Consider the following 57,671-nt stretch of genomic DNA (forward strand, 5'->3'; position numbering starts at 1 on the left):
TTTCCGCCCGTGGCGCCGGCGACGCCGCTGGCGTGCTGAATCAAGTGGCTCAGGCGCTGGACGTTGCTCAGGCCGAGATCGGTGCGATCCTGGCTCAAGTGGTGCAGCTTGCGCTCACGGGGCAGGAAGTCTATTTGCTGGTGGATGACGCCGAGCAACTCGACGAGTCTGCACTGGAAGCCTTGTTGGCCCTGGCTGCCGGCGCGCCGGAAGGTCGTCCGCATGTATTCCTGTTCGGTGAGTCCTCGCTGATTGCTCAACTTGATGCGCTGAGCCTCGAGGAAGAGCGTTTTCACGTCATCGAATTGCAGCCCTACACCGAAGAAGAAACCCGCGAATATCTGGATCAGCGTCTTGAAGGTGCTGGCCGGGGAATCGAACTTTTCACCGCGGATCAGATCTCTGATATTCACGAAAGCTCCGACGGTTGGCCTGGCAACATCAACCAGGTCGCCCGCGATGCAATGATCGAAGCCATGATTGCCAGCCGCTCAGCGGTCAAGCGTCCAAGTATGGGGTTCAACATGCCGAAGAAACACGTATTGGCAATTTCCGCCGTCGTCGTGGTCGCGGTAGCTGCCGCCTGGTTGATGCCAGGTCGAAACAAAGCACCGACCACCGGCGCGCCTGCCAACGAACAGGCACAACTGCCGCTGGGCCAGGGCACGCCAAAACCTAACAGTGCAGGCGCTCCCTCCGTGGAGTTCGCCGGTAATACGCAACCGATGCCATTGCCGTTGGTCGGTAACTCGCAGCCAGTGATGCGTGGTCCGTTGGCCGAAGCGGCTGGAGGCATTACCGAAGGCGATGATGGCGTACCGGTCGAAGGCTCCAGCGCCACACCGCCGACCGTGACCACCACTGCGCCACCGGCAGGCGTTCCAGCGGGGCCCGCGCCGACACCGGCTGCCAAGCCGACGCCTGCGCCGACTCAAGTCGCGACCGCCAAGCCTGTCGCGCCTGTGGCCAAGCCAGCGCCAGCGCCTGCACCGGCTGCCAAACCGGCTCCAGCGCCCGCCAAGCCGGCCGTCGTGGCCAAACCCGCCGAGAAGCCAGCTACCGTGGCCAAAGCCGCTGGTGGCAGCTGGTACGCAGGCCAGGCACCGGGCAGCTATGTAGTGCAGATCCTTGGCACCAGCTCCGAATCGACCGCGCAAAACTTCGTCAAGGAGCAGGGCGGCGAGTACCGTTATTTCAAGAAAGTGCTCAACGGCAAGCCGCTTTACGTCATCACCTACGGTAGCTTCGCCAACCGCGATGCAGCCGTTACTGCCATCAAGGCCTTGCCAGCGAAGGTTCAGGCTGGTAAACCTTGGCCTCGCACTGTCGCCAGCGTCCAACAGGAACTGGCAACAACTCGCTGAAGATTCGGCGGCCTTACCCAGGCCGCCTCTCCAAGCACCTCAAAATTTCTACAAGTGCGCGCGCTGTCTCTATAGACCGCGTGCCTTGTGGTGTCTGCGTCACAGTAGTCTTTGAGTCGCTGCGGTCAAAATTAAAAAAGTTTTGACTAGCACAGCATATCGCTTTAAACCTTTCACAAATGCGACATAGATTTGCGACATTTCGTCGTCAAATTTGTGAGCCTCTGTGTCGGTGTGTACAATGACCTCCCTTTTGCCCCGCAAAGCTGGCGTACGTTCGGCGTGGATGGTAACTGGTTGAATTGAAAAGAAATTTGCCTCGGTAAGAGGCAGCCTGGTGAGAAAGTGTCTATGAAAGCAGGTCTGTACCAACCAGATGAATTCAAGGATAACTGCGGTTTTGGCCTGATAGCCCATATGCAGGGCGAGCCCAGTCATACCCTTTTGCAAACGGCCATTGAGGCCCTGACCTGCATGACCCACCGCGGTGGGATCAACGCCGACGGCAAGACCGGTGACGGTTGCGGTCTGCTGATTCAAAAGCCGGATGTGTTCCTGCGTGCCATCGCCCAGGAAACCTTCGGCGTCGAACTGCCCAAGCAATATGCCGTGGGCATGGTCTTCTTCAACCAGGATCCGGTGAAAGCCGAAGCCGCTCGCGAGAACATGAACCGCGAGATCCTGGCCGAAGGCCTGACCCTGGTCGGCTGGCGCAAAGTGCCGATCGACACCAGTGTCCTCGGCCGCCTGGCCCTCGAGCGCCTGCCGCTGATCGAGCAAGTGTTCGTCGGTGGTGAAGGCCTGAGCGATCAGGACATGGCGATCAAGCTGTTCAGTGCCCGTCGTCGTTCGTCCGTGGCCAACGCCGCCGATGTCGATCACTACATCTGCAGCTTTTCCCACAAGACCATTATTTACAAAGGCCTGATGATGCCGGCGGATTTGACCGCCTTCTATCCAGACCTGAGCGACCAGCGCCTGCAAACTTCGATCTGCGTGTTCCACCAGCGCTTTTCGACCAACACGCTGCCGAAATGGCCGCTGGCGCAGCCGTTCCGCTTCCTTGCCCACAACGGCGAAATCAACACCATCACCGGCAACCGCAACTGGGCGCAGGCCCGTCGCACCAAGTTCACCAATGATCTGATGGATCTGGATGAACTCGGCCCGCTGGTGAACCGTGTCGGTTCCGACTCCTCCAGCATGGACAACATGCTCGAGCTGATGGTCACCGGTGGCATCGACCTGTTCCGTGGCGTGCGGATGATCATCCCGCCTGCGTGGCAGAACGTCGAAACCATGGACCCGGATCTGCGTGCGTTCTACGAATACAACTCGATGCACATGGAACCGTGGGACGGTCCGGCCGGCGTGGTAATGACCGACGGTCGCTACGCGGTGTGCCTGCTCGACCGTAACGGCCTGCGGCCGGCGCGTTGGGTCACCACCAAGAACGGTTTCATCACCCTGGCCTCGGAAATCGGTGTCTGGAACTACCAGCCTGAGGACGTGATCGCCAAGGGGCGTGTCGGCCCGGGCCAGATCTTTGCCGTGGACACCGAAACCGGTCAGATCCTCGACACCGACGCCATCGACAACCGCTTGAAGTCCCGTCATCCGTACAAGCAATGGCTGCGCAAGAATGCCCTGCGCATTCAGGCGACCATGGAAGACAACGACCACGGATCAGCGTTCTACGACGTCGACCAGCTCAAGCAATACATGAAGATGTACCAGGTCACGTTCGAAGAGCGCGACCAGGTGCTGCGTCCGCTCGGCGAGCAAGGCTACGAAGCCGTCGGCTCGATGGGTGACGATACGCCGATGGCCGTGCTGTCCCAGCGCGTGCGCACGCCGTACGACTATTTCCGTCAGCAGTTCGCGCAGGTCACCAACCCGCCGATCGACCCGCTGCGCGAAGCCATCGTCATGTCGCTGGAAGTCTGCCTCGGTGCCGAGCGCAACATCTTCCAGGAGTCGCCGGAACACGCCTCGCGCGTGATCCTCAGCTCGCCGGTCATTTCTCCGGCCAAGTGGCGCTCGCTGATGAACCTCGATCGCCCAGGCTTCGAGCGTCAGATCATCGACCTCAACTATGACGAGAGCGTCGGTCTCGAAGCCGCGGTGCGTAACGTCGCCGATCAGGCTGAAGAAGCCGTTCGCGCCGGTCGCACCCAGGTCGTACTGAGTGACCGTCACATTGCTCCGGGCAAGCTGCCGATCCACGCTTCGCTGGCGACCGGTGCCGTGCACCATCGCCTGACCGAAAAAGGCCTGCGTTGCGACTCCAACATTCTGGTGGAAACCGCGACCGCTCGTGATCCGCACCACTTCGCGGTGCTGATCGGTTTCGGCGCCTCGGCGGTCTACCCGTTCCTGGCCTATGAAGTGCTGGGTGACCTGATCCGCACCGGTGAAGTGCTGGGCGACCTCTATGAGGTGTTCAAGAACTACCGCAAAGGCATCACCAAGGGCCTGCTCAAGATCCTGTCGAAGATGGGCATCTCGACCATCACGTCGTATCGCGGTGCGCAGCTGTTCGAGGCCATCGGTCTGTCCGAAGAAGTCTGCGAACTGAGCTTCCGTGGTGTGCCAAGCCGCATCAAGGGTGCACGCTTCGTCGACATCGAAGCCGAGCAGAAAGCCCTGGCGGCCGAAGCCTGGAGCCCGCGCAAGCCGATCCAGCAAGGCGGTCTGCTGAAGTTCGTCCACGGTGGCGAATATCACGCCTACAACCCTGACGTGGTCAACACCTTGCAAGCCGCAGTGCAGCAGGGCGACTACAGCAAGTTCAAGGAATACACGTCACTGGTGGATAACCGCCCGGTGTCGATGATCCGCGACCTGCTCAAGGTCAAGACCCTCGACACGCCGATGGACATCAGCGAAGTCGAGCCTCTGGAGTCGGTGCTCAAGCGCTTCGACTCCGCTGGTATTTCGCTGGGCGCCCTGTCGCCGGAAGCCCACGAAGCCCTGGCCGAAGCCATGAACCGCCTCGGTGCGCGTTCGAACTCCGGCGAAGGCGGCGAAGACCCGGCGCGCTACGGCACCATCAAGAGCTCGAAAATCAAGCAAGTCGCCACTGGCCGCTTCGGTGTGACTCCGGAATACCTGGTCAACGCCGAAGTGCTGCAGATCAAAGTCGCCCAGGGTGCCAAGCCCGGCGAAGGTGGTCAGTTGCCAGGCGGCAAGGTCAACGGTCTGATCGCCAAGCTGCGTTACGCAGTGCCGGGCGTGACCCTGATTTCGCCTCCGCCGCACCACGACATCTATTCGATCGAAGACTTGTCGCAGCTGATTTTCGACCTGAAACAAGTCAACCCGAATGCGCTGGTTTCGGTGAAGCTGGTGGCAGAAGCGGGCGTTGGCACCATCGCGGCCGGTGTGGCCAAGGCCTACGCGGACTTGATCACCATCTCCGGCTACGACGGCGGCACCGGTGCATCGCCACTGACCTCGATCAAATACGCGGGTGCGCCGTGGGAACTCGGCCTGGCCGAAACCCACCAGACCCTGCGTGGCAACGACCTGCGCGGCAAAGTCCGGGTACAAACCGATGGTGGCCTGAAAACCGGCCTCGACGTGATCAAGGCAGCCATTCTCGGCGCTGAAAGCTTCGGCTTCGGCACCGCGCCAATGATCGCCCTGGGCTGCAAATACCTGCGCATCTGCCACCTGAACAACTGCGCCACCGGCGTTGCGACTCAGAACGAGAAGCTGCGCAAGGATCACTACATCGGGACCGTCGACATGGTGGTGAATTTCTTCACCTACGTCGCCGAGGAAACCCGTGAGTGGCTGGCCAAGCTGGGCGTGCGCTCCCTCGAAGAGCTGATCGGTCGTACCGATCTGCTGGAAGTCCTCGAAGGCCAGACCGCCAAGCAGAACCACCTGGACCTGACTCCGTTGCTCGGCAGCGATCACATCCCGGCAGACAAGCCTCAATTCTGCCAGGTCGACCGCAACCCGCCGTTCGACAAAGGCCTGCTGGCCGAGAAAATGGTCGACATGGCCACCTCGGCAATCAACGACCTGAGCGGTGCCGATTTCGCCCTGGATATCTGTAACTGCGACCGTTCCATCGGCGCGCGGATCTCCGGTGAAATCGCCCGCAAACACGGTAACCAGGGCATGGCCAACGCGCCGATCACCTTCCGCTTCAAAGGGACGGCGGGTCAGAGCTTCGGCGTGTGGAACGCTGGTGGCCTGAACATGTACCTGGAAGGCGACGCCAACGACTACGTCGGCAAAGGCATGACCGGCGGCAAACTGGTCATCGTTCCGCCGAAAGGCAGCCTCTACAAGACGCAGGACAGTGCCATCATCGGCAACACCTGCCTGTATGGCGCCACTGGCGGCAAGCTGTTCGCCGCCGGCACCGCTGGCGAGCGTTTCGCGGTGCGTAACTCCGGTGCTCACACTGTGGTGGAAGGCACAGGCGATCACTGCTGCGAGTACATGACCGGTGGTTTCGTCTGCGTTCTGGGCAAGACCGGTTACAACTTCGGCTCAGGCATGACCGGTGGTTTCGCCTACGTGCTCGACCAGGACAACACCTTCGTTGACCGGGTCAACCACGAACTGGTGGAAATCCAGCGGATCAGCGGTGAGGCGATGGAAGCCTATCGCAGCCACTTGCAACGCGTGCTGAACGAATACGTCGAGGAAACCGACAGCGAGTGGGGTCGTAACCTCGCTGAAAACCTCGATGACTATCTGCGTCGTTTCTGGCTGGTCAAGCCCAAGGCTGCCAACCTGAAATCGTTGCTATCCAGCACCCGTGCCAACCCGCAGTGATATGCGCCTGAAGAGTTTGATGAGGTTTTAACTATGGCTGAACGTCTGAATAACGACTTCCAGTTCATCGATGTCGGGCGCAAGGATCCGAAGAAGAAACTGTTGCGTCAACGCAAGAAAGAGTTCGTGGAAATCTACGAACCGTTCAAACCCCAGCAGTCGGCCGACCAGGCCCACCGCTGCCTGGGCTGCGGTAACCCGTATTGCGAATGGAAGTGCCCGGTGCACAACTTCATTCCCAACTGGCTCAAATTGGTGGCTGAGGGCAACATCCTCCAGGCCGCCGAGTTGTCGCACCAGACCAACACCTTGCCGGAAGTCTGCGGCCGGGTGTGCCCGCAGGATCGTCTGTGCGAGGGGGCCTGCACCCTCAACGACGGTTTCGGTGCGGTGACCATCGGTTCGGTCGAGAAGTACATCACTGACACCGCGTTCGCCATGGGCTGGCGCCCGGACATGTCCAAGGTCAAGCCGACCGGCAAGCGTGTTGCGGTAATCGGTGCGGGCCCTGCGGGCCTGGGCTGTGCCGACGTGCTGGTGCGTGGCGGCGTGACGCCGGTGGTGTTCGACAAGAACCCGGAAATCGGCGGTCTGCTGACCTTCGGCATTCCCGAGTTCAAGCTGGAAAAGACCGTGCTGAGCAATCGCCGCGAAGTCTTCACCGGCATGGGCATTGAGTTCCGCCTGAACACCGAAGTGGGCAAGGACGTGACCATGGAACAACTGCTCGAAGAGTTCGATGCGGTCTTCATGGGCATGGGCACCTACACCTACATGAAGGGCGGCTTCGCCGGCGAGGACCTGCCAGGCGTGCACGACGCGCTGGACTTCCTGATCGCCAACGTCAACCGCAACCTGGGCTTTGAAAAGTCGCCGGAAGATTTCGTCGACATGAAAGGCAAGAAGGTGGTGGTGCTGGGTGGCGGCGACACGGCGATGGACTGCAACCGTACCTCGATTCGTCAGGGCGCCAAGGCGGTGACCTGTGCCTATCGTCGTGACGAAGCGAACATGCCGGGCTCGCGCAAAGAGGTGAAGAACGCCAAGGAAGAAGGCGTGAAATTCCTCTACAACCGCCAGCCGATCGCAATCGTCGGAGAAGACCGTGTCGAAGGCGTGAAGGTGGTCGAGACCCGTCTCGGCGAGCCGGATGCCCGTGGCCGTCGCAGCCCCGAGCCGATCCCGGGTTCCGAAGAGATTATCCCGGCCGACGCCGTGGTCATCGCGTTCGGTTTCCGTCCAAGCCCTGCGTCGTGGTTCGAGCAGTTCAGCATCCAGACCGACAGCCAGGGCCGCGTCGTGGCGCCGGAGCAAGGCCAGTACAAGCACCAGACCAGCAACCCGAAAATCTTCGCCGGTGGCGACATGGTGCGCGGTTCCGACCTGGTGGTGACGGCGATCTTCGAAGGCCGCAATGCCGCCGAAGGAATCCTGGATTACCTGGGCGTCTGATCGACGCCTGACCCTGTAGGAGCCGGCTTGCTGGCGATGAACGATAACGCGGTGTACCTGATACACCGCGTCGTCTGAATCGCCAGCAAGCCGGCTCCTACAGTGTTTTGTGGTGCTGCAAAGTCTGCATTTCACCGCGACAAATTGACCCGATAGACAAAAGGATCGGCTCTTGCCGTGCCTTTTGCGTCGCGCTCTGAGAAAATGCCCGCACTTTTTTTCCGGATGCCGACATGACTGCCCTGAAGAACGACCGTTTCCTTCGCGCCCTGCTCAAGCAACCCGTAGACGTCACCCCCGTGTGGATGATGCGTCAGGCCGGTCGCTACCTGCCTGAATACCGCGCCAGCCGTGCCAAGGCCGGTGACTTCATGAGCCTGTGCATGAACCCGGCGTTCGCTTGCGAAGTCACGATGCAACCGCTCGACCGCTATCCGCAACTGGACGCGGCGATCCTCTTCTCCGACATCCTGACCATCCCCGATGCCATGGGCCAGGGCCTGTACTTCGAGACCGGTGAAGGTCCACGCTTCAAGAAAGTCGTCAGCACCTTGGCCGACATCGAAGCGTTGCCTATTCCTGATCCACAGAAAGACCTCGGCTACGTCATGGACGCAGTCAGCACCATCCGCCGCGAACTGAACGGCCGTGTGCCGCTGATCGGTTTTTCCGGCAGCCCATGGACCCTGGCCACCTACATGGTTGAAGGCGGTTCGTCGAAAGACTTCCGCAAGACCAAGGCCATGCTCTACGACAACCCGCAAGCCATGCACCTGCTGCTGGACAAGCTTGCGCAGTCGGTCACCTCGTACCTCAATGGCCAGATCCTGGCCGGCGCGCAAGCGGTGCAGATCTTCGACACCTGGGGCGGTAATCTCTCGGCGGCGGCGTACCAGGAATTCTCCCTGGCCTACATGCGCAAAATCGTCAGCGGCCTGATCCGCGAACATGAAGGCCGCAAAGTGCCGGTCATCCTGTTCACCAAGAATGGCGGCCTGTGGCTGGAAAGCATCGCCGACGCCGGCGCTGATGCACTGGGCCTGGACTGGACCTGTGACATTGGCGAAGCCCGCCAACGCGTCGGCAACAAAGTCGCCCTGCAAGGCAACATGGACCCGACCGTGCTTTACGCCAAGCCAGAAGCCATCCGCGCCGAAGTCGGCCGGATTCTCGCCAGCTACGGCAAGGGCAGCGGCCACGTGTTCAACCTCGGCCATGGCATTACGCCGGAAGTCGATCCGGAGCATGCAGGCGCTTTCTTGCGCGCGGTGCATGAGCTGTCGGCGCAGTATCACGAGTGATCGTCGCCCGATAAAAAACGCCCGGCATTTGCCGGGCGTTTTTGCATCAAAATCAAAAAGATCGCAGCCTTAAGCTTTCAAATTCTCCAACGGCGGCAACTTCGCCAATTTCAACGCCACCAACAGCGCAATCACCAGCAATCCGCTGATGAACAGCCCGATCCCGTTCCAGCCACCCAGATGCCAGGCCATACCGCCCGCCGTACCCGCGATACTCGACCCGGCGTAATAGCTGAACAGGTACAACGACGTCGCCTGCCCCTTGGCCTTGGTCGCGCGACGACCGATCCAGCTGCTGGCCACCGAATGCGCGCCGAAGAAGCCGAAGGTGAAGACCAGCATGCCGAAGATCACTACTGGCAGGGGCGTAAACATCGTCAACGCAAGGCCCGCGAGCATCACCACAATGGTTGCCCAGAGCACTTTGCGCCGGCCGAGCTGGTCGGCCAGGGCGCCGATTTTCGCCGAGCTGTAGATGCCCGACAGGTACACCACCGAGAGTAGCCCGACGAAGGCCTGGTCCATGTGATACGGCTCGGCCAGCAGGCGATAGCCGATGTAGTTGAACAGGGTAACGAACGCGCCCATCAGCACGAACGCTTCGACAAACAGCAGCGGCAGGCCGGCGTCGCGAAAGTGCATGGTGAAGCCGTCGAGCAGGCTACGCGGGTGCAGCGAGCGGGCGCGGAAGTTGCGCGATTCGGGGAGGATTTTCCAGAACACCGCGGCGGCAATCAGCGCCAGGCCGCCGATGACCAGCATTGCCGTGTGCCAGCTGACGAAGTCGATCAGCACCCCGACGATCAAGCGTCCACACATGCCGCCGATGGCATTGCCACCGATGTACAAGCCCATGGCCAGGCCAATGTGCTGCGGGTGGATCTCTTCGCTCAGGTAAGTCATCGCCACCGCCGCCAGACCGCTCAACGACAGCCCGACCAGCGCCCGCATCACCAGCACGCCTTGCCAGCTCGGCATCATCGCACTGGCCATGGTGCACAGTGCGGCGGCGAACAGTGCGGCGACCATCACCGGTTTACGCCCGATGCGATCGGAGATGGGGCCGGTGATCAGCAAGCCGATGGCGAGAAGGCCGGTGGCGACCGACAGGATCAGGCTGCTCTGGGCCGCATTGATGGAAAACTCGCGGGACAGCAGCGGCATCATCGGCTGTACGCAGTAGAGCAGGGCAAAGGTCGCGAAGCCTCCGGAGAACAGCGCCAGCACCGTGCGCATAAACATCGGTGTGCCTTTCTCGATGTAGATCTCGTTGTGTTCAGCGACGACATCATTCAGCGCGGCGGGCGGGATTTCATGGGCGAGTGGGGCGACAGCAGTTTTCACTTCGGACCTCGGAGGACGCAGCCGGTCAGGCAATGAAAAAATCATATAGCTGGCTAATGTTTCTATCCAATATATTGTTCGACCTGTTTGATAGGTTTAACGACCTAATGGAGTTTTCATGGAATTGCGTCACCTGCGCTACTTCATTGCCGTCGCCGAAGAACTGCATTTCGGCCGCGCCGCCCAAGTGCTGGGCATCTCGCAGCCGCCGCTGAGCCAGCAGATTCAGGCGCTGGAACAGGAAGTGGGGGCGCGTCTGTTCGAGCGGACCAATCGTCGGGTCGAGCTGAGTGAGGCCGGTCGGCTGTTTCTGGAAGAGGCGCGGCTGGCGCTGGCGCAGGTCGACAAAGCGGCGGATGTGGCTCGGCGGGCACAACTTGGTGAATTGGGTGAACTGAAGATCGGCTTCACCTCGTCGGCGCCGTTCAACTCGACCATTCCCCAGGCGATTTTCTCGTTTCGCCAGCGCTTCCCGGCGGTGCACCTGAACCTGCGGGAAATGAGCAGCACCCAAGTGGCCGATGCGCTGGTGGACGAGTCGATCGAGGTCGGCATCATGCGACCGTTGGGCTTGCCGGACTCCCTCAGCGTGGTGGAACTGATGCGTGAGCCATTGGTGGCGGTGCTCAGCTCCAAGCATCCGCTGGTGGATGGCAGCGAAGAAGGTCTGTTCCTGTCCGCTCTGGCCCTCGAGCCGTTCGTATTTTTCCCGCGCAGCTATGGCAGCGGTCTGTACGCACAACTGCTCAGCCTGGCGCGGGACGCCGGCTTCAGCCCGCACTTTGCCCAGGAGGCGGGCGAGGCGATGACCATCATCGGGCTGGTGGCGGCGGGTTTGGGGGTATCGGTGTTGCCGGCGTCTTATCAGCGAATGCGCATTGATGGCGTGGTCTATCGGCCGTTGCTCGATCCAGAGGCGATTTCGGCGGTGTGGCTGGTGCAGCGCAAGGATCAGAAGTCGCCGATGGCCAAGGCGTTTGTGGAGTTGTTGACGCGTAAGGTTGAAGGGAAGTGAAAGCGAGCAAATCACCGCACTCAGGACACTTCAAGTAATGGATCCGTCCTAGTGATTTATCTGAGTTTTACGCAATCAAAGCCGCGGTACGCAACGCTCTTGGCCTGTGATGCCATCAGAGGTGGCACAGTTGGGCGAGTCGCCACCCGTTGTCTCCCGTTAAGTTTCAAGCAATACTGCCCGCGTTCCCGAAAGGGGCTTGTGAGACTCTGAGGATCCTGGGTAACCAGCCATCGCAGAGCCAGGCAGGTACCGGGCGATGACAAGCCGACCTGTTTGTGAAAGGGCGCCGAAAGGCGCCCTTTGTCGATTCTGGCGTTACTGAACCTTCGCCAAATCCCCTTTCAGCGCAACCCCGGTAATGATCGCCCCTGCGTGGCTCGTTTACGACCAGCGGCGGAAGATCAACGAGGTGTTGACCCCACCAAAAGCGAAGTTGTTGTTCATCACATACTGGTTGCTCATCTGCCGGAATTCGCCGCGCAGGTAATCGAGCTTGCCGCACTGCGGATCGACCTCGTCGAGGTTGAAGGTGTGCACGTACAGGTCGCGGTTCATCATTTCGATGCTGAACCAGGACTCCAGCGCGCCGCAGGCTCCCAGGGTGTGGCCGAGGAAGCTCTTCTGCGAGCTGATCGGCATGTGTTCGCCGAACAAACTGTTGGTCGCCAGTGTTTCGGCAATGTCGCCCTGTTCTGTAGCGGTGCCGTGACCGTTTACATAGCCGATGGCGCTCGGTTCGAGCCCGGCGTCTTCCAAAGCCAGCTCCATGGCCCGGCGCATGGTGATCAGCTCGGGGCGGGTGGCATGCTGGCCATCGGCGTTGCTGCCGAAACCGACGATCTCGGCGTGGATGCGGGCGCCACGCGCCAGGGCGTGTTCGAGCTCTTCGAGTACCAGCATGCCGCCGCCCTCACCGATGACCAGGCCATCGCGGCCGCTGTCGTAAGGGCGCGGGCTGGTTTGCGGGGCATCGTTTTTCAGGCTGGTGGCGTAGAGCGCATCGAACACCATGGCCTCGGTCGGGCACAGCTCTTCGGCACCGCCGGCGAGCATCAGTGGCAGGCGGCCGAACTTGATCGACTCGTAGGCGTAACCGATGCCCTGGCTACCGCTGGTGCAGGCACTGGAGGTCGGGATCAGTCGGCCGGTGAGGCCGAAGAAGATGCTGATATTCGCTGCCGTGGTGTGCGGCATCATCCGCACGTAGGAGTTGGCGTTCAGGCCTTCGGCCACCGAATTGAGCAACATTTTGCCGAACGCCTTGATCTCGTCGGTGCTGCCGGTGGACGAGCCGCAGGACACGCCCATGCGCCCGTCCTTGATCGACTCATCACCCAGCAGCCCGGCGTCCGCCAGGGCCTGTTCCGCAGCGCCGACTGCCAACCGCGATACCCGGCCCATGCTGCGCAGTTGCTTGCGCGTCCAGTGGCCGGGCACCTCGAAGTCGTCGATCGGCCCGGCCAGGCGGGTATTGAGTTCGGTAAAGCGATCCCACTCGTGCATGCGACGAATGCCGCTGCGGTTGGCGGCGAAGTTGGCGGCGATGGTGTCCCAGTCGCTGCCCAGTGAGGTGATGCCGGCCATGCCGGTGACGACGACGCGCTTCATCAGCACAGGCCTCCGTTGACGGCCAGAACCTGCCGGGTGATGTACGAGGCTTCCGCCGACATCAGGAAATTCACTGCGCTGGCCACCTCTTCCGGGGTGCCCATGCGTTGTGCGGGGATCATTTTCATCAGTTCTTCCACCGGCACGTTTTCATCGAGCATCGCCGTGTCGATCAGGCCGGGTGCGACACAGTTAACCGTGATTTTGCGCTTGCCCAGCTCAATCGCCAATGCCTTGGCCGCGCCGATCAGACCGGCCTTGGACGCGCTGTAATTGACCTGCCCGCGATTGCCGATCAGCCCGGACACCGAAGTAATGCAGACAATCCGCCCGGCGGCGCGACGACGGATCATCGGCATCATCACCGGGTGCAGCACGTTGTAGAAACCGTCGAGGTTGGTGCGCATCACCACATCCCAATCCTCCTCGCTCAGGGCCGGAAAAGCACCGTCGCGGGTCAGGCCAGCGTTGAGCACCACGCCGTAATAGGCGCCATGGGCTTCGACATCGGCTTCAAGGATCGCTTTGCAGCTGGCGCGGTTGCTGACGTCGAATTGCAGGATGCGCGCGTTGCGGCCCAAGGTTTCCACTTCGGCTTTGACGGCTTCGGCGTCCGCCAAGCCGCTGCGGCAGTGCAGCACGATGTCATGCCCGGCCCTGGCCAGACGCAATGCGATGGCGCGGCCAATACCACGGCTGGAGCCGGTGACCAGTACGGATTCAGTCATCACTCGACTCCTTGGGATTCATGCAGATATTGAGCGGCTTGAGGCGGGCGGAACACGTTCAACCGAGCGGTCGCGTGGATGCCGGGGGCGGTGATGTGGCATTCGAATACACCCATGCCGTTATCGTCTTCCAGCGAGCGTATCCCGTGGATAGTCAGCTCGGTGCCGGCGGGGAAGTGTTCCACGTTGCATTCGAATTTGCGGCTGCCGAGCAGGAAGCCCAGTTCCACCGCATTGCCTTTCTGGCGCGCATGGCAACCGGCATAAGCGGCGACGCTCTGGGCCATCAGCTCGATGCCGACCCAGGCCGGCAGACTGCCGTCGGGGCGATTGAACAGGCCGCCGGGTTTGACGGTGAGTCGGGTATAGATCTGCTCGTCGTCGAACGACAGGATCTGATCGATGAGGATCATGTCGCCGGCATGGGGCAGCAATTCGGCGAGCGGCCAGGTAATCATGAGGCGTCTCCGATAATCAAGCTGACGTTATTGCCACCAAAGGCAAAGGAATTACTCATCAGGTAGCGGGGTGCAATGGACGTCAGGTGGTCGGTCGGGGTCACCCAATGCAACGCCGGCAACTCGGGGTCGGGCTGCCCGTCCCAGACATGGGGCGGCAGGGCATGCTCGTGGTTATCCGCGCTCAGGCTCAACCAGCAGAACGCCGCTTCCAGGGCACCAGCGGCGCCGAGGGTATGGCCGGTCATCGGTTTGGTCGATGAGCAAGGCACGCCTTGTGGAAACAGCGCCGTCACAGCCAGGCTTTCCATGGCGTCATTGTGTTGGGTGGCGGTGCCGTGCAGGTTCAGATAGCTGATCTGTTGGGGTTGCAGGCCTGCGCGGCTCAAGGCTTTGTGCATGGCTTGCCGGGCGCCACGGCCGGTGGGTTCCGGCGCGGAAATATGGTGTGCATCGGAGCTGGCGCCACTGCCGAGCAAAGCAATCGGTTGGCTGCTGCCGGCGGTTTTGCTCATCAGGAACAGCACCGCGGCTTCGCCGATATTGATGCCGTTGCGGTTCGCCGAAAACGGGTTGCAGCGTTGCTCGGACACCGCTTCCAGGGCAGAGAAACCGTTGAGGGTCAGCTTGCACAAGCTGTCGACACCACCGCACAACACGGCATCGCACATGCCCAGGTCGAGCAGCCGCTGGGCACTCATCAGCGCGCGGGCGCTGGAGGTGCAGGCGGTGGAGATCACATAGGCCGGGCCGCTCAATTGCAGCCAGTCGGCGAGAAACGTCGCCGGAGCGCCGAGCTCTTGCTGCTGATAGTCATAATCGGCCGGGAAGTGATGTTCACGGATGTAATGGGCCAGGCCGCGGCTGGCCTCGTCGATGCCCGAGGTACTGGTGCCCAGAATGACGCCGATACGGTTGCGGCCGTAGGTCTGGATCGCCTGCTCGATGTCTTGGCGAATTTGCAGCGCGGCCTCCAGCAGCAATTGATTGTTGCGACTGCTTTGATGAGCCAGCTCAGCCGGAATCGGTGCCAGCTCACCACGCACCGCCGCCACTGGCAACGAGCGTTCCGCGACCCAGCCGGCCTCGTTGCGTATGCCCGAGCAATCGCCGGCAAACAGGTTGCGGGCGACTTCCTGCTTGTCGCGGCCGAGGGCGCAGATCACCCCGAGGGCATTCAGGTAAGCGGTCATGGCGTGTTTTCGCCTAACGGGGTGACGCGATAATGCGGGCCTTGGGACACGTTCAATTCAAAGCTCGGTGGTTGCGAAAGACTTGGTTGTGAATAGCGGATATTCCAGCGCGCTGACAATGACCGTTGCCCGTCATGCTGTCGGGCGGCGGGATAGTTGCCGTGCAACTCGCCTTCGGGGGTCAATGCAAACAACAGGGCGGCGAACAGCTCCCGGGCTTCCGGATTGGGTGGTAGCAGACCGTCGGCTTGCCATTGGCCATCGATCAGTTTCTGTCGTGCCACGGGAATCCCCAACGGGTCCATCATCGACCAGCGAATGCCCGGGCCTTCACGCTGGATCACCAGGAGCCAGTCCTGACGCTGCTCGGCCATCTGCCGTTCGATATGCAGTTGCAGTGGCAACGCCAGGTTCGGGGTTCGCTCGGGCAGCGGCGTCTGGCTGGCACAGGCGCTCAGTAGCAGGACACAACCCAGAAGCAGCAAACGGATCATCAGACACTCTCTTCAAGGGGCTTGCGCGCGACCACATTGACCAGGGTTTCTTCCCGTTGGCCAAAGGGTTTTGGCTGGCGCAAGCCGAAGCGTTCAAGCAGGCCGAAATCCTTGGCGCGACTCCACCACAAGTAAGGGTAAGACACGTTTTTCGGGCTAAATTCAAAACCCTGCCGACGAATCATCTCCAGGTAGCCGGCGGCGCTCTTTTGCACGTGCATCGGGTGGCGGAACAACCAGCGAATCACCCACGTATCAATGTAAGCCTCGGTGGACTCGGCGAACAGCAGATAACCGCCCGGCTTGAGCACCCGATAGAACTCGGCCAGGGCCTGATCCTGCTCGACAAGATGATGGAAAGTCTGGTGACAGAACAGCAGATCGACGCTGGCGTCCGGCACTTTAATGCTCGCGCAGTCACTGCCGATCAGCTCTACCTCCATGCCCTGGCGGGCCGCTTCTTCGCCGCTCAGGTTCAGGCTGTGAGGGTCGGCATCCAGCCCGATCAGATGCTTGGGCGCGAAGGTCTGGCGCAGGTACTGGAACGATTTGCCCTGGCCGCACCCGGCGTCCAGCAAGACCGGATTGCTGGGCAACGGTGTGCTGAACAGGCTGCGCAAGTCATTGATCGCCACTCGCAATACGTGGTGCTGCCAGGTGTGGCTGCGCAGGAACCAGAAGCCGAAACGGGTTTCTTCGACGTAGTTGTCGCTCAAATAACTCATGTCGCTTCCCTGGCGCACAGGTCTGAGATCATCCGCAGTCGACGTTTGGCTTCGCTGACGAACGGGTTGCGTTCATCCCAGGCATAACCCGCGAGGATCGAGCTGATCATGCGGCGAATATCCTCTGTACCGCCCTGATAGAAAATCACATCCTGAAAAGTCCCTGCGTACCAGCCTTCGACGTAGCAACGGAAGGTGTCGACGCCGCGCTTGAGCGGTTCGGCGAATTCGGTCTGCCAGTCGACGCTTTCACCTTGCAGTTGGCGGTGCAACACCCCGGCGGCCATGCTCGCCGAACGCATGGCGATGGTCACGCCGGAGGAGAACACCGGGTCGAGAAATTCCGCGGCATTGCCCAACAAGGCGAAGCCAGGGCCATGCAGGGTTTTGACGTTGGCCGAATAACCGCCGATGGTCCGCGCGGGGGTATCCCACACCGCATTGTTCAGCACCCCGGCCAGGCTTGGCGTTTCAGCGATAAAGCCGCGCAGGCAGTCGTCCAGATTCTCGGTGCGGCCTGCGAAGTGTTCGGCGGCTGCCACGACGCCCACCGAGCAGCGACCGTTGCTGAACGGGATGGTCCAGAACCAGATGTCGCGCTGGGTCGGATGGGTGGTAATGAGGATTTTTTCCCGTTCGAAAGCCGGGCTGTCGATACAGTCTTCGACGTGGGTGAACACCGCCTGACGCACCGGAAAGTTCGACGGTGCCTCAAGGTCCAGCAAGCGTGGCAGTACGCGACCGTAGCCGCTGGCATCGAGCACGAAATCGGCCTCGACGCGGTATTGGCTGCCATCTTCGCGAAGCACATCGAGCTGCGGTTTCGCCAAGCTGAAATCAACGCTGACGATGGCTTCGCCGTAACGGACGTCGACTCCCTGCAGTTCAGCCTGATCGGCCAGCAGTTTGTCAAAGTCGGCGCGCTGGACCTGGAAGGTCGTCGGCTTGCCGTTGCTGAACGTCTCACCGAAATCGAAGGTGCTGTACTGATCGCCCCAGGCGAATGCCGCACCGTTCTTCAATTGGAAACCGGCCGCATTGACCGCGTCGAGCATGCCGGCTTCTTCGACGAAATCCAGGCAGTGGGACAGCAGGCTTTCACCGATGGAAAACCGCGGGAAATGCTGGCGTTCGATCATCAGCACATCATGGCCTTTGCGCTTGAGCAGCGCGGCGGCGATGGCGCCCGAGGGGCCGGCACCGATCACCACCACCTGACGACGTTCCATTTCAACTGTTGGCACGGGTGCTCCTTGCCGGGGCGGCGATGTTCAAAGGGATTCGGTGCATGCCGGCGAGTGCCGGCAGCAGGGTTGCGACCAGGCCCATCAACATCAGCGCGAAATACAGCTCGGGGCTGATGAGTTGTTGTTGCAGCAGCAGGTTGAGAAAGACGATCTCGCTCAAGCCGCGGATATTCAGTAAAAGGCTTTCCCGCCAGCGGCTGGCACCTTCAAACGAGACGCCGGCCCAGCCGAGGCCCAGCCAGTTGCCCAACAATTTGCTGGCGATCGGCAACAACAGGAGCGCGGCCAGTTGCACCCCACCGAGATTGTCGAGGGCGCTGTGCACGTTGATCTGCACGATGCCGAACGTGAGGATCAACGGGATGGCGATCCAGGTCTGCAAACGACTCATCCACGCCGTTGGCAATGGCAGTACCAGCGACACCTTGAGCGCGGCCATGCACAGCAGGTAACCGATGCCGAAAATCAGCGCATTGAGCTTGAAGTGCTCGGCGACCACCAGCAGCGCGAAGAAGCAGCCGCTGTGCAGCAACGGTTGGCGCAACCCGAGCAGTCGCAGCAATAACGGCAGACAGGCGCCTGCCAGGGGCAGCAAGAGGCTGCTCAGGTGCAGGCTGCCTTGGGCGAACGCGAACAGGGTCCAGCAAGTCAGGTCGATCAGGATCGCGGTCTGCACCAGGCGTCGGGTGGCGGCGGGCGGGTAGTTGATGTGTCGCAGGTACAGGTACAACACCGGAATCGCGGTGATGGCGAACAACAGACCGACCGCCAGCGAGCTGATCCACGGCTGTGGCGGCAGTAGCCAGACCGCTGTCGCCAGCCCGCAGGCAAATGGAATGCAGAAACTCGGCAGGGCGATTTTCAGGCTCTGGCGATCCAGTCGCAGGTCGATCACGTCGCTGAGGATATGCCCCAGCAGCAAGGCAAAGCTCAGGCTGTAGAGGTTCTTCAGCCAACCCGGCGAGATCAGGTCGGCACCGCTGAGATGCCAGCCCGGTTCGATCCAGAAATACATCAGCAGCGGCAGGCCGAAGGTTGCCAGCAACAACTGGCTGACGATCGGAATCAGACCGAAACGTCGACCGACGTGGGTGGCCATGGCGAACAACACTAGGGCCATGACCCAGAACGCCGCGACCATCACGCTGCTGGCTCCGCAACCGGGGCGGTGTGGACTTGGCGTCCGGCCCACGGCGCCAGGATGAAGCTGTACGCCAGGCCGAGGCTCACCGATAGGCCGAAGTTGCTCACAGCCGGTGTGCTGGACACCGCCAGCAGGCCAAACGACAACCATGTGGTTGCGGCTGCCAGCATGGTGCCCAACAGGCTCGCGGCGGCGCCGCCGATCTGCTCGCGCATGAGGATCGCGTAGTCGACGCTGATGGCTGTCACCAGCAGCAGGCCGAACAGGCTGAACAGCGTCAGCGGCTGCCCGAGCCAGCCGAGGCTTGCCAGACTGCACAGGGCCGCCAGTAGTGGCAGGGAGACAATTCGCAGTGCGCCACCGAGACCGAATGGCAGAATCAGCACCAGCACGATCAATACGCAGGAGGCGAGTTTCAATTCAGCGGCGCTGATTTGAGTTGCGGCAAATACCTTGTTCAGGTCGCCGAGGCGGTCGACCAGTTGCACACCCGGCAAGTCCAGCGCCTGGACCCGCAACAACGCCGGATTGTTCAAACCTTGCAGGCTGACCATCGCGGCCACGCCGTTATCGGTCGGCCCCAGCCACAGGGTGCGGTAGGGCTCGGCCAATGGGCCGGCCAGGGCCGCATCGATATCTTCGGTGGGCAGCGCCTGTAGCTTCACCAACTCGGCTTGCAGCGCGTCGGCAGGCACGCCAAGCTCGAGCAACGGTTGCCAGAACTGCGGCAGCTTGCCCAGAGCATCACGCACTTTGCGCTGTTCGCTCGGCGGGCTGACCAACTGGTTGAGCGACAGGTAGCCCTGGAGTTTTTCCAGGTTGACCAACTGATCCAGGCGCTCGCTCAGTGCCGTCTGGCGTTCGAGCAACTCCTGCTGATTGGCCGCGCGCACCAGGAAAAACTGGCTGGTGGGTTGATAGCCGGTGATGCGCGCAATGGTCTGGGCTTCGTCCGTCAGTTGCTGCGGTGCGCCGACCCATTGGCGAATGTCGTTTTTTGTTTGCAACTGCAACAGACCGCCAACACAGAACGCGATCAACAGCGCCAGCAACACCGGCGTGCGTACGTATTTGAGCAGCGATTCACGCAGCGCCAGCAAAGACTCGGCAATGCGCATCGGCCATTGCGCCGGACGCAGTTGCGCGCCCTTGAGCAGCGCCGGCAGCAGGCACACCGCCGACAGATAAGCGCCGAGCAGGCCCGCGGCGGAGAACACGGCAATCTGGGTCAGGGCCGGGAACGGCGTCCAGGCCAGGGCCAGGTAGCCGATGCAACTGGTGATCAGGCTCAGCGTCAGCCCTGGCAGGGTCAGGCGCAACGCCGGCCAACTGTGCCAGGGTTTCAGGCTCCAGCTTTTCGACAGGTAATGCAGTGGGTAATCCACCGCCACGCCGATCAGGCTTGAGCCCAGCACCAGCGTCATCACATGCATCTGACCGAACAGTGCCACGCAGGCCACCGCGCCGAACAGCATGCCCACCAGCACCGGGACGAACGCCAGCACCACCCGCCAACGCCGGAAGGCCAGCAACAGCAGCAACAAAATCCCCATCGTGGCGCCGCCACCGACCCAGGTGATCTCGCGCGCGGCTTGCCGTTGACCGCTGGCGGCATACAGCAGGCCGCTGGCAGCGAGCAGTTGCACATCCGCCTGGGCGGCTTCTTCGCGACTGTGCTGGAGCAGGTCAGCCACTTGCAGCGGCAGGTTCATGTCGAATGCGTTGCCGACGGTTCGCGCCCGCAGCATCACCCAGCTCTTGCCGTCGGCATCGGCGACCAGCACGCCGCTGCCGATGTCCAACTGCACTGAACCGCGCTGTGGCTGGCTGTTCTGGATGCGCCCGGTCAGGCCGAGCCAGTCATCCTGGCTCGGCACCAGGCTGAACCCGGTGAAGGGGTCGAACAGGGCTTGTACCCGTTGCTGGATAAAGGCGTCGGGATGCTCGATGAGTTGCTGACGGTCGGCCGCGGACAGCATCGCCAGTCGGCCTTGCAGCAATTGCGTGCGCAGCGCAGGCAAGTCGGCTTGCAGGTTCCACTGGACCTTTTCGAACACGCCGCTGGCTTGCCACTGTTCACCGAGTTTTTGCGCCATGGCGATGGCTTGCTGACGGTCTTTATGGCCGACCAGTACCAGCATTTCCCGGTTCAACGGTTCTTGCATGCGTTGTTCGGCGCGCAGCTCCAGCGCGTCCGGCGCGGTGCCTGGCACCAGTTCCATCAGGTTGGCCGACAGCGGAGTGCCGTCGCGCCACTGCCAACCGGCGAGTGCGAGCACCGCCAGCAGCAGGACCAGGAACAGCCGCGGCAGCATCCGTTCACTCGGCAAAGTCATGTTGCTCCGCATCGCTCAAAGGTTGGGCGCTGGTGCTGTCCTGCATGCGCAACAGGGTTCGGTCACCCTGGGTTTCGAGCAGCTCGATGTTGTGCACCAGTTCGCCGCCGTCAATGTTGATCTGATTGAACACCTGTTTGAGCAGCATCGAACGCGGGGTCAGGGTCAGTTTCCAGTTCTGCGCATCGCCACTCAGCGACAGCTCGAAATCCCGTTGCAGGCCACTGCTGTCGCCTTGCAGCACGGCGAGGAACAAACGGTTCTGTTCGGCGCCGGCACTCTTGCTCGGCAGCATTTGCCAGCCGCTGGCATCCCGCCGGGCAATGCCCTTGTCGCTGATGCGGTAGTCCTGCTGCAGCGGCGTTTTCAGCAGCCAGAGCAAGCCGTGATTCTTCGCCAGAACGAAGGTGCCCTTGCTGGTCAGTGGCTGGGGCAGGGCGCGCAGGTGTTTTTCCTGGATGAAGTTGCCGTGGATCACATCGGGTTTGGCCAGTTGATCGCTCAGTTGCTGGAGATCGAAGGCCTGGGCCAACGAAGAAAAGCCCAGCATCAATATCAAGCTCACACCAATCCCGTAGCAGCTGCCGAGCCTGCGAGGCTGCGTCCGGCGGCGAAGCCGTCGTTCAGGCATATCCGGTGGCGACTGCTGCGCAGTCGAACGCAGGCTTCGCCAGCTGCTACAAAGGAATCGCAAATTCATGGCAGCACCCTTTCAACCGCGTCGGTAAACACCTTGGGCGAAGCCAACTGCATTTCGCGGCTGCTCATGTCGACGGCAACCTGCACTGAAACAGCGCGGGTCAGACGTTCGCCGGTTGCGAGATCGCTGATCAGGTAATTGATCTTCAGTCGGTTCTCCCATTCCACCAGGCTGGCGCGCACATTCAGCTTCTGGCCGAACACGGCGCCGCGCACATAGCGCAACTGTAAGTCGATCACCGGCCAGGCGTAACCCGACGCAACCATGGCGTCGTAGTTGTGGCCGATCCTGTCCAGCAGCGCACAGCGGGCGACTTCCAGGTATTTGACGTAATGGCCGTGCCAGACCACGTTCATGGTGTCGACGTCAAAGAACGGGACGAGGATTTCCGTATCGGTGTGAAGCACTCCCTTGCTACGCATGCAGCCTCCAGTGTTGCTCGGCGATGCGTTGCAGGCACAGGCGCAATTCGCCTTCCAGGGCACGGTCTTCGATGACCGGCGGGAAGTCCTTGGCCAATTCCTCGTGCATCGCGGCCAGGGCCGGTGGCAGTGGACGCGCGTCTTCAGCCTGGCCGCGCAGCCACACGCCTTGATTGGCGGCCAGCAGCGTGGCGGCGGCAACCTGTTCGGTCAGCTCCAGCACGCGGATGGCGTCGCGGGCGGCGATGGTGCCCATGCTGACTTTGTCCTGGTTGTGGCACTCGGTGGAGCGCGAGAAGACGCTGGCCGGCATGGTGTTTTTCAGGGCTTCGGCGGTCCAGGCGCTGGTGCCGATCTGCACGGCCTTGAAGCCGTGATTGAGCATCGCACGGTCGGCGGTGGCGCCGGACAGGTTGCTCGGCAAGCCATGGTTGTAGCGTTCGTCCACCAGCAGCGCGAGTTGACGGTCGAGCAAGTCGGCGACGTTGGCCACCAGGTTTTTCAGGCTGTCCATGGCGAACGCAATGTGGCCGCCGTAGAAGTGCCCGCCGTGCAGCACGCGTTCGGCTTCGGCGTCGATGATCGGGTTGTCGTTGGCGCTGTTGAGTTCGATCTCGATGAACGAGCGCAGCCAGTTCAGGCTGTCGGCCAGTACACCGAGCACGTGTGGCGCGCAACGCAGGGAGTAACGGTCTTGCAGGCGATGCAGCGGCGCGGTCGGCGCGTCGATCGCCAGATCCTTGCGCAGCCACGCGGCAACTTGCATCTGCCCTGGATGGGGTTTGGCGGCGAACAGGCGCTCGTCGAAGTGCTCCGGGTTGCCCTGCAAAGCGACCACGTTCAGCGCGGTGATGCGTGTGGCCAGTTGCAGCAGGTAATCGGCACGGGCGTAAGCCAGGCACGCAAGGCCGGTCATCACGGCGGTGCCGTTCATCAGCGCCAGGGCTTCCTTGGGGCGCAATACCAGCGGTTGCCAACCCAGTTCCTTGTGCACATCAGCCGCTTGCCGGCGTTCGCCGCGGAACATCACTTCGCGCTCGCCGGACAAGGTCGCGGCGACGTAGGACAGCGGCGTCAGATCACCGCTGGCGCCCACGGAACCTTCTTCCGGAATCAGCGGCAGGATGTCGTGTTCGAGGAACGCTTGCAGGCGCTCCAGCAACTCCACGCGTACCCCGGACACGCCCTGGCACAGCGACTGTAAACGTGCCGCCAGCACCGCACGGGTGGCCTGGGCATCGAGCAGTTTGCCCAGGCCGCAGCCGTGGAATGTGTACAGATGACGAGGCAGGGCTTCGACGTGGTGCAGCGGCACCGCCACCACACAGGAATCGCCATAACCGGTGGTCACGCCATAGATCACGCCTTCCTTGTCCAGCAGGGAGTCAAGGAACTGCGGACCCTTGGCAATGCGCTGGCGAAACTCGGGGTTGCCCTGCAACTGCGTCGGCACCTGACGGTTGGCCAGGGCCAGCACGTCTTCGATGCACAAAGGGAGTTCGCCGAAGGTTACCGGCTCAAGCGTTGGCGTCGTCATCGGTCTTCCAGAAAGGGTAAAAGTTGAACCATTGTTGGGGCGCTTCGAGGCAATAGTGACCCAGGCGTTCGGCATAGCGCGAAGCCCACTGATGAATGACCTGTTCGCGCTCGCTGCGTTTCCACACCACCGCCTCGGTGAACGGTTCGAGGGTCAGTCGATAGTCGCCCGTGGGTTTCTTCAGGCACAGCAGCAGATTGACCGGGCATTTCAGCAAACCGGCCAGCAGCCACGGGCCTTGCGGGAACGCTGCCTGGTGACCGAGAAAATCCACCGTCACGCTGCGCCCGCCATGCAGCGGCACGCGGTCGCCGGCAATTGCCAGCCACTCGCCGCGCTCCAGGCGCTCATGCAGTTGCAACATGATCACCGGGTCGAGCTCGCTGACCTGGATCAGCCGCAGATTGGTTGCCCCGGCTTCGCCCAGCAGGCGGTTGAACTGCTCGGCGTGCTTGGTGTGCACCAGCACGTTCATGGTGACTTTCTCGCCGATCTCGGCCAGTGCCCGGCAAACCTCGAGATTGCCCAGGTGCGCGCCCACCAGCATCTGCCCGCGTGTGCCGCGCAGTTTATTGCGCAGCAGCGCCGGGTCGATGATTTCGATCTGCTCGATGCTCAGCTTGCCGTTCCACACGTCGAGTTTGTCGAGCATGGAATCGGCGAAGGCCATGAACTGGCCGAACACCCGCCAATGAGTCGGACGCAATTCGCTGCGCCCGCTCCAGTCGGCGAGCCGCTGCTGGTATTGCCAGGCGCTTTGGCGGGCGCTGCGTCCGAACAGGAAAAAGTACAGCACGATGCCGTAGAGCAGCGGGCTCAGCAGGCGTCGGCCCAGGACCTTTGCGCAGAATGCGGTGAACTTCATCAGCCAGAAACTGCCACGCTCCTGGCGGTCGGCCCAGTGCTGTTTGTCTGCGTTGCCGTTCATGCCCGCCACCGTCGCCAGAGGATCACCGGTGCTCGCAGCAACATGCCGAAGAACAGCCGGGTGTGCATGCTCGTAATCAGTACGTTGTCGTAGAACAGACGGAAATGTGAAACGCCATCCAGAGGGTAATGGACCCTGGTTTTCAGCCACTGCATCGGCAGATTGCGCCAGGCCAGGCGCACCAGGATGTCGGAGTCGAAGTCCATGCGCTTGCCGATCCTGGCCGAGTCGATCAGTGCCAGGGTTGGCGGTAACGGATAGACACGGAAGCCGCACATCGAGTCGCGAATCTGCAGTGACAGGGTGTTGATCCAGACCATGACGTGAGTCAGGTAGCGCGCGTACAAACGACCTTTCGGCACGCTGGCGTCGTATTGCGGATAGCCGCAGATCACCGCCTCGGGATGGTTGCGTGAGTATTCGATGAAGACTTTGACGTCTTGCAGGTCGTGCTGGCCGTCGGCGTCCACCTGCAAGGCATGGCTGAAGCCCAGGCGCGAAGCCTCCCGCAGACCGGTCATCACTGCGCCGCCCTTGCCCTGATTGATGGTGAGCCGGATCAGATAAACCCTGTCGCGCTGCGCCAGTTGGTCGAGTACCTTGGCGCAGGCGGGGCTACTGGCATCGTCCACCAGAATGCATGGCAGGTCACAGGCTAGCAGCGCATCGACCACGGCAGTGATGGCGGTTTCGTGGTTGTAGACCGGGATTATGGCGCAGGGGTTATGCATCGCTGGCAGCCTCCAGCAAAATCCGCCCGCTGGAGCAGGTGGCGGTTTCGTTGCGATAGGCGAAATACAATTTGCCGCGCACCGGGTCGAAGCGCAGGTGCAACTGGATTTCATCGCCAGGGCGCACCAGTTGCTGGAATTTCAGCACTTCCATGCCGGCGAACTTTGCCGGCAGGTCCATCAATTGTTGGCCCAGGCTCATTGCCCACTCCACTTGCACCACGCCGGGCAATACCGGGGCCCGGGGAAAGTGTCCGCTGAAATACGCCAGGTCCGGCGGGACGGCCAGTTGCAGGCTCCACTCACCATCGGCTTCGACCTGCTCCAGCACTTGCGGCGCCTTTGGGCGGGGCGCCAGCAGCAAGGCTTCAACCTCAGCCTGGGGCAGTTTGCCCTGCGCGTTCAGCGGCAACTGCCGCAACAGGCGCCAGCGTCGTGGCAGGGCCAGCGTTTCACAGTGCTGGCTCAGATGCTGACGCAACGCTTGTGTGAGGCTGCGTCGTCCCTGATTGCGCAACGCGTGCATACCTCGCTCGCTGAGCACCAGCAGCGCCCCCAATGAGGCGCGGTTTTCCTGAACCACTCCCAGGCGCGCTTCGGCGACCCAGGCGTGCGCCATCAGCGCGTGTTCGAGCATGGGTAGCGAGATACGTTTTTCTTCCAGTTTGACGATCCGGTCCAGCCGCCCCAACAGCTCGAAACGGCCGTCGGCAGCGATGCGCGCGGCATCGGCGGTGTGTTCGATATGACCTTCCGGCAGGTATGGCGATGCGATAAGCAGGGCGCCATCGCTGTCCTGGCTCAGCTCCACGCCGGCGAAGGGCTGCCAGAGATCCTGGCCCTGACGCCAGGCGATGCCGCCGGTTTCCGAGCTGCCGAGGATCTCGGTCGGCCATTGTTGCAGGCGTTCGTAAAGGCTTTGCGAGGCTTCGGCGGGTAACGCGCCACCGGAGGAGAACACTCGGCGCACTGCGCTCAGCGCTGGCCAGTCGAGGTTGTCGCCCATGCGCTTGAGCAATGCCGGGCTGGCGACCCAGGCGAAGGCCGGGTGTTCGCGGCTGGCGCGTTGCAAGTCTTCCGGGAAAGCCAGTTGCTTGCGCACGAACGAACGCCCGGCGCACAGCGGCCACAGCACCCGAAACAGCAAGCCGTAGATGTGCTGGGTGGCGACGCTGCCGATGATGCAGGCTTCGCCCAGATCTGCGCCCCACAAGTGCTCCAGCGCTTCGACTTCATTGGCCAGTTGGCGCAGGGTTTTGTCGATGCGCTTGGGTTCGCCACTGGAGCCGGAGGTGCACAGGCTCAGCTGACAACGATCCAGGTCCAGCGGGTGGGCTGGTAGCGGCGGATGCCGATAATCGCTCAGGTGCGCATCGTCGGTCTGATCGGTCAGCCACAGATCGACCTCGGTCGACCAGCGCTGGCGCGTCTGCGCTTGCAGGTCGGCGGGCAGCAGTACGCTGATCCCGGCACGCCAGGCGCCGAGCAGGGCAATGGCCAGGTCGGCGGCGTCTTCAAGGTGCACGGCGATGCGCTGCACACCCTGGGCTTGCAGGCCGGCAGCCAGGCTCAGGGCCCGGTCGCACAATTGCGCGTGATTCAACGCCGGCTCGGCCGTCACGGCACGCTCCGGCTGAGCCTTGAGCAGCAGTTGCTCAAGTTTTATCCAATTCATGGGTGGCCTCGTACCCGTTGTCGTATCAGCCATTCAATGGCAAACATCAGGCCGATCAATCCATAGGAGATCAGGCCGGTGTACAACATCCACCAGCTCAGCGGCGCCCAAAGGGTCAGGGCGGCGGCGCACAAACCGTTGCAGAGAAAAAACACGCTCCAGGCAATGGTCACCTGGCGGGTGTAGCGAATGGCCCTGGGCGGTAAATCCGGTTCTCGCAGGCGGGCAAGGCGTTCGACCATCGGCGGGCCGTATTTCAGGCTAAGACCGAACAGCACCAGCATGAACGCGCTGATCAGCACCGGGTACCAGCGCAGCAGCACCGGGCTGTCTAACGCTGCCAGCAGCAGGCAGAAGGCGATGGCGACCGTGGACATCCACAGGCTGCCGGGGCGCCGTTCGCCGGTCAGCGCTCGCGCCAGCCACAGGCTGCCCAGCAGCAGACCGAACTGCCACGGGGCAAAATGCTCCATGCCGAAATACACCGCAAAGGGGTACAGCAGGCCTGCGAGCAGCAGGCCAAGGCCAATCAGTCGGCTCATGCGGCGGGCTGAACCAGACGGTAAACCGCCTCGACCACGTCGCTGACGGTACGCACCGATTTGAATTCTTCGGCGGCGATTTTCTTGCCGGTCTGGCGTTTGATGTGATCGATCAGGTCGACCGCATCGATGCTGTCGATTTCCAGATCCTGGTACAGGTTGGATTCCAGGCTGATGCGCTCGGGGTCCAGCTCGAAGAGTTCGACCAGAGCATCGCGCAGGGTGTTGAAAATATCGTCACGAGTTTGCATGGTCCGGTCTCAAGCTGCCTGTTTTGCAGTGACGAACGCCGCAAGGCTCGCCACGTTGCTGAAGTGATTACGGGTGTCCTTGGCGTCGGCATCGATTTTGATGCCGTACTTTTTCTGGATCGCCAGGCCGAGTTCCAGCGCGTCTACCGAGTCCAGGCCCAGGCCTTCGCCGAACAGCGTCTGGTTGTCGCCGATGTCGTCGACGCTGATGTCTTCGAGGCCCAGGGCTTCGATGATCAGCTCTTTGATTTCCTGCATCAGGCTAACGGTGTTCTGATCGCTCATCTTCGGCGAGCTCCTTGATAAAGTAAGAGTGCAAATAGTCGTTGAGCTTGCGCGAGGCCTGGGGTGCAGGGCCTTGCGTAGCGAAGGCCTGTGGGTCTATATCGGCCCCGACGCGAAAACTGAAGTGCACGCGGCGTTTGGGGATCCGATACCAGGGTTCGGCCTTGGTCAATGTGGTCGGGTTGACCTTGATAATCACCGGGGTGAGGATTCTCGCACCGCGCAGCGCGATTGCCGCGCCCCCCCGATGAAAGGCCGGCGGTTGGCCGGGTCGGGTCCGGGTGCCCTCGGGAAAGATGATCAGGGTCTGACCGCTTTTCAGCGCGTCGGCAGCGGCGTCGAGCATGTCCATGCTGCCATCGTTGCTGATGTATTCGGTACAGCGTAGCGGACCGCGAGTGAACGGGTTTTCCCAGAGGCTTTTCTTGACCACGCAGTTGGCGTGGCGCACCAGGCCGATCAAAAACACCACATCGATCAGCGAGGGGTGGTTGGCGACGATCATTTGGCCTGGGCGCCCGAGCTTTTCCGCCCCCTGAATGTCATAGGTCAGCACGCCACTGCGCGCCATGAACCGAATGAAAAACCAGAAACACCGGCTGACCGTATGTCGCGCGCGCTGACGATGGACCTGAGCGTCTCCGGGCAGGCAGTTCAACAGCGGGAACACCACCAGTCGCAGGCACAGGCTGCTCAACCCGAACAGGGTGAAGCTTGCGGCGGTGGCCAGCAGGCGCCAGTAGTAGGCGTCGCGGTTTTTATCGGTTACGGGTTGCGTTGCCAGGTCCATACACGATTTTTCCAGGCATGTTGGCAGGTTGTTTGCTGGCCGAGCAGCGTACGCAACAGATTCAGAGCATGGGGCCAGCGGGCTTTGGACAACGTGTGCGGGTCGCTGTTCAGCGACAGTTGCCACTGATTACCGGGGGTGATCAACAGGCCGACCGCATAAGGGAAAGGCACATCATCGATCCAGGCCGAGTAGGCGGCGGGAGGTTGCTCTTCGGTGACGATCAGCAGTACCGCGGGCGCGCCTTCCTCAAGCAGCGCCGCGGCCTCTAGCATGCCGTGTTCAAGGCCATCGCCGGCGGCGGCGAGGGCGGTCATTTCGCTGGTTTCGCCACGCATGATCGACCACAGGCCGATGACCGCGTTGTGCACCGACAGGCTGAACTGGGTGGGCGACAACGGTTGGTCGGTCGCCAGATCGCTGAGAATTTCGAAGGTGCGCGGGGTTTCGCCGTGGCGAGAAATAAAGACCAACGGTAAATCCGGATGACCTTCGGCCAAGGGCCAGCCGACACTGAACGCCATCCGCGCCAGACGGCTGAGTCGCCGACGCTGCATGGCCGGCAGAAACGACACATCCGGGGCGGCATCGCTGGGCTCGAGCACGACCGGTTGTCGGCTCCAGGCCTGCCAATCATCCACGCTTTCAAGCCCAGGGGCCCAAGCGCGCCATTGGGCGATGTTGAAGTTGATCACAGACATTCATCCCGCCCCTGCGGGCTTCCTTTAACGCGGTGAGTCGCAAGAACCGCGGCTGACCTGACGTGGCGCTTAACGCCGAGTGGCGCGCATTATCCCGGTGCTGCGGGCGTGTAGCAAATGCTGGTTACATTTTGCGCAACGAAATGTACCGTCTGGTTCGCGAAAAGCTGTCGTTTGGCCATTATCCACAATGCGGCGGACATGTCTGTCGGCACTGTCGGCTATCAATGGACGAGTTGGCAGCTGTTCCGGCCAGAGATTTGCCTATGACTGTGTAGTCTAGATGCTGGCGAGGTAGCTAAGCAGCGATGTGGACTACTACACTCGGTCATTCTTTGATACACGGAGGTTTAGACATGCGGCGCGTGGTGTTCAATCAGAAAGGTGGCGTGGGCAAATCAAGCATTGCCTGCAATCTGGCGGCGGTCAGCGCCAGCGAAGGCTATCGCACGTTATTGGTGGATCTCGATGCCCAGGCCAACTCCACTCAATACCTGACGGGGCTCACCGGTGAGGATATCCCAATGGGTATCGCCGACTTCTTCAAGCAGACCCTGTCCTCCGGGCCGTTCTCGAAGAAAGGTCAGGTCGACATCTACGAAACTCCGTTCGACAACCTTCACGTCATCACTGCCACCGCCGAGCTGGCAGACTTGCAGCCCAAGCTTGAGGCCAAACACAAGATCAACAAGCTGCGCAAATTGCTCGAGGAGCTGGACGGTGATTACGACCGGATCTACCTCGACACCCCGCCAGCGCTGAATTTCTATGCCGTCTCCGCCTTGATCGCCGCTGATCGCGTGCTGATTCCCTTTGACTGCGACAGCTTCTCGCGCCAGGCGTTGTATGGTCTGTTGGCGGAAATCGAAGAGTTGAAGGACGACCACAATGAAGGGCTGGAAGTCGAAGGCATTGTCGTCAACCAGTTCCAGGCCCGCGCCAGTCTGCCGCAGCAAATTCTCGACGAACTGATCGCCGAAGGGCTGCCGGTACTGCCGGTGTACCTGGCAAGTTCGGTGCGCATGCGCGAATCCCATCAGGCCAACACGCCGCTGATCCACCTCGACCCGCGGCACAAGCTGACCCAGCAATTCGTCGAACTGCACAACCTGCTGGAAAATGCCTGAAAGGCAATCAGATCCCCTGACTGCGCAACCAGCTCATCAACTGCGGTAACGGGAAGGCCCCGCTTTGGCGAGCCACTTCCCGGCCGTTCTTGAACAGAATCAGGCTCGGGATCGAGCGAATCCCCAGCTGCGCCGACAACTGTTGATTCGCCTCGCTGTCCAGCTTGGCCAACCGACACTTGCCCGCCAATTGCCCCGCCGCTTGCTCGAACACCGGCGCAAACGATTTGCACGGCCCGCACCAATCAGCCCACACATCCACCAGCAACGGCAGGTCACCCTTGATCTGACTGGCGTAATCGCCTTGCTTCAGTTCGAACGGCTTGCTCAGCAGGACATCAGCCTTGCAGCGGCCGCACTTTGGATGATCGTTGACGCGTTCGGCGGGGATGCGGATCAGGCCGTTGCAGTGGGGGCAGGGGATGAGGAGTGGGTCGGTCATGAAGGAGGTCCTGTTAAGAAGCCGATCACTCCTATGTGGAGACGTTTGCTCATATTTTCAATCGTGCAGCGTCTGGCGATGAAACTAGGCTGAATCGTACTGAGCGAGACCGTTGGTCTGCCGAGAGCTATCGCAACTTGCGATATTTTTGATCTGTGTTTAACTCCCCATAGCAGAATGCGATAAGGATGTTGCATGCATGTGTTTACTGAAAAACCAATTCGTGAGGCCAAGGAAAAGTGGCCGCGGGCAGCCAATGCATTGGAGCAGTGGTATCGACTCGCCAAAGGGAGTAGCTCGGGAGACTTCGCGGCGATGAAGTCTATTTTTCCCGCAACCGACAAAGTCGGCGAGTTTCATGTGTTCGACATCGGTGGCAACAAATTGCGGCTTATCGCTTTTGTCAGGTATCGGTCTCAAAAGCTTTATATCAAGCATGTGCTGGATCATAGCGAATATGACCGCGGTAAATGGAAGGAGGGAAGGGTATGAGTGTTCTAATCAAAAAAGCTGCTGAGCATTGGGAGTTCGTCTCGCCATTGCTTCGAAAACCGAAAAACGAAGACGACTATGACATGTTGGCGCGGGCACTCGATGAATTGCTTGAGATGACCGGCGATGATGAGTCGCATCCGTTGATGAGCTTGGTGGACATCATCGGTGACTGGATTGCGGAGTGGGATCGCAACCATCACCCCATGCGCGAAGCCTCTGGTGCAGAGGTTCTTGGCTATATGATGCGCGAACACGGCCTGAGCCAGAGCGAGCTGCCCGGTGTGGGCACGCAATCGGTAGTCTCGGAGATCTTAAGCGGCAAGCGCCAGCTCAACCTGCGGCAGGTTCGCTGGTTGGCCGAGCGCTTTGGTGTGTCCGTAGAGACCTTTATCTGACAAGCCTCACGACGAACAGCTGATCTCCAGATGCTTGCCCCATTCCGGTGGCCGCTCGGCGTAGCTCTCCATTCCAGGCTGCTCCTCGAACGGATTGCTCAATACCGCGTGCAAGCGACGAACTTCTGAATAGTCGCCGCTTTCCGCCGCATCGATGGCTTTTTGCGCCAGATAATTGCGCAGGATGTACAGCGGATTGACCGCATGCATTCGTTTGCGGCGCTGCTCCTGGTCAATCACGCCTTCACGGGCAACCCGGGCGGCGTAGAGCTCGCCCCACGCATCGAAACCCTTGATGTCGACAAAGTCATCGCGCAACCGGGCGACAGCCAGCTCCGGTGCCTCATCGCCCAGGCGGCGGAAGAACAGGCTGTAATCGACGCCGCTGTTCTGCATCAGTTGCAGCAGCTGCTCCAGCAGTTTCTGGTCGTCGTCTTCGGCGGTAGTAAGGCCGAGGCGGCGGCGCATCAGGTCCAGATAGTGGGCCTGGAACAGTGGCAGGTACAGGCCGAGGGTCTCGCGCAGGGCTTCGACGCTGATGAACGGTGTCAGGGCCTGGGCGAGGGCGCTGAGGTTCCACTGGCCAATCGGTACCTGGTTGCTGAAGGAGTAGCGGCCCTGGTCATCGGAGTGGTTGCAGATGAAGTGGGCGTCGAAGTCGTCGAGGAAGGCGAACGGGCCGAAGTCGAAGGTGATGCCGAGGATCGACATGTTGTCGGTGTTCATCACGCCGTGGCAGAACCCATAGGCCTGCCATTTGGCGATCAGTTCGGCATTACGCTCGACAATTTCGCGGAACATCGCCAGGTACGGCTCCGGCTGCTCCAGGCAGTGCGGGAAGTGCATGGCCAGCACGTGCTCGCCGAGTTCTTTCTGCTGCTCGGGGCGCTTGGTGTAGTAGAAAAATTCGAAGTGCCCGAAACGCACATGGCTCGGCGACAGGCGCAGGACCATGGCCGCGCGTTCCTGTTTCTCGCGCCAGACCGGCGTGTCGGAGCCGATCACGCAGAGTGCGCGCGTGGTGGGAATGTTCAGGGCATGCAGGGCTTCGGAGGCAAGGAACTCGCGGATCGAGGAGCGCAGCACCGCCCGTCCATCGCCCATGCGTGAGTAAGGCGTCTGACCGGCACCCTTGAGGTGCAGGTCCCAATGCTCGCCGGCTTCGTTATAGACCTCGCCCAGCAACAGGCCGCGGCCGTCACCCAACTGCGGGTTATAGGAGCCGAATTGATGCCCGGAATAGACCATCGCCCGCGGCTCGGCTTCGGCCCACAGCTTGTGGCCGCCGAACAGCTCGGCGAACACTGGCGTTTCGGCCTCGGCCGGGTCCAGGTCCAGCAGCGCCATGGCGGCGGGGCTGGCGACCACCAGTCGCGGAGCCGCAATGGGCTCAGGCAGTACGTGGGTTGAGAACGCATCGCCCAGGCGGGCGAAGCGATTGTCGAAGGTCAGTTCGTCGAGGGCTTTCAACGGCCATCTCCAGCAGAATGTCCGAGCATTCTGCTAGGGATAGCGCGCTTAGTCGAGTTCGACAGGCGGTGGCTCTTGCCGCGGTTTGCTGGTGGGTTCCGGAACAACGGTTTTGGTTTCCGGCTCAACCGGGACCATTTTGTATTCCTGGCCCTGAAGGTTCTTGAGATAGACCTCCATCTGCCGGAACGAGATGTTGATGTGCTGCTTCTTGAACTCGCGGTTGATGAAGCGGTTGACCTCATCGAGCACCGGGTTACGGTCACCGAGGTCGCGCACATGCATGCGCAGCTCGTGGTCGAGGGTGCTTTCGCCGAAATTCAGGAAGTACACCTGGGGTTCCGGGTCCTTCAGCACGCGCGGGTTATTGCGGGCTGCCTTGAGCAACAGTTCTTTCACCAGGTCCAGATCCGAGCCGTAGTCGACGCCGAGCTTGAGGGTCACCCGGGTGATGGTGTCGGTCAGCGACCAGTTGATCAGTTGCCCGGTGATGAACGTCTTGTTCGGGACGATGATGTCCTTGCGATCGAAGTCGGTGATGGTCGTGGCACGGATGCGGATCTTGCTCACCGTGCCCGACAGGTTGCCGATGGTGATGGTGTCGCCGATCCGCACCGGGCGTTCGAACAGGATCATGATGCCGGAGATGAAGTTGGCGAAGATTTCCTGCATCCCGAAACCGAGACCTACCGACAGCGCTGCCACCAGCCATTGCAACTTGTCCCAGCTCACGCCGAGCGTGGACAGGGTAGAGACGAAACCGACACCGGCGATCACATAGGACAGCAACGTGGTCGTGGCGTAGGAACTGCCCTGGGCCAGGTTGAGCTTGGACAGCACAAACACTTCCAGCAGACCCGGCAAGTTGCGCGCCAGCGCGAAGGTGATGCCGATGATGATCAGCGCGCCAAGCATGTCGCCGATGCTGATCGGCACCATGCTCATGTTGGCGCCGGTGCCGCTGGTGTATTCGTAGAGGGTGATGTTGTCCAGGTACGAGAACACCGAGATCAGGTCCGACCAGACCCAGTACAGCGCCGCGATGAAACCGCCGAGCAGGGCCAGGCGGATCAGTCGCAGGGACTGCTCGTTGACCTTCTCGATGTCCAGGGTCGGCTCTTCGATCACCGCTTCGCCGTCGCCGGCCTCTTTCGCGGCCTGGCGTTTGGCCAGGGCGCGCTGATAGGCCAGGCGGCGTGCCGCAACGCTGAGGCCGCGCACGAAGGTGGCTTCGATCACCAGCCAGAACATCAGCAGGTACAGGGTGTTGATCAACCGGTCGCTGAGTTTCAGCGCGGTGTAGTAGTAGCCGAAGCACACGGCGACGAACAACGCGATCGGCAGAACGGTGAACATGACTCCCACGGCCTTGCGGAACAGCGAGGCGTTTTCGTGGGTCGGGCTGCTGACCAACAGCCGGCTGAGCAGCCAGGCCATCAAGGCGTAGCAGGTCAGTACCACCGGCATGCCGAGCACGTCATCGGCCAGCGCCGCCGGTTGCAGTTCGGCGACCGCCACCACGGTCACCAGAGCCATCACCACCAGCCCGAGCCGGCGAATCCAGCCTTGAAGGAATTCGACCTGGGGCTTTTCCCAACGGAAATGCAGTTCGGCCACGCCACCCGGCGCGAGGATGCGGTAGGCGGTGTAGAACACCAGCCAGGCCTGGGCCATCTGCAACAGCGCTGCGCCCATGTTGGCGTTCTGGCCGCGGGCGTCGATCTGCAAGGCCAGGCCGCACAAGGCCAGGCCCAGGGAAACCGGCATCGCCAGCAGGATGTTGATCAGAATCGCTTGCGGGGTGTGCCACTGGCTGTCGCGTTTGAAATGGCCGATGTCCTGGTGAACTTTGTTCAGGCGGGAATAGAGATTTTTACGGCGCCACAGCAGCGCGCCGATCAGCAGGGCCAGTGGCAGGAACAGCAGCGGTCGTTGCGTCAGACCATCGGTCAATTCGCTCAGGCTCGAAGCCCACGGCAGGGTAGTGACCTGGCGTTGCAGGCGTTCCGGCACGCTGTGCATCCACTCAAGATCCAGCGGTTTGTTGCTGGGAATCCAGAACATCTGCTCGTCCAGCGTAGCCCGCAGACTTTGTGCGGTGCTGAGCAGTTGTTTCTGATTGAGTTGCAGCGTGATGGATTCGTTGAGCACCGCGCTCAGTTCGCGATTCAAGCGCTCCAACAGGTCCGCGCGGGTGTTGGCCAGGTCCACCAGGCTCTTGCGCAGTTGCGGGGTGACTTGCTCGGGTGGCTGAGTCGCCAGCAGGTTATCGACGTAGGTGATCGGGTTGCTGAGCAGTTCCCGTTGCTGGCTGACTTCGAACTGATACAGGCGAATGTCGGCAATCTGGTCGGCCAGGTCGCGGTCGAGCCTTAGACGCGGCAGGGCCTGTTTCTGTTTGTAGAGAATCTTGGAGAGCAGCAGGCTGCCCTTGAGCACGTTGATCTGTTCGTCCAGCGCCGAGTCGCTCTGGGTCACGCTGTCCAGTTGCTGCTTGGTCTGCAGGTTCTGTTGAGTGACTTCGTTGAGGCGGTCGGTGCTTTTGAGCAGGTAGTCGGAGAGCTTCAGGTTGGCCGCGCTTTCGGTGGCCAGCAGGCTACTGCCGCCGGCCTTCTGCGCCTCGATGGACTGCTGGGTCACGGTCTCTTGTGACTGGGCCAGGCGTTTCTGGTTGATCAGGGTTTGCAGGTCCTGGATCTCCTGATCCAGGCGATCGGATTTTTCTGACAGCAAGTCGTGCTGGCTGTTGCCCAGGTCCTGCAACAGGCTGTTGCCGGCCAGTTCCTGGCGACGCAACGGAATCAAGGCGTTCAGTGCCGCGAGCTCGGCGTTGAGCTGATCGCGTTGCTCGGCGGTCAGGGTCTTGCCGCTGTCCTTGCCAAGTTTGAGGATGTTGTTGATCTGCTGGATGCGCGTCTGGCTGGCAGAGATCTCGGCCTGGGCGCGCTCGGGGCGGGTCTGGGCGGTAATGATCAGGCTGTTCGCTTCGGCCAGGGCTTTCTGCAGGTCGCTTTGTTGAGTGGAGCGTTCGGTCAGCAGTTGCTCAAGCTGCTGGATCGTCTCTTTGGTATAGCGTTGCCCCACCGGCACCACTTTGGTGGCCTTGAGGCGGGTCAGCTCGCGCTGGTTCTCGATGTTCTGCCTGGGAGCGTTGGTCAACTGCTGTTTGAGATCGATCAGCTTCTGGTCGTAATCACGCCGGTTGTTGAGCTGGGTGAGCGTGCTCTGCAGGACCGCTTGCAGGGCTTTTTGATCGGCCTCCGGCAGTTTGCGGTCGGCGATCTTGTCCAGGCTCGCTTGCACGGCTTCGCTGGACGGCGGCTCGGCGGCTTGCAGCGTGTTGATGGAAAGACTCAAGCCCAGCAGGGCCATGATGAAAAAGGTACGCAGAGTTGACATAGAGACCGATCGAAAACGAGACGAAGTGTGGAGTTTAGAGGAACAGGCCGGGGCCGGGGCGACTTCCTTCGGGGAATCTGACGCCCACTTTCCCAATCTTGTTCCCTTCCATGACCGCGACGGTCCAGAGGGTGTTGTTCCACTCCACCTGGTCACCGACGACTGGAGCGCCGCCCACTTTCTGGGCAATGAAGTGGCCCAGGGACATGTTCGGATCGATGCCCTCGACTTTCAATCCGTACAGGGCCGCAACCGCGCCCAGCTGGGCGTCTCCTTCGAGTACGAAGTCGCCGAAGAAGCGCAAATCCAGCCCCCGTTGCGGTGCCTGGCTGAAGAGTTTTCCGAGGGCCGGAAGGTTGTGTTCATGGCCGATCACGCAGAGCAAATCATCGACTTCGAGCACCGTACTACCCGACGGATGGAGCAGTTGCTGGCCACGAAACAGGGCTGCGATACGTGTGCCTTCGGGCATTTTCAGCTCGCGAAGGGGTGAGCCGATGCACCATTTCTCGGCACCGAGGCGATACACGAACAGTTCCCACTCGCTGGTGACATGCACTTCCAGCGCCGATCGGGAGATCGGCAGGGGCTCTGGCGGGACGGTCACTTTTAAAAGCTTGGCGACCCACGGCAGGCTTGTGCCCTGCACCAACAGCGACACCAGCACGATAAAGAACGCCAGATTGAAATACAGTTGAGCATTGGGCAGCCCCGCCATCAGCGGGAACACCGCCAGAATGATCGGTACGGCGCCGCGCAGGCCAACCCAGGAAATGAATGCCTTCTCGCGTCCATGGAACGCCTTGAAAGGCAGCAGGCCAGCCAGCACCGACAGCGGACGGGCAAACAGAATCATCCACAGCGCCAGGCCCAGCGCCGGCAAAGCGATCGGCAGCAGGTCATGGGGCGTGACCAGCAGCCCCAGCACCAGGAACATGCCGATCTGGGCCAGCCAGGCCATGCCGTCGAGCATATGCAAAATGCCGTGACGGCTGCGTACCGGGCGGTTGCCGATCACCAGGCCGCACAGGTACACCGCCAAAAAGCCGCTGCCGTGCAGGGCGTTGGTCAGGGCGAACACCACCAGGCCGCCGGCAATCACCAGAATTGGATAAAGGCCGGTGGCCAGGTGGATGCGGTTGACCAGTTGCAACATCAGCCAGCCACCGCCGAGGCCGATGACGCCGCCAATACCGAACTCACGCAGCAAGTGCCCGAGCAGGCTCCAGTGCAGGCCGGTCTGGCCGCTGGCGAGCATGTCGATCAGGGTGACGGTGAGAAATACTGCCATCGGGTCGTTGCTGCCGGATTCGATCTCCAGGCTCGCGGTCACCCGCTCGTTCAAGCCTTTACCACCGAGCAGCGAGAACACGGCCGCGGCATCGGTGGAACCGACGATGGCGCCGATCAGCAGGCCCTGAATCAGGTTCAGGTCGAACAACCACGCCGCCGCCATCCCGGTCAGCCCGGTGGTGATCAACACCCCGACCGTGGCCAGCGACAGCGCCGGCCATAACGCCACGCGAAAACTCGCCACCCGGGTGCGCAAGCCGCCGTCGAGCAGGATCACTGCCAGGGCGAGGTTACCGACCAGATAAGCCGTGGGGTAGTTATCGAAAATAATGCCGGCGCCGTCGACACCGGCCGACATGCCCACCGCGAGGATGATCACCAGAATCGGGATCCCGAGGCGCGATGAAAGTGAGCTCACCAGAATGCTCGCACCTACCAGCAACGCGCCGATCAAGAACAGGCTGTTGATGGTCGTCGCATTCAAGGGCAGTACTCCGGAAGCGTAAAGGCGGGCGCAAACTGACCATGCAGTCCGCGTGCCAGCGATTCTAACCTGTTGAAATGTGATGCTGTCAAAAAGCTTTTGACGGCGATCATCCCCCGTGGCGAGGGGGCTTGCCCCCGTTGGGTCGCGCAGCGACCCCAAAGCCGGCGCTGCGGTGCGCCAGGTTCAACGCGTGGGTCAATTGCGACTGCTTCGCAGCCGAACGGGGGCAAGCCCCCTCGCCACAGAGGGGAGCCGTTACAGGCTAAACCGCCCAACCATGTTGTTCAGGTCCAGCGCCAGGCGCGACAGTTCGTTGCTGGCTGCACTCGTCTGGTTGGCACCGGTGGCCGATTGCACCGACAGGTCACGAATGTTCACCAGATTGCGGTCCACTTCACGGGCCACTTGCGCCTGCTCTTCGGCCGCGCTGGCGATCACCAGGTTGCGCTCGTTGATTTCGACGATGGCGCTGTTGATGGTGTCCAGCGACAGGCCGGCACCGCGCGCGATGTTCAAGGTCGACTCGGCGCGCTCGGTGCTGTTGCGCATCGAGTCCACGGCGTGTTCGGTACCGCTCTGGATGCTGCCGATCATGCGTTCGATTTCGCTGGTCGACTGCTGGGTGCGGTGGGCCAGGGCACGTACTTCGTCGGCAACCACCGCAAAACCACGACCGGCTTCGCCGGCACGGGCCGCTTCGATGGCTGCGTTCAGCGCCAGCAGGTTGGTCTGGTCGGCCAGGCCGCGAATCACGTCCAGCACTTTGCCGATGTCTCGCGACTCGTTGGCCAGATCGCCGATCAGGGTGGCGGTGCTCTGCACATCGGCGCTCATGCGTTCGATGGCGCTGACGGTCTCCTGTACCAGGTCACGACCGTCTCCCGCCGAGGTGGTGGCGTTTTTCGAGGCTTCGGAAGTGCTCACGGCATTGCGCGCGACTTCTTCCACGGCGCTGGTCATTTCGTTGACGGCGGTGGCGGCCTGTTCGATTTCGTTGTTCTGCTGGGTCAGGCCACGGGCGCTTTCGTCGGTGACACTGTTGAGCTCTTCCGCGGCGGATGCCAGTTGCGTGGCTGAACCGGAAATCCGTTGCAGTGTGTCGCGCAGTTTGTCCTGCATCTTCTCCATGGCGGCCAATAGACGACCGGCTTCGTCTGCACCGTCAACCGTGATCGGGCGCGTCAGGTTGCCTTCGGCGATTTCTTCGGCGGCGCTCAGGGCGTTGGCGATCGGCTTGGTGATGCTGTTGGTCAGCAGCCAGGCGAACAGCAGAGTCAGGCCAGTGGCGATGACCAACAGGGTCACCACCAGGTTGAACGCCGAGGAGTACTGGTCGGCGGCTTGCTGGTTGGTGTCGATGGTCTGCTGGGTGTTGATCTCCAGCAAGCGATTGAGCACGGTGTTCATGGCTTCAGAGTTGTTCAGCAAATCGGTGTTGACCAGCGTGCGCTGTTCGTCGACTTGATTGTTGCGCGACAGACTTTTCATCCGGTCTTCGATCTGGCGGTACTGCCCCAGCAACTGCACATACTGATCATAGGCTGCACGCTCCTGCGGGCTGGCGATCAGTTTTTCGTAGCCGACCTGAGCCGCTCGGATCTGCTGGTTTCGGGTTTCCAGCAGCTCGATGGTTTTCTGCTGGACGTCCGGCTCACGATTCACGAGCAGACGATAGGCCAGCACACGCAGGCGCAGGGTCAGCTGGGTGAATTCGTCGAGGCTTTTAATGCTCGGTACGCTGTTTGAGGTGATCTCCTCGGCGGCGCCGCGAATCTTGCTCATCTGGTTCAGGGCGAACACACCCAGGATCAGCATCATGGCGCCAATCAGGGTGAAACCGAGGAACGCCCGCGGTGCGATATTCATATTTCTTAGGGACATGGTGTTCACCGAAAAAAGCGCCTCCGTGCGAGGCTGAGACTGTTGTATGGATGACTTATCGGTCATGCGACTAAAGTCTTGAGTCGCTGCGCGCATTTGTCGCAGAAGGGCCGCGACGACGAAGTGCAGGAACCAGAACCGCCAATCACAGTCTTTAAAGTTCGCGAGGAAGGTCGACCGCCAGGAAAATCAAGGCCTTGCGCCTGCATAGCCCTGGCTTCCACAGTGACTTTTCTTTATCGTACGCGCCCTTTGAAAATGCCCGGAAATCAAAATGTTAGAAGCAACCCTAAGCCAATTGGAACAAATGGTCAGCGACCTGGTGCAACAGAACCAGGCGCTGCTCGGCACCAATCAATCCCTGAGTGCGGAGCTGGCCCAGGTCAAGGATGAAAACGAAAGCTTGCAACTGAGCCTGATGGAACAGGAAGAGAAACAAGGCGCCACCGTTGCACGCATTCAGGCCTTGGTTGAGCGCGTCAGCGCCGGCCCTGTCAGCGCATGAGTTACGGCACCGCAGGGGTAAAAGTCGTCTCGATTCTGGGTGAAGACTATTCAATCAAGGCGCCGGCCGGGGAAGAGCAGACCCTGCTGGACGCCGCTTTAATGTTGAAGGCCGCTTTGGCCGAGACCAAAAAGAAATACCCGGCGCTGATCGGTGAACGCTTGCTGGTGCTGGCGGCGATGAATCTGTGCTCGCAGCAGATCGAAATGCAAAAGCGTCACCAGCAGGAACTCGACCGTTACCAAGAGCAAGTCAGCGCCACGGTTGAAGTGATCGCTAAGACGATCAACCAGGCCTGAGCGGCTTTGCGCACAACCAAAGAATAAATTGTCGATTTGGTTGTATACAATCGGCATGGCTGTTGCAGTGTTTCAGCCCTTTATTCTTTGGGGGTGCTCCATGCAGTTCTGGCGACGCAGTATTCAATGGCAGTTGATCCTGAGCATGGGCACTGCCCTGCTGGTCAGTATTCTGATCGTGGTTGGCATTTATACCCTCGTGGTCAACCGCCTCGCCCAGCGCTATCTGGTCGAGCAGGCGTTGCCGTCGAGCATCGAAGCGATGCGCAACGACATTGAACGCATCCTCGTCCAACCCCTCACCGCCGCCAAGGACATCGCCAGTAACAGCATGGTGCGCGACTGGTTGGCCGGAGGCGAAAACACTGCCCAGACCGCGGCCTTCGTCAGTTACCTGGAAGGCATCCGGACCGAGCACAAAGCTTTTACTGCGTTGATCATCGGCACCGCTTCAAACCATTACTTCACCGAAAAGGGCCTGGACCGTACGCTCAGCCGTTCCAATCCCAATGACGCCTGGTTCTATTCGTTCCTCGACAGTAATCAACCGCGCACCCTCAATATCGACCATGACACCGCCACCGGCGAGTTGGCGCTGTTCATCGACCTCAAGGTCGAGCAGGCCGGCAAAGTCGTGGGCGTGGCCGGGCTGGGCCTGAGCATGAGAGAGCTGTCGGAGCTGATCCACAACTTCAACTTTGGTGAGCGCGGCAAGGTCTATCTCGTGCGCTCCGACGGTTTGATCCAGGTTCATCCCGAGGCGCAGTTCAGCGGCAAACGTACGCTGGTCGAACAGATCGGCGCCTCGGCGGCGCAAGCGGTGATGACCTCCACCGCGTCTGGCAGCAGCAGTTTTGCCCGCGATGGCGAAGAGTTTCTGGCCTTGAGCCTGCCGCTGCGTGATCTGGGCTGGACCCTGGTGGCCGAAGTGCCGCAGTCGCAGATCTACGCCGAGGCTCGCCGGGCGATGTGGATGAGCGGCGGCATTGGTCTGGCGGTGGCGTTGGTTTGTCTTTTATTGGTGGTGTTGCTGGCTCGTGGATTGGTGCGACCGATTCGTCAGGTAACAGCGGCGTTGGTTGCCATCGGTAGCGGTGGTGGAGATTTGACCCACCGGTTAGATTCCAGCCGCGCCGATGAGCTGGGTGACCTGGCTCGCGGCTTTAATCGGTTCCTGGAAAGTCAGCGCGAGATGATCGGCGAAGTGCTGGCCACCAGTGAACGTTTACGCACGGCGGTCGGCCAGGTGGCGCGGGTGGTGGACAACACCGCTGAACGTTCCGGACGTCAGCAGGAAATGACCGACATGGTTGCCACCGCCGTTCATGAGATGGGGCTGACCGTGCAGGAAATCGCCCAGAACGCCGGCAATGCGGCGGTCGCTTCGCAAACCGCGCGGGATGAAGCGCTGCAGGCGCGGGAAGTGGTGGGCGGGTCGATCCGGCACATCGAAAGTATGTCCGATGAAATTGGCGTCGCCGCCGCAGCGGTGGGTGAGTTGGCCCAGCAGGTGGCGTCGATCGATCAAGTGTTGGCGGTGATTCGCGGGATTTCCGAGCAGACCAATTTGCTGGCACTCAACGCGGCCATTGAAGCGGCGCGGGCCGGGGATATGGGGCGCGGGTTTGCGGTGGTGGCCGATGAAGTGCGGACCCTGGCGCGGAGGACTCAGTCGTCCACCGACGAGATCCAGCAGATGATCGGCAGCCTCAAGCAGGGTGCGGAGCATGCAGTGTCTTCAATGCACGCCGGGCAAGCGGCGACCGGCACGGGGGTTGAGTCAAGCCAGCGCACCGGGGCGTCGTTGACGGCGATTACCGGGCAGGTCGAGCACATCAGCGACATGAACCATCAGGTGGCCACAGCGACTGAAGAGCAATCGGCGGTGACGGAGGAGATCAACCGCAACGTGCAGGGGATTTCCGATCTGGCGCGGGCGACGGCGGGGGAGGTCAGGGCTTGTCGTGAAGACTGTCAGACGTTGCAGCGCCTGGCCGATGATTTGGCGCGGCAGATGGGTGGGTTCAAGTTGAGCTAACTGATCATTCCCACGCTCTGCGTGGGAATGCAGCCCGGGACGCTCCGCGTCCCTTCCGCGGCCGTGACGCAGAGCGTGGGAACGATCGGTGTCAGCGGGTCAGAACCACTCATCCTGCATGCTCAGACACACATCATCCCGCGCCTCAAGAATCGCCAGTTCATGGTGGCAACCCGGCACTTCCCACGTCAGGAAATACCGCGCCGCCTGTAGCTTGCCTTTATAGAAGCTCACATCCACCGCATTACCCTTGGCCAACCCTTCCTCGGCACGAATCGCCTGTTCCAGCCAGCGCCAGCCGATCACCGTATGACCGAACACTTTCAGGTACAGCGCCGAGTTCGCCAGGCTGCTGTTGACCTTTCCCTGGGCCAGATCAGTCAGCAGGCCGATGGTCACGGTTTGCAGGCGAGCCACCAGTTTTTCCAGCGGTTCACGCAATGGAGTCAGCGACTCATGCGCCTGCGCCCGCTCAGCGGTGTCGGCGATCAGGCGGATCAGTTGCTTGAGCCCCGCGCCACCGTTCTGCGCCAGTTTGCGCCCCAGCAAGTCCAGGGACTGAATGCCGTGGGTGCCTTCATGGATCGGGTTCAGGCGGTTGTCGCGGTAATACTGCTCCACCGGATACTCGCGGGTGTAGCCGTGACCGCCGAGAATCTGGATCGCCAGTTCGTTGGCCTTCAGGCAAAACTCCGACGGCCAGGATTTGACGATCGGCGTCAGCAGATCCAATAGCTCGTGGGCCTGTTTGCGCTCGGCTTCGCTTTCAAGCGTCGTGGTGTCGTCGAACAGCCGCGCCGCATACAAACCGAGGTCGAATGCGCCTTCGACGTAGGCTTTCTGGGTCAGCAGCATGCGTTTGACGTCGGCGTGCTGAATGATCGCAACCGGTGCGGTGGTCGGATCCTTGCTGTCCGGCACCCGACCTTGCGGACGCTCGCGGGCGTATTCCAGGGAATACAGATACCCGGCGTAACCCAGCATCACCGCGCCCATGCCGACGCCGATCCGCGCTTCGTTCATCATCTGGAACATGTAGCTCAAGCCATGGTGCGGCTTGCCCACCAGATAGCCGACGCACTCGCCGTTATCGCCGAAGTTCAGCGCAGTGGAGGTGGTGCCGCGCCAGCCCATCTTGTGGAACAGCCCGGCCAGCAGCACATCGTTGCGCTTGCCGAGACTGCCGTCATCGTTGACCAAAAACTTGGGCACGATAAACAGCGAAATCCCCTTCACCCCGGCCGGAGCGTCCGGCAACTTGGCCAACACCATGTGCACGATGTTTTCCGACAGCGGGTGATCGCCACCGGAGATGAAGATCTTGTTGCCCTTGAGTCGATAGGTGCCGTCGGACGCCGGCTCGGCGCGGGTACGAATATCCGACAGTGACGAGCCGGCGTGGGGCTCGGTCAGCGCCATGGTGCCGAAGAAGCGACCGTCGATCATCGGTTGCAAAAAACGCTGCTTCTGCTCATCGGTGCCGAAGCTTTCAATCAGGTTGGCCGCGCCCATGGTCAGGAACGGGTAGGAGGTCGATGCCGCGTTGGCCGATTGAAAGTGCGCGAAGCAAGCCTGGGACAGCAGCGTAGGAAGTTGCATGCCGCCGGCATCGAAACTACGCGCGGCGTTGAGGAAACCGGCTTCGAGGAAGGCATCCACCGCCGGCTTCACTTCCGGAATCAGAATCGCCTGACCGTCCTCATAGCGCGGCTCGTTTTCATCGCCCTTGCGGTTGTGCGGGGCGAAGAACTTCTCGGCGATATTGCGGGCAGTGCCGATGGCGGCATCGAAGGTCTCGCGATTGTGCTCGGCGAAACGCTCACGTTGGGTCAGGCCCTCGGCATCAAGGACTTCATACAGCTCGAAAGCCAGATTGCGGGAACTGAGCAACGTCTCGGACATGGCGGCCTACCTTTATTTGGGATGGACCGAGTCTAGGCGTGGGAATAGAGGCTGAACAGGATGATTGATCTTGGTGATGGAGAAGCAAAAGATCTTGCTTCAAAAAAACCGGACGCCCATTGCAGGCGCCCGGCTTTATTACGGTTTAACCGATAGTCATCAAGCTGGCATTACCACCCGCCGCGGCGGTGTTTACGCTCAACGCCCGTTCGATCACCAGGCGCTCCAGCGCAATGTTGGTTTCACCCTGGGACAAACCATGAACCCCGACAATCGCCCCCGCCCGCTTGGCCACTTGCTGGCACACCGCGCGCAGCTGATCGGAATGGCCATGATGCAGAACGGCATCAACCACCACTTCGTCCTTGGTCCAGTCGGCCACCCGCTTGATCCGTGCCTGCACTTCTTTCGGCAGACGTGCGAACAAGGCCTTGCCCGGTTCCGCGTCCGGCCACACCGCCGAGCCGCCGACGGCCAATACCGCCGCCAGTTGAGTCAGCAGATCGCCTTCGACGTCCGCCAGGCACAGCACGTGTTCGCGCGGCAGGATGGCGTAGCTGTTGCGCTCGCCGGTCGGGCCGGCCAGCACGCGGGTGATCCCGCTTTGCGATTGCGCCGCGAACTGCACGCACAGGGCGCTCAGGTCCGTGAGCTTGTTGCTGTCGGCCCAGGCTTGCAGCGCGGTCAGCGGTTTGCTCATGGCATCACGCAGACGCACGTCCGGCGCTGCGATAGCGTCGCCGCGAGCGAAGGATTGTACGATCGCATCGGTAGGACGCGTCGACAGCAGGCGGTACAGGTACAGCGGACCACCGGCTTTCGGACCGGTCCCCGACAGGCCTTCGCCGCCGAACGGTTGCACGCCGACCACGGCACCAACGATGTTGCGGTTGACGTAGACGTTACCGGCGTTGACGTTGTCGATCACCTTGGCGATGGTTTCGTCGATGCGAGTGTGCACGCCGAGGGTCAGGCCGTAGCCGGATGCGTTGATCTGGCCGATCAGTTGGTCGATGTCTTTGCGCTTGTAGCGCACCACGTGCAGCACCGGGCCAAAGATTTCCCGTTGCAGCTCGTCGAAGCTTTCCAGCTCGATCAGGGTCGGCATGACGAAGGTGCCGCGTTTGACTTCTTCGCTGTTGGCGATCGCCACTTGGTACACGTTGCGACCTTTGTCGCGCATGGCCTGGATGTGCTTCTCGATGCCGGCCTTGGCTTCGGCGTCGATCACCGGGCCAATGTCCACGGACAGGCGCTCCGGGTTACCGAGACGGCATTCCGCCATGGCGCCCTTGAGCATTTCGATGACACGATCAGCGGAATCTTCCTGCAAGCACAGCACCCGCAGCGCCGAGCAGCGTTGACCGGCGCTGTCGAACGCCGACGACACCACGTCGATGACGACTTGTTCGGTCAGTGCCGAGGAGTCGACGATCATCGCGTTCTGGCCGCCGGTTTCGGCGATCAGCGGGATCGGACGGCCCTGGGCATCCAGGCGACCGGCGATGTTGCGTTGCAGCAGGCGCGCGACTTCGGTGGAGCCGGTGAACATCACGCCTTTGACCCGATCGTCGCCGACCAGGCGGGCACCGACGGTTTCGCCACGGCCCGGCAGCAGTTGCAGCACGCCTTCCGGAATCCCGGCTTCGAGCAGCAGACGCACGGCTTGAGCGGCGACCAGCGGGGTTTGTTCGGCAGGCTTGGCCAGTACCGGATTACCAGCGGCCAGTGCGGCAGCGACTTGGCCGCTGAAGATTGCCAGCGGGAAGTTCCACGGGCTGATGCACACCACTGGGCCCAGCGGGCGGTGGGCGTCGTTGGTGAAATCGTTGCGCGCCTGCACCGCGTAATAACGCAGGAAGTCCACCGCTTCACGCACTTCGGCGATGGCGTTGGCGAAGGTCTTGCCGGCTTCGCGAGCCAACAGGCCCATCAGCGGCTGGATCTCGCCTTCCATCAAATCGGCGGCACGTTCCAGGATCGCGGCGCGTTCGGCCGGCGGCGTGGCCTGCCAGATCGGCGCAGCATTCAAGGCGCATTGGATCGCGTTGTCGACGTCTTCGACGGTGGCTTCCTGCACATGGCCCACCACGTCACGCAGATCGGAAGGGTTCAGGACTGGCGCAGGGCTTTCAGTGCTGGAGGCGCAACCGAGCATCGGCGCGGCTTTCCAGTTGTTATGAGCGGTGGCGAGCAGAGCGCAGGACAGCGACGCCAGACGATGTTCGTTGGCCATGTCGATGCCGCTGGAGTTGGCGCGCTCGGCACCGTACAGGTCACGCGGCAGCGGGATGCGCGGGTGCGGCAGGCCGAAACCGCCTTCCAGCGTCGCCATCTGCTCGATGCTGGCCACCGGATCGGCCACCAGTTCCTGAATCGAAATCGACTGGTCGGCAATGCGGTTAACGAACGAGGTGTTCGCGCCGTTTTCCAGCAGACGACGCACCAGATACGCCAGTAGGGTTTCGTGGGTGCCGACCGGAGCGTACACGCGGCACGGACGGTTCAGCTTGCCTTCGGACACTTTGCCTACAACCTGTTCGTACAGTGGTTCGCCCATGCCGTGCAGGCACTGGAACTCGTACTGACCGGGGTAATAGTTCTGGCCAGCGATGTGGTAAATGGCCGACAGCGTGTGGGCGTTGTGCGTGGCGAACTGCGGGTAGATGACTTCCGGCACCGACAGCAGTTTGCGCGCGCAGGCGATGTAGGACACGTCGGTGTACACCTTGCGGGTGTACACCGGATAGCCTTCCAGGCCTTCGACCTGGGCGCGTTTGATTTCGCTGTCCCAGTACGCGCCTTTCACCAGGCGGATCATCAGGCGATGACGGCTGCGGCGAGCCAGGTCGATCACATAGTCGATCACATAAGGGCAGCGCTTCTGGTAAGCCTGGATCACGAAGCCGATACCGTTCCAGCCGGTCAGTTGCGGCTCGAAGCACAGGCGCTCCAGCAGATCCAGCGACAACTCGAGGCGGTCGGCTTCTTCGGCGTCGATGTTCAGGCCGATATCGTATTGCTTGGCCAGCAGGGTCAGCGACAGCAGGCGCGGGTACAGTTCGTCCATCACGCGCTCGTACTGGGCGCGGCTGTAACGCGGGTGCAAGGCGGACAGCTTGATCGAAATGCCCGGGCCTTCGTAAATCCCGCGACCGTGGGAGGCTTTGCCGATCGCATGGATGGCTTGTTCATACGAGGCGAGGTACTTCTGCGCATCGTGCTCGGTGAGTGCGGCTTCACCCAACATGTCGTAGGAATAACGGAAGCCTTTGGCTTCGAACTTGCTCGCGTTGGCCAGGGCTTCGGCGATGGTTTCACCGGTGACAAACTGTTCGCCCATCAGGCGCATGGCCATGTCGACGCCCTTGCGGATCATCGGCTCGCCGCTCTTGCCGATGATGCGGCTCAGGGAGGAAGTCAGGCCGGCTTCGTTGTGGGTAGCGACCAGTTTGCCGGTCAGCAACAAGCCCCAGGTGGCGGCGTTGACGAACAGCGACGGGCTGTTGCCCAAGTGTGGCTGCCAGTTGCCGGTGCTGATCTTGTCGCGGATCAAGGCATCGCGGGTGCCTTTGTCCGGGATGCGCAGCAGCGCTTCGGCCAGGCACATCAGCGCCACGCCTTCCTGGGACGACAGGGAAAATTCCTGCAACAGGCCCTGAACAATCCCCGCACGGCCGCCGGCGCTCTTCTGATTGCGCAGTTTCTCGGCAATCGAGGCGGCGAGCTTGTTGGTCGCTTCGGCCATCGGTGCCGGCAGGCGCGCCTGTTCGATCAGCATCGGCACCACTTCGGGTTCCGGGCGACGGTAGGCGGCGGTGATCGAAGCGCGCAGTACCGATTGCGGCAGGATGCTTTCGGCGAATTCCAGGAAGCACTGGTGTGCGTGATCGACGTGGACCTCGCCCATCTCGTCAACTTCCTTACCGTTCAAGCCATTCAGCTCGGACAGGGTTGCACCACCCTCGAGTTTTTCCAGGTAATTGAAAATTGCCTGCTTGATCAGCCAGTGCGGTGTGCGATCAATCGAGGTCGCGGCGGCCTTGAGGCGTTCGCGGGTCGGGTCGTCAAGTTTGACCCCAAGGGTGGTGGTAGCCATATATTTATCCTCATGTTTGCCACGACCGCGTGGCATCAGCTGACGGCAAGATTAGCTGTGCGCTGGTTGGGGTGCAACCGGGTGCAACCCTTTTTTTGCCGGAATAATAAGCAGCTCGTCAGGAAATAAATTCTGGTTCATCCATCCCGCGCCTGCTTGGTGCTTTTGCTTCTAGCACAATCCGGAAAACGCCCTAAAAAGGAGCAAAAACCGACTGTTTGCAGGTAAATCCGACTAGGTGCAACTTATTCGAGCGAAACTGGTTGCACCTTATTTGCTTTGTTGAATAGCATTCGCGGCCAAGGTGCAACCGGGTCAAAAAGATCGGTGCACCGGCTGATGGCTTTCCTGGGGAAACATCAGTCATAAATGCGCGGGCCCCCGAATCGTCTGTCAAACGTCGTCGTTTGCGAGCAGTTCACCAGCCGCCGCTACATAAAAACAATGCCAGGGCGTAACTCAATGAGCGTAAGCAATCCAACCCTGATCACGTTCGTGATCTACATCGCAGCAATGGTGCTGATCGGCTTCATGGCCTATCGCTCCACCAACAACCTTTCTGACTACATTCTGGGCGGTCGTAGCCTGGGCAGCGTCGTGACCGCACTCTCTGCCGGTGCTTCCGACATGAGCGGCTGGTTGTTGATGGGCCTGCCGGGCGCTATCTACATGTCCGGTCTTTCCGAAAGCTGGATCGCCATCGGCCTGATCGTCGGTGCTTACCTGAACTGGCTGTTCGTCGCCGGCCGTCTGCGTGTGCAGACCGAGCACAATGGCGATGCGCTGACACTGCCGGACTACTTCTCCAGCCGTTTCGAAGACAAAAGCGGCCTGCTGCGGATCATCTCCGCGGTCGTGATCCTGGTGTTCTTCACCATCTACTGCGCTTCCGGCATCGTGGCCGGCGCTCGTCTGTTCGAAAGCACCTTCGGCATGTCCTACGAGACCGCGCTGTGGGCCGGTGCAGCGGCGACGATTGCCTACACCTTCGTTGGTGGTTTCCTGGCAGTGAGCTGGACCGACACCGTACAAGCCACGTTGATGATCTTCGCCCTGTTGCTGACGCCGATCATCGTGCTGTTGGCCACTGGCGGCATCGACACCACGTTCCTGGCCATTGAAGCGCAAGATCCAAGCAACTTCGACATGCTGAAAAACACCACCTTCATCGGCGTGATTTCGCTGATGGGCTGGGGTCTTGGCTACTTCGGCCAGCCGCACATCCTGGCGCGTTTCATGGCGGCGGATTCGGTCAAGTCGATCGCTAACGCTCGTCGCATCTCCATGACCTGGATGATCCTGTGCCTGGGCGGCACCGTCGCCGTAGGTTTCTTCGGCATTGCTTACTTCTCGGCAAACCCAGCCCTGGCCTTGCCGGTGAGCGAAAACCACGAGCGTGTGTTCATCGAACTGGCAAAAATCCTGTTCAATCCATGGGTTGCCGGTGTGTTGCTGTCGGCCATTCTGGCGGCGGTGATGAGTACCCTGAGCTGCCAACTGCTGGTGTGCTCGAGCGCCCTGACCGAAGATTTCTACAAAACCTTCCTGCGTAAAAGTGCTTCCCAGGTTGAGCTGGTCTGGGTCGGCCGTGCCATGGTGCTGCTGGTTGCGCTGATCGCTATCGCTCTGGCGGCTAACCCGCAAAACCGTGTACTGGGCCTGGTCAGCTACGCCTGGGCAGGTTTCGGTGCTGCGTTCGGTCCAGTTGTCCTGATCTCCGTGATCTGGAAAAACATGACCCGCAACGGCGCACTGGCCGGCATCCTGGTCGGCGCGACCACTGTGATCGTCTGGAAACACTTCGAACTGCTGGGCCTGTACGAAATCATCCCTGGTTTCATCTTCGCCAGCCTGGCGATCTACATCGTCAGCAAAATGGGCGCACCGACCAGCGGCATGCTTTCGCGCTTCGCTGCAGCCGAAAAGGATTTCCGCCTGAACCAGTGAGGGGGATGAGCTGATGCTCTGACCTTTCGCCGAACATGAAAACGGCCCGCTTCCTTTTGGAGGCGGGCCGTTTTTTGTTTGCGGGGAAAAATTCGCTGTTATCGATGCCGCCTTCGCGGGCAAGCCTCGCTCCTACAGGATTGCGGCAGACCGAATTGATGTGAACGACACAAATCTTGTAGGAGCGAGGCTTGCCCGCGAAGACGTCCGCCGCTTCAACGCACTACTTCTGACAGGAATGTCTGTAGTGCTTTATCCAGTTTTTTGAAGGAAAAATCCCTAAAAAAGCAGGGTAAATCTGATTTCCTTGTCCCTCCATCAACACCCCTTGTCGCTCATGCAGAATCGCCCGCCTTCATTCTGCAGAGACACATCGGATGTTCGCGCCTGCCAATCAACCGCGTTTCACGTTGACCCTCGACGGCGTCCAGAATGAGCTCAAGGTGCTTGAGTTCACGGGCAAGGAAGCCATCAGCCAACCCTACCGTTTTGACCTGGAACTGGTCAGCGAGCGACCCGACATAGAGCTCGAAAGCCTGCTGCATCGTCAGGCGTTTCTGAGTTTCGATGCGCAAGGTTCCGGTATTCATGGTCAGATCTTTCGCGTCGGCCAAAGCGATTCCGGGCACCGTCTGACGGGTTACCAGATCAGTCTCGTACCGCGTCTGGCGTATCTCGACCGGCGTATCAATCAGCGGATCTTCCAGCACAAAAGTGTGCCGACGATCATCACGCAAATCCTCAAGGACCACGGCATCCAGCGCGACGCCTTCGAGTTCCGGCTCGGCAGTGACTACCCCGATCGCGAGTACTGCGTGCAATACGCTGAAAGCGATCTGGCGTTCATCCAGCGCCTGTGTGCCGAGGTCGGTATTCACTACCACTTCCAGCACAGCCCCGACGGGCACCTGCTGGTGTTCGGCGACGACCAGACGGTTTTCCCCCGCCTGACTGAACCGACGCTGTACCTGCCGGGCAGCGGGATGGCTGCGGATGCGCCGGCGATCAAGCGTTTCAATGTACGGCTGGAAACCCGGACCACCGCAGTCACCCGTCGCGACTACGACTTCCAGAAACCGCGTTTGCAACTCGAGAGCCGCCTCGACAGCGAGCAGCGACCGGTGCTGGAGGACTACCACTTCCCCGGCCAATTCACTGATCGTGAACACGGCAAGCATCTGGCTCAACGAGCGCTGGAACGGCACAACGCGGATTACCGTCAGGCCGAAGGTCGTGGCGACGAATCCGCATTGGTCAGCGGGCATTTCCTATACCTGGCCGAACACCCGCGTCAGGCGTGGAATGACCTGTGGTTGATCACCGAAATAGAACACCGCGGCTGTCAACCGCAGGTACTGGAGGAATCAGCCACCAGCGACAGCCCGGATGATTTCCAGGGCTATCGCAATACGTTTCTGGCGACGCCGTGGGACGTTTCTTTTCGCCCACCGCTGGGGCCGGAAAAGCCACGGATGCTCGGCTATCAACCCGGCGTAATCACCGGCCCGACGGACAGCGAAATCCATTGCGACGAGTACGGTCGGGTCAAGGTTCAGCTCGCCTGGGACCGTGACGGTCAGCTCAACGAACACTCCAGTTGTTGGCTACGCGTCGCCACTGGCTGGGCTCATGACCGTTACGGCAGCGTGATGATTCCGCGCGTCGGCATGGAAGTGCTGGTGGGGTTTATCGATGCCGATGCCGACAAGCCACTGGTGATGGGCTGCCTGCCCAACGCCGCGACGCCTGTGCCCCTCGATCTGCCGGCGGACAAGACCCGCAGTATTTTCCGCAGCCAAAGCAGTCCCGGTGGCGGCGGTTACAACGAATTGCGCATTGAGGATCGCAAAGGCGCCGAGGAAATCTACCTGCGCGCCCAGCGCAACTGGACTCAGCACGTCCTCAACGATCAACAGGTGCAGGTCGATAACCAGCGCAGCATCGTCGTCACCGGCACCGCCCGCCATGAGTTGAAGGCCGACGAAAAGCGCATCACCCATGGCCAGCGCCAGACCGAAGTGCGGTTGGACGATCACCTGGTGGTGGTCGGCGACCGGCACATTCGCGTGAGCAATCAAGCCCTCAATGCCAGTCAGCAATTCCACGTCAGCGCCGGCCAACAAGTGGTCATCGACGGCGGCGCCAGCGCGACCATTCAGGCGGGCGGGCAGTGGATCAACATCGGCCCCGGCGGGATTTTCAGCAGCGTGCCGATTCAGGTCGGTGGGGCACCGATGGCGGCCATGGCTTCCGCGCCGAGCTTGCCGGATATGCCGTTGAAACTTGCAGCAGCCCCGGCGGCGCTGCTCAGTGCCGCGCAGATTCTCAGCCTGCAAAGTGACGCGCCGTTCTGCGAAGAGTGTGAGCGCTGCAAGGGCGGTGTCTGTGCTGCCTGATGTTTTGTCGCCTCGCGCCTGGCTGGAGCGCCAGCCACTGCAACCGTCGGAGCAACTGTTCGCGATTTTCAGCAGCGCCAGTGCCGCCGAACCGTTCAAAACCTGGCAACGCTCGATCACTGCACAAGCGCCGAGCCCGATCTGGGCCGGCACTGCCTACGCCGAGTGGGAAGCGGTGATGCCCTATGTCGGAATCGTCACCGCTGACAGTGAGTTTCTGGACTGGGTAGCCGCCACTGAGTCCCGCGATTGGGGTTGGCTGGCGGTGTCTTGCGCCACTCAAGAGGCGTTGGTCGAGCATTTGCGCAGCCTCACACACGTTCTGATGCCCAACGGCAACGCGGTGTTTTTCCGCTATTGGGATGGACGCTATTTGCTGCCGATTCTGCAGTCTGCCGAGGTTAACGCTGCGCAACTGATGCCGGTGATCGGGCGTTGCCTGATCAATGGTCAGCCACTGGATATCGGTGGTAGTGCGCTGAAAACCGCCAGGGATTTCCCCTGGTGGGAAGTATCTGAATCGCTGCTCAACCACCTCGCCACCGAGTCCGCGACAACGCATATCAACAACCTGCTGAAGTGGTTGAGCGAAGACCGTCCAGACCTGTTTGAAGCGTTTTCCGAAAGTGTTTTGCGGCACAAGGTCGCGAGTTTTCTTGAGGCGGCGGACCTGCCCCATGCACCGAAACAAGCGTTGGTGGATTACCTGATGGCGGAGCTGAACTGATGGATCAGATTGTGCGCATCGAGCAGGAGCTCGACAGTTTTCCGAACACCCTGTCCCTCTACCGTGAACAACTAAAGCACTGGTTCAGTCGGGCGGCCGATAAAGCCAGTCACGCCGCCGATTTGCCTTCGCTGATGGGCATGGAACGGATCATCCGGTTCGGAAGCTCCAGCACCGCAGTCAGCAGTAGCGACGATGATTTTTTCTCCACCGTCGTGCAGTGCCCGAAAGGCGGAAAGCTCGAGATCGAGAGCAAGTTCGAATCGGTTTATGACATTCCCGTGGGGAATATTCAGGTCGATGTGATTGCGCAGGAGAGCGGGGAGTCGACGCCGGTCACGCTCGATGAACACGGTAAGGGACAGTTCACCGGTACACCCGGCAAGTTCTACCGCATTCACATTCACAACGAAGTCACAGCGCAGCACGTTGAAGATCTTTTCTCTTCCTACGATGGCCTGACGAAGGAGCTCGACAGCTGGCTGCGTGAGGAATGGCAGACGTTCAAGCCGAAGTGGTCGCAATCGTCTTCGGTGGCTGTAGGCAATGGCATGCTCGCGGGCAGTTGGGCAGCGATCGAGGGCGTGTGGGACGGCATCGGCCTGCTGTCGGACATTCTCAAGGATCCGGCGAAGTTTGGAGAGCGGTTGGGCGAAAGCGCCGCAGAGCTGGAGAAGCTCGCCAAAACCGCACCGGATGTCATGGAAAAAGCGCAGTTGCTAGTCAGTGACGAAGCAGCGCTGTGCCTGCTGGTGCGTTGCGCCAGCCTGTGGCTGGACATGCTGCCTCCGAGCGAAATCGCCGGCAAAACCGCCGAAGCGGTGTCGATGGTGGTGGTGCAGTTGCTGATCGACATCCTGATTGGCCTCGTCCTGACATTCGCCGGGGCGGGCGCCGGCATCGCCTATTTGACGATGCGTTTGGCTGATCGAGCCGCGCAGTTGCTCAGTGCCGTTCTGCGTCTCGTGAAGGCGATGTTCACGATCATCAATAACTTCATCAGCTACGTCGACCGCTACAAAAAAGTCGCCGCCCGTGGCATTGCAGTGGGTCTGAAAAAAGGTCGGATGCAACTGCGCTGGGATGCCAAACGCAATACCACGCTGAAAAAAGACGAACACCACGACGACTCCCCGAATCAGGCGAAAAACCCCAACGGCGACAGCGCCACGTGCGTGCCGTCTACCTGCAAAAACGGCTGCCCGGTGTCGATGGTCACTGGCGAAGAACTGCTGACCCTCACCGACGGTGCGCTGGACGGCCTCCTGCCATTCGACTTCACCCGGCTCTACCGCACCAGCGCCGCCGAGATCGACAGCGGTCTCGGTTTTGGCTGGAGTCATTCGCTCGCCCATCGACTGGAAATCGACGGCGACACGGTCATCTGGATCGACCACGAAAACCGCCGCACCACATTCCCGCTGCCGAGCAACGAACGCCCGGCGATCCACAACAGCCTGTCGCGCGCGGCGATTTATCTCGGCGATGACCCCGAGGAACTGATCCTCGCCCAGGCTGGCGACGACGCACGTTTTTATCACTTTCATAACGGTCGGCTGACGGCAATCAGCGACGCGTACGACAACCGATTGCGCATCACCCGCGACCGCCAGGAACGCATCCAGCGCCTCGACAACGGTGCCGGCCGTGCCTTGCTGTTGCGTTATGACCGCGCTCATCTGATCGCCCTCGACTATCAGGTGTTTGTCCCGGCGCAGACCCTCGACGAGGCCTGGTACACCGAGCAAACGCTGGTCAGTTATCGCTACGACGAATGCGCTCAACTGATCGAGGCGAGCAACGCCGCCGGCGAAAGCGAGCGTTACGACTACGACGACCAGCACGTGATTCTGCAGCGGCAACTGGCCGGTGGGGCGAGTTTCTTCTGGGAGTGGGAACGGGCCGGCAAGGCGGCGCGCTGCGTCCGGCACTGGGCGTCGTTTTCGCAGATGGATACGCGGTACGCCTGGGATGATGAGGGCAGCGTCACCGTCCAGAACATCGACGGCAGTGAAGAGGTTTATGTCCATGATGACCGGGCGCGGCTGGTGCGCAAGGTCGAGCTGGATGGTGGCGAACACCTCAAGGCTTACGACGATCAGGGTCGGCTGATTGCCGAGCAGGATCCGTTGGGGGCCGTCACCGAATACCGCTACGACGAAGTCGGACGGTTGGTGGCGCTGATTCCACCGCAAGACGAGCCAACAGCCTACGAGTATCGCAACGGTTTCCTGCATGCGCGCTATCGCGGTAAAGCGGTGTGGAAATACCAGCGCAATGCCCAGGGTGATGTCACCGAGGCGACCGATCCGGAGGGCCAGGTCACCCATTATCACTACGACCCTCAGGGGCAGTTGCTGTCGATCCGCTACCCGGACACCAGTCGCCATGTGTTTGTCTGGAATGGCTTAGGGCAACTGCTCGAAGAGACCTTGCCGGACGGTGGGCAGCGGCGGTTTTCCTACGACGCATTGGGGCGGCAGACGACCCGTCAGGACGAACACGGTGCCGTCACCCAGTATCAATGGGACGCCGTCGGCCGACTGATCCAGACGACGCTACCCACCGGCGCCACGCGCGGGTTCAGCTACAACGCCTACGGCAAGATCACCGCCGAACGCGATGAACTGGGTCGCGTCACCCGCTACGAATACGTCGACGATCTGCATCTGGTCAGCCGCCGGATCAATCCCGACGGCACCCAGCTCAAGTACCGCTATGACAATGCGCAGCTGCTGCTCACGGAAATCGAAAACGAATCCGGCGAACACTATCGGCTGGACTACACACCCAACGGCTTGATCCGACAGGAAACCGGTTTCGACGGCCGCCGCACCGCCTACGTCTACGACCTCAACGGCCATCTGCTGGAGAAAACCGAATTCGGCGATGACGGCTCGCAGCTGGTTACCGGGTACGAGCGGGATGCGGAAGGACGGCTGTTAGTCAAAACCTTGCCCGACGGCATCAAGGTCGAATACCGCTACGACAGCCTCGG

General features: G+C 61.1%; 43 protein-coding genes and 1 pseudogene (2 of these 44 only partly in view). 15 read left to right on the plus strand and 29 right to left on the minus strand.

The features are described 5' to 3' along the window. From AC1DQM_RS20350 to hemE, 4 genes are all read left to right on the plus strand, one after another. Positions 1 to 1,364, plus strand: the 3' portion of a protein-coding gene (locus tag AC1DQM_RS20350) for an AAA family ATPase (RefSeq protein WP_064615929.1). It extends 250 nt beyond the left edge of the window; only the last 1,364 of its 1,614 coding nucleotides appear in the window; its start codon lies beyond the left edge, outside the window; its stop codon occupies positions 1,362 to 1,364. A gap of 351 nt (positions 1,365 to 1,715) precedes the next feature. Beyond that, positions 1,716 to 6,161, plus strand: coding sequence for a glutamate synthase large subunit (gene gltB, locus AC1DQM_RS20355; RefSeq protein ID WP_064615931.1), 4,446 nt, complete (start codon positions 1,716 to 1,718; stop codon positions 6,159 to 6,161). Between the two features lie 33 nt (positions 6,162 to 6,194). Then, the gene (locus AC1DQM_RS20360) at positions 6,195 to 7,613 is read left to right on the plus strand and encodes an FAD-dependent oxidoreductase (protein ID WP_007936832.1); all 1,419 of its coding nucleotides are present in this window, start codon (positions 6,195 to 6,197) and stop codon (positions 7,611 to 7,613) included. A gap of 233 nt (positions 7,614 to 7,846) precedes the next feature. Beyond that, positions 7,847 to 8,914 (plus strand): uroporphyrinogen decarboxylase, encoded by a 1,068-nt coding sequence (gene hemE, locus AC1DQM_RS20365; protein ID WP_018928609.1) that lies wholly within the window; start codon positions 7,847 to 7,849, stop codon positions 8,912 to 8,914. A gap of 69 nt (positions 8,915 to 8,983) precedes the next feature. Here the strand turns inward: hemE and AC1DQM_RS20370 are convergent, their stop codons facing one another. Then, positions 8,984 to 10,258: an MFS transporter gene (locus AC1DQM_RS20370; RefSeq protein ID WP_018928608.1), complete on the minus strand. Its 1,275-nt coding sequence runs from the start codon at positions 10,256 to 10,258 to the stop codon at positions 8,984 to 8,986. Between the two features lie 118 nt (positions 10,259 to 10,376). On the opposite strand from AC1DQM_RS20370, the gene AC1DQM_RS20375 reads away from it, so the two are divergent. Continuing rightward, positions 10,377 to 11,273, plus strand: coding sequence for a LysR family transcriptional regulator (locus AC1DQM_RS20375; protein WP_019650776.1), 897 nt, complete (start codon positions 10,377 to 10,379; stop codon positions 11,271 to 11,273). Between the two features lie 384 nt (positions 11,274 to 11,657). Here the strand turns inward: AC1DQM_RS20375 and AC1DQM_RS20380 are convergent, their stop codons facing one another. The 20 genes from AC1DQM_RS20380 to AC1DQM_RS20475 all read right to left on the minus strand — a co-directional run bounded on the left by AC1DQM_RS20380 (position 11,658) and on the right by AC1DQM_RS20475 (position 29,771). Further along, positions 11,658 to 12,884, minus strand: a complete 1,227-nt coding sequence (locus AC1DQM_RS20380; protein ID WP_477746749.1) for a beta-ketoacyl-ACP synthase — start codon at positions 12,882 to 12,884, stop codon at positions 11,658 to 11,660. Next, the gene (gene fabG, locus AC1DQM_RS20385; protein ID WP_018928603.1) at positions 12,884 to 13,612 is read right to left on the minus strand and encodes a 3-oxoacyl-ACP reductase FabG; all 729 of its coding nucleotides are present in this window, start codon (positions 13,610 to 13,612) and stop codon (positions 12,884 to 12,886) included. Before fabG ends, AC1DQM_RS20380 begins: the two co-directional genes overlap by 1 nt. Continuing rightward, positions 13,612 to 14,070, minus strand: a complete 459-nt coding sequence (locus tag AC1DQM_RS20390) for a hotdog family protein (RefSeq protein WP_018928602.1) — start codon at positions 14,068 to 14,070, stop codon at positions 13,612 to 13,614. The genes fabG and AC1DQM_RS20390 overlap by 1 nt, the downstream gene beginning before the upstream one ends. Beyond that, entirely contained in the window at positions 14,067 to 15,263 is a 1,197-nt protein-coding gene (locus AC1DQM_RS20395) for a beta-ketoacyl-[acyl-carrier-protein] synthase family protein (RefSeq protein WP_477746750.1), read from the minus strand. The genes AC1DQM_RS20390 and AC1DQM_RS20395 overlap by 4 nt, the downstream gene beginning before the upstream one ends. Continuing rightward, the gene (locus AC1DQM_RS20400) at positions 15,260 to 15,757 is read right to left on the minus strand and encodes a DUF3261 domain-containing protein (protein WP_019581872.1); all 498 of its coding nucleotides are present in this window, start codon (positions 15,755 to 15,757) and stop codon (positions 15,260 to 15,262) included. Before AC1DQM_RS20400 ends, AC1DQM_RS20395 begins: the two co-directional genes overlap by 4 nt. Continuing rightward, on the minus strand, positions 15,757 to 16,482 hold the full coding sequence (locus AC1DQM_RS20405; protein ID WP_064615937.1) for a class I SAM-dependent methyltransferase: 726 nt from the start codon (positions 16,480 to 16,482) through the stop codon (positions 15,757 to 15,759). Before AC1DQM_RS20405 ends, AC1DQM_RS20400 begins: the two co-directional genes overlap by 1 nt. After that, the gene (locus AC1DQM_RS20410; protein WP_477746751.1) at positions 16,479 to 17,726 is read right to left on the minus strand and encodes an NAD(P)/FAD-dependent oxidoreductase; all 1,248 of its coding nucleotides are present in this window, start codon (positions 17,724 to 17,726) and stop codon (positions 16,479 to 16,481) included. Before AC1DQM_RS20410 ends, AC1DQM_RS20405 begins: the two co-directional genes overlap by 4 nt. After that, positions 17,713 to 18,870, minus strand: a complete 1,158-nt coding sequence (locus tag AC1DQM_RS20415; protein WP_477746833.1) for a cation:proton antiporter — start codon at positions 18,868 to 18,870, stop codon at positions 17,713 to 17,715. Before AC1DQM_RS20415 ends, AC1DQM_RS20410 begins: the two co-directional genes overlap by 14 nt. Beyond that, positions 18,870 to 21,209, minus strand: coding sequence for an MMPL family transporter (locus tag AC1DQM_RS20420; RefSeq protein WP_018928596.1), 2,340 nt, complete (start codon positions 21,207 to 21,209; stop codon positions 18,870 to 18,872). Before AC1DQM_RS20420 ends, AC1DQM_RS20415 begins: the two co-directional genes overlap by 1 nt. Continuing rightward, positions 21,193 to 21,759, minus strand: a complete 567-nt coding sequence (locus tag AC1DQM_RS20425; protein WP_111453914.1) for an outer membrane lipoprotein carrier protein LolA — start codon at positions 21,757 to 21,759, stop codon at positions 21,193 to 21,195. The genes AC1DQM_RS20420 and AC1DQM_RS20425 overlap by 17 nt, the downstream gene beginning before the upstream one ends. A gap of 146 nt (positions 21,760 to 21,905) precedes the next feature. After that, a complete protein-coding gene (locus tag AC1DQM_RS20430; RefSeq protein WP_018928594.1) occupies positions 21,906 to 22,331 on the minus strand; it encodes an acyl-CoA thioesterase in 426 nt (141 codons plus the stop codon). After that, the gene (locus tag AC1DQM_RS20435; RefSeq protein ID WP_018928593.1) at positions 22,324 to 23,868 is read right to left on the minus strand and encodes an HAL/PAL/TAL family ammonia-lyase; all 1,545 of its coding nucleotides are present in this window, start codon (positions 23,866 to 23,868) and stop codon (positions 22,324 to 22,326) included. The genes AC1DQM_RS20430 and AC1DQM_RS20435 overlap by 8 nt, the downstream gene beginning before the upstream one ends. Continuing rightward, positions 23,849 to 24,796, minus strand: a complete 948-nt coding sequence (locus AC1DQM_RS20440) for an LpxL/LpxP family acyltransferase (RefSeq protein ID WP_018928592.1) — start codon at positions 24,794 to 24,796, stop codon at positions 23,849 to 23,851. Before AC1DQM_RS20440 ends, AC1DQM_RS20435 begins: the two co-directional genes overlap by 20 nt. After that, a complete protein-coding gene (locus AC1DQM_RS20445) occupies positions 24,793 to 25,527 on the minus strand; it encodes a glycosyltransferase family 2 protein (protein ID WP_018928591.1) in 735 nt (244 codons plus the stop codon). The genes AC1DQM_RS20440 and AC1DQM_RS20445 overlap by 4 nt, the downstream gene beginning before the upstream one ends. Then, positions 25,520 to 27,202 carry an ApeI family dehydratase gene (locus AC1DQM_RS20450; protein WP_477746752.1) on the minus strand — a complete coding sequence of 561 codons (1,683 nt, stop codon included), beginning with the start codon at positions 27,200 to 27,202 and terminating at the stop codon, positions 25,520 to 25,522. The genes AC1DQM_RS20445 and AC1DQM_RS20450 overlap by 8 nt, the downstream gene beginning before the upstream one ends. Then, on the minus strand, positions 27,199 to 27,744 hold the full coding sequence (locus tag AC1DQM_RS20455; protein ID WP_477746753.1) for a COG4648 family protein: 546 nt from the start codon (positions 27,742 to 27,744) through the stop codon (positions 27,199 to 27,201). The genes AC1DQM_RS20450 and AC1DQM_RS20455 overlap by 4 nt, the downstream gene beginning before the upstream one ends. Beyond that, a complete protein-coding gene (locus AC1DQM_RS20460; RefSeq protein WP_007936741.1) occupies positions 27,741 to 27,995 on the minus strand; it encodes an acyl carrier protein in 255 nt (84 codons plus the stop codon). The genes AC1DQM_RS20455 and AC1DQM_RS20460 overlap by 4 nt, the downstream gene beginning before the upstream one ends. Positions 27,996 to 28,004: 9 nt before the next feature. Beyond that, the gene (locus AC1DQM_RS20465; protein WP_018928588.1) at positions 28,005 to 28,280 is read right to left on the minus strand and encodes a phosphopantetheine-binding protein; all 276 of its coding nucleotides are present in this window, start codon (positions 28,278 to 28,280) and stop codon (positions 28,005 to 28,007) included. Then, complete coding sequence (locus AC1DQM_RS20470; protein ID WP_018928587.1) at positions 28,258 to 29,070, minus strand: lysophospholipid acyltransferase family protein; 813 nt, start codon at positions 29,068 to 29,070, stop codon at positions 28,258 to 28,260. Before AC1DQM_RS20470 ends, AC1DQM_RS20465 begins: the two co-directional genes overlap by 23 nt. Further along, entirely contained in the window at positions 29,046 to 29,771 is a 726-nt protein-coding gene (locus AC1DQM_RS20475; protein ID WP_064615949.1) for a beta-ketoacyl synthase chain length factor, read from the minus strand. Before AC1DQM_RS20475 ends, AC1DQM_RS20470 begins: the two co-directional genes overlap by 25 nt. A 356-nt stretch (positions 29,772 to 30,127) precedes the next feature. Between AC1DQM_RS20475 and AC1DQM_RS20480 the strand changes: the two genes are divergently transcribed. Continuing rightward, the gene (locus AC1DQM_RS20480) at positions 30,128 to 30,898 is read left to right on the plus strand and encodes a ParA family protein (RefSeq protein WP_018928585.1); all 771 of its coding nucleotides are present in this window, start codon (positions 30,128 to 30,130) and stop codon (positions 30,896 to 30,898) included. A 7-nt stretch (positions 30,899 to 30,905) separates the two neighbouring features. Here the strand turns inward: AC1DQM_RS20480 and trxC are convergent, their stop codons facing one another. Further along, positions 30,906 to 31,340, minus strand: coding sequence for a thioredoxin TrxC (gene trxC, locus AC1DQM_RS20485; protein WP_477746754.1), 435 nt, complete (start codon positions 31,338 to 31,340; stop codon positions 30,906 to 30,908). Between the two features lie 195 nt (positions 31,341 to 31,535). Between trxC and AC1DQM_RS20490 the strand changes: the two genes are divergently transcribed. Continuing rightward, complete coding sequence (locus AC1DQM_RS20490; protein WP_477746755.1) at positions 31,536 to 31,832, plus strand: type II toxin-antitoxin system HigB family toxin; 297 nt, start codon at positions 31,536 to 31,538, stop codon at positions 31,830 to 31,832. Next, complete coding sequence (locus AC1DQM_RS20495) at positions 31,829 to 32,230, plus strand: helix-turn-helix domain-containing protein (protein ID WP_018928582.1); 402 nt, start codon at positions 31,829 to 31,831, stop codon at positions 32,228 to 32,230. The genes AC1DQM_RS20490 and AC1DQM_RS20495 overlap by 4 nt, the downstream gene beginning before the upstream one ends. A 6-nt stretch (positions 32,231 to 32,236) precedes the next feature. Here the strand turns inward: AC1DQM_RS20495 and selO are convergent, their stop codons facing one another. The 5 genes and pseudogenes from selO to AC1DQM_RS20520 all read right to left on the minus strand — a co-directional run. Beyond that, a complete protein-coding gene (gene selO / locus AC1DQM_RS20500) occupies positions 32,237 to 33,700 on the minus strand; it encodes a protein adenylyltransferase SelO (RefSeq protein WP_064615953.1) in 1,464 nt (487 codons plus the stop codon). A gap of 48 nt (positions 33,701 to 33,748) precedes the next feature. Further along, positions 33,749 to 37,099, minus strand: coding sequence for a mechanosensitive channel MscK (gene mscK / locus AC1DQM_RS20505; protein WP_477746756.1), 3,351 nt, complete (start codon positions 37,097 to 37,099; stop codon positions 33,749 to 33,751). 34 nt (positions 37,100 to 37,133) lie between these two features. Continuing rightward, a complete protein-coding gene (locus AC1DQM_RS20510) occupies positions 37,134 to 38,876 on the minus strand; it encodes a potassium/proton antiporter (protein WP_018928579.1) in 1,743 nt (580 codons plus the stop codon). 258 nt (positions 38,877 to 39,134) lie between these two features. Continuing rightward, positions 39,135 to 40,007 carry a methyl-accepting chemotaxis protein gene (locus AC1DQM_RS20515; protein WP_370695248.1) on the minus strand — a complete coding sequence of 291 codons (873 nt, stop codon included), beginning with the start codon at positions 40,005 to 40,007 and terminating at the stop codon, positions 39,135 to 39,137. Continuing rightward, positions 39,990 to 40,856: pseudogene (locus tag AC1DQM_RS20520) on the minus strand (MCP four helix bundle domain-containing protein); the annotation flags it as partial. The gene AC1DQM_RS20515 and the pseudogene AC1DQM_RS20520, both read right to left, overlap by 18 nt. Before the next feature lie 178 nt (positions 40,857 to 41,034). Here AC1DQM_RS20520 and AC1DQM_RS20525 point away from each other — a divergent pair. The 3 genes from AC1DQM_RS20525 to AC1DQM_RS20535 all read left to right on the plus strand — a co-directional run bounded on the left by AC1DQM_RS20525 (position 41,035) and on the right by AC1DQM_RS20535 (position 43,602). Then, on the plus strand, positions 41,035 to 41,265 hold the full coding sequence (locus AC1DQM_RS20525) for a hypothetical protein (protein ID WP_477746757.1): 231 nt from the start codon (positions 41,035 to 41,037) through the stop codon (positions 41,263 to 41,265). Further along, positions 41,262 to 41,564 carry a cell division protein ZapA gene (locus AC1DQM_RS20530; RefSeq protein ID WP_477746758.1) on the plus strand — a complete coding sequence of 101 codons (303 nt, stop codon included), beginning with the start codon at positions 41,262 to 41,264 and terminating at the stop codon, positions 41,562 to 41,564. Before AC1DQM_RS20525 ends, AC1DQM_RS20530 begins: the two co-directional genes overlap by 4 nt. A 100-nt stretch (positions 41,565 to 41,664) precedes the next feature. Continuing rightward, positions 41,665 to 43,602, plus strand: coding sequence for a methyl-accepting chemotaxis protein (locus AC1DQM_RS20535; RefSeq protein WP_477746759.1), 1,938 nt, complete (start codon positions 41,665 to 41,667; stop codon positions 43,600 to 43,602). 99 nt (positions 43,603 to 43,701) lie between these two features. On the opposite strand, the gene AC1DQM_RS20540 is transcribed toward AC1DQM_RS20535, so the two are convergent. Then, a complete protein-coding gene (locus AC1DQM_RS20540; protein ID WP_018928575.1) occupies positions 43,702 to 45,504 on the minus strand; it encodes an acyl-CoA dehydrogenase in 1,803 nt (600 codons plus the stop codon). Positions 45,505 to 45,649: 145 nt separating this feature from the next. Then, positions 45,650 to 49,603: a trifunctional transcriptional regulator/proline dehydrogenase/L-glutamate gamma-semialdehyde dehydrogenase gene (putA, locus tag AC1DQM_RS20545; protein ID WP_477746760.1), complete on the minus strand. Its 3,954-nt coding sequence runs from the start codon at positions 49,601 to 49,603 to the stop codon at positions 45,650 to 45,652. Between the two features lie 462 nt (positions 49,604 to 50,065). Between putA and putP the strand changes: the two genes are divergently transcribed. The 4 genes from putP to AC1DQM_RS20565 form a co-directional block, all read left to right on the plus strand. Continuing rightward, positions 50,066 to 51,550 carry a sodium/proline symporter PutP gene (gene putP / locus AC1DQM_RS20550; RefSeq protein ID WP_018928573.1) on the plus strand — a complete coding sequence of 495 codons (1,485 nt, stop codon included), beginning with the start codon at positions 50,066 to 50,068 and terminating at the stop codon, positions 51,548 to 51,550. 377 nt (positions 51,551 to 51,927) lie between these two features. After that, positions 51,928 to 53,946, plus strand: a complete 2,019-nt coding sequence (locus AC1DQM_RS20555; protein WP_477746761.1) for a type VI secretion system Vgr family protein — start codon at positions 51,928 to 51,930, stop codon at positions 53,944 to 53,946. Next, positions 53,936 to 54,673, plus strand: coding sequence for a DUF4123 domain-containing protein (locus tag AC1DQM_RS20560; protein WP_477746762.1), 738 nt, complete (start codon positions 53,936 to 53,938; stop codon positions 54,671 to 54,673). Before AC1DQM_RS20555 ends, AC1DQM_RS20560 begins: the two co-directional genes overlap by 11 nt. Beyond that, a protein-coding gene (locus tag AC1DQM_RS20565) for an RHS repeat-associated core domain-containing protein (RefSeq protein ID WP_477746763.1) crosses the window boundary here: on the plus strand, positions 54,673 to 57,671 show its 5' portion. The gene runs 1,759 nt beyond the window's last position; only the first 2,999 of its 4,758 coding nucleotides appear in the window; it begins with the start codon at positions 54,673 to 54,675; its stop codon lies beyond the right edge, outside the window. The genes AC1DQM_RS20560 and AC1DQM_RS20565 overlap by 1 nt, the downstream gene beginning before the upstream one ends.

The organism is Pseudomonas sp. 01L34 (genome assembly GCF_056400265.1).

Coding starts and splice junctions, on each gene's coding strand:
- putP (WP_018928573.1), top strand. CDS start 50,066: ATGAGCGTAAGCAATCCAACCCTGATCACGTTCGTGATCTACATCGCA.
- AC1DQM_RS20490 (WP_477746755.1), top strand. CDS start 31,536: ATGCATGTGTTTACTGAAAAACCAATTCGTGAGGCCAAGGAAAAGTGG.
- trxC (WP_477746754.1), bottom strand. CDS start 31,340: ATGACCGACCCACTCCTCATCCCCTGCCCCCACTGCAACGGCCTGATC.
- AC1DQM_RS20430 (WP_018928594.1), bottom strand. CDS start 22,331: ATGCGTAGCAAGGGAGTGCTTCACACCGATACGGAAATCCTCGTCCCG.
- AC1DQM_RS20425 (WP_111453914.1), bottom strand. CDS start 21,759: ATGCTGGGCTTTTCTTCGTTGGCCCAGGCCTTCGATCTCCAGCAACTG.
- AC1DQM_RS20380 (WP_477746749.1), bottom strand. CDS start 12,884: ATGAAGCGCGTCGTCGTCACCGGCATGGCCGGCATCACCTCACTGGGC.
- AC1DQM_RS20470 (WP_018928587.1), bottom strand. CDS start 29,070: ATGGACCTGGCAACGCAACCCGTAACCGATAAAAACCGCGACGCCTAC.
- AC1DQM_RS20535 (WP_477746759.1), top strand. CDS start 41,665: ATGCAGTTCTGGCGACGCAGTATTCAATGGCAGTTGATCCTGAGCATG.
- AC1DQM_RS20400 (WP_019581872.1), bottom strand. CDS start 15,757: ATGATCCGTTTGCTGCTTCTGGGTTGTGTCCTGCTACTGAGCGCCTGT.
- AC1DQM_RS20440 (WP_018928592.1), bottom strand. CDS start 24,796: ATGAACGGCAACGCAGACAAACAGCACTGGGCCGACCGCCAGGAGCGT.
- AC1DQM_RS20460 (WP_007936741.1), bottom strand. CDS start 27,995: ATGCAAACTCGTGACGATATTTTCAACACCCTGCGCGATGCTCTGGTC.
- AC1DQM_RS20515 (WP_370695248.1), bottom strand. CDS start 40,007: ATGGAGAAGATGCAGGACAAACTGCGCGACACACTGCAACGGATTTCC.
- AC1DQM_RS20530 (WP_477746758.1), top strand. CDS start 41,262: ATGAGTTACGGCACCGCAGGGGTAAAAGTCGTCTCGATTCTGGGTGAA.
- AC1DQM_RS20445 (WP_018928591.1), bottom strand. CDS start 25,527: ATGCATAACCCCTGCGCCATAATCCCGGTCTACAACCACGAAACCGCC.
- fabG (WP_018928603.1), bottom strand. CDS start 13,612: ATGACTGAATCCGTACTGGTCACCGGCTCCAGCCGTGGTATTGGCCGC.
- AC1DQM_RS20375 (WP_019650776.1), top strand. CDS start 10,377: ATGGAATTGCGTCACCTGCGCTACTTCATTGCCGTCGCCGAAGAACTG.
- AC1DQM_RS20465 (WP_018928588.1), bottom strand. CDS start 28,280: ATGAGCGATCAGAACACCGTTAGCCTGATGCAGGAAATCAAAGAGCTG.
- AC1DQM_RS20390 (WP_018928602.1), bottom strand. CDS start 14,070: ATGATTACCTGGCCGCTCGCCGAATTGCTGCCCCATGCCGGCGACATG.
- putA (WP_477746760.1), bottom strand. CDS start 49,603: ATGGCTACCACCACCCTTGGGGTCAAACTTGACGACCCGACCCGCGAA.
- AC1DQM_RS20405 (WP_064615937.1), bottom strand. CDS start 16,482: ATGAGTTATTTGAGCGACAACTACGTCGAAGAAACCCGTTTCGGCTTC.
- AC1DQM_RS20455 (WP_477746753.1), bottom strand. CDS start 27,744: ATGAGCCGACTGATTGGCCTTGGCCTGCTGCTCGCAGGCCTGCTGTAC.
- hemE (WP_018928609.1), top strand. CDS start 7,847: ATGACTGCCCTGAAGAACGACCGTTTCCTTCGCGCCCTGCTCAAGCAA.
- gltB (WP_064615931.1), top strand. CDS start 1,716: ATGAAAGCAGGTCTGTACCAACCAGATGAATTCAAGGATAACTGCGGT.
- AC1DQM_RS20480 (WP_018928585.1), top strand. CDS start 30,128: ATGCGGCGCGTGGTGTTCAATCAGAAAGGTGGCGTGGGCAAATCAAGC.
- mscK (WP_477746756.1), bottom strand. CDS start 37,099: ATGTCAACTCTGCGTACCTTTTTCATCATGGCCCTGCTGGGCTTGAGT.
- AC1DQM_RS20555 (WP_477746761.1), top strand. CDS start 51,928: ATGTTCGCGCCTGCCAATCAACCGCGTTTCACGTTGACCCTCGACGGC.
- AC1DQM_RS20420 (WP_018928596.1), bottom strand. CDS start 21,209: ATGACTTTGCCGAGTGAACGGATGCTGCCGCGGCTGTTCCTGGTCCTG.
- AC1DQM_RS20525 (WP_477746757.1), top strand. CDS start 41,035: ATGTTAGAAGCAACCCTAAGCCAATTGGAACAAATGGTCAGCGACCTG.
- AC1DQM_RS20415 (WP_477746833.1), bottom strand. CDS start 18,870: ATGGTCGCGGCGTTCTGGGTCATGGCCCTAGTGTTGTTCGCCATGGCC.
- AC1DQM_RS20450 (WP_477746752.1), bottom strand. CDS start 27,202: ATGAATTGGATAAAACTTGAGCAACTGCTGCTCAAGGCTCAGCCGGAG.
- AC1DQM_RS20435 (WP_018928593.1), bottom strand. CDS start 23,868: ATGACGACGCCAACGCTTGAGCCGGTAACCTTCGGCGAACTCCCTTTG.
- AC1DQM_RS20475 (WP_064615949.1), bottom strand. CDS start 29,771: ATGTCTGTGATCAACTTCAACATCGCCCAATGGCGCGCTTGGGCCCCT.
- AC1DQM_RS20360 (WP_007936832.1), top strand. CDS start 6,195: ATGGCTGAACGTCTGAATAACGACTTCCAGTTCATCGATGTCGGGCGC.
- AC1DQM_RS20395 (WP_477746750.1), bottom strand. CDS start 15,263: ATGACCGCTTACCTGAATGCCCTCGGGGTGATCTGCGCCCTCGGCCGC.
- AC1DQM_RS20495 (WP_018928582.1), top strand. CDS start 31,829: ATGAGTGTTCTAATCAAAAAAGCTGCTGAGCATTGGGAGTTCGTCTCG.
- AC1DQM_RS20540 (WP_018928575.1), bottom strand. CDS start 45,504: ATGTCCGAGACGTTGCTCAGTTCCCGCAATCTGGCTTTCGAGCTGTAT.